This window comes from Streptomyces sp. NPDC086554, from assembly GCF_040686095.1.
GTDB lineage: Bacteria > Actinomycetota > Actinomycetes > Streptomycetales > Streptomycetaceae > Streptomyces.
The window spans coordinates 55,786-111,208 of record NZ_JBFBJK010000030.1; the positions used below are offsets into that span (position 1 = coordinate 55,786).

51 protein-coding genes and 2 pseudogenes (1 of these 53 cut by a window edge) are annotated in these 55,423 nt (G+C 70.1%); 23 read left to right on the forward strand and 30 right to left on the reverse strand.

Translation table 11 applies throughout. The annotated features are described in order from the left end of the window. Positions 1-1,339 carry the 3' portion of a methionine--tRNA ligase gene (gene metG / locus AB0O76_RS36485; RefSeq protein ID WP_365500711.1) on the forward strand. Its footprint begins 293 nt before the window's first position, so 1,339 of the gene's 1,632 nt are visible here — the last part of the coding sequence; its start codon lies beyond the left edge, outside the window; the stop codon is at positions 1,337-1,339. An 87-nt stretch (positions 1,340-1,426) separates the two neighbouring features. Here the strand turns inward: metG and AB0O76_RS36490 are convergent, their stop codons facing one another. The 3 genes from AB0O76_RS36490 to AB0O76_RS36500 all read right to left on the reverse strand — a co-directional run bounded on the left by AB0O76_RS36490 (position 1,427) and on the right by AB0O76_RS36500 (position 3,373). Further along, positions 1,427-1,792: a hypothetical protein gene (locus tag AB0O76_RS36490; RefSeq protein ID WP_365500713.1), complete on the reverse strand. Its 366-nt coding sequence runs from the start codon at positions 1,790-1,792 to the stop codon at positions 1,427-1,429. 225 nt (positions 1,793-2,017) lie between these two features. Then, the gene (locus AB0O76_RS36495; protein ID WP_365500715.1) at positions 2,018-2,938 is read right to left on the reverse strand and encodes a hypothetical protein; all 921 of its coding nucleotides are present in this window, start codon (positions 2,936-2,938) and stop codon (positions 2,018-2,020) included. A gap of 33 nt (positions 2,939-2,971) precedes the next feature. After that, entirely contained in the window at positions 2,972-3,373 is a 402-nt protein-coding gene (locus AB0O76_RS36500) for an ATP-binding protein (protein WP_365500717.1), read from the reverse strand. Positions 3,374-3,605: 232 nt separating this feature from the next. On the opposite strand from AB0O76_RS36500, the gene AB0O76_RS36505 reads away from it, so the two are divergent. Continuing rightward, positions 3,606-4,457 (forward strand): helix-turn-helix transcriptional regulator, encoded by an 852-nt coding sequence (locus AB0O76_RS36505; RefSeq protein ID WP_365500719.1) that lies wholly within the window; start codon positions 3,606-3,608, stop codon positions 4,455-4,457. Between the two features lie 10 nt (positions 4,458-4,467). After that, a complete protein-coding gene (locus tag AB0O76_RS36510) occupies positions 4,468-4,671 on the forward strand; it encodes a DUF397 domain-containing protein (RefSeq protein ID WP_365500721.1) in 204 nt (67 codons plus the stop codon). Positions 4,672-5,053: 382 nt separating this feature from the next. Here AB0O76_RS36510 and AB0O76_RS36515 read toward each other — a convergent pair whose 3' ends face one another. The 5 genes from AB0O76_RS36515 to AB0O76_RS36535 form a co-directional block, all read right to left on the reverse strand. Next, positions 5,054-5,659: a hypothetical protein gene (locus AB0O76_RS36515; RefSeq protein WP_365500723.1), complete on the reverse strand. Its 606-nt coding sequence runs from the start codon at positions 5,657-5,659 to the stop codon at positions 5,054-5,056. A gap of 9 nt (positions 5,660-5,668) precedes the next feature. Then, positions 5,669-7,759 (reverse strand): trypsin-like peptidase domain-containing protein, encoded by a 2,091-nt coding sequence (locus tag AB0O76_RS36520; protein WP_365500725.1) that lies wholly within the window; start codon positions 7,757-7,759, stop codon positions 5,669-5,671. A gap of 361 nt (positions 7,760-8,120) precedes the next feature. Beyond that, positions 8,121-9,875: an RICIN domain-containing protein gene (locus tag AB0O76_RS36525; protein ID WP_365500727.1), complete on the reverse strand. Its 1,755-nt coding sequence runs from the start codon at positions 9,873-9,875 to the stop codon at positions 8,121-8,123. Positions 9,876-10,090: 215 nt separating this feature from the next. Further along, entirely contained in the window at positions 10,091-10,357 is a 267-nt protein-coding gene (locus AB0O76_RS36530) for a hypothetical protein (RefSeq protein ID WP_365500729.1), read from the reverse strand. A 292-nt stretch (positions 10,358-10,649) separates the two neighbouring features. Next, on the reverse strand, positions 10,650-11,057 hold the full coding sequence (locus tag AB0O76_RS36535; protein ID WP_365500731.1) for a hypothetical protein: 408 nt from the start codon (positions 11,055-11,057) through the stop codon (positions 10,650-10,652). Between the two features lie 286 nt (positions 11,058-11,343). Between AB0O76_RS36535 and AB0O76_RS36540 the strand changes: the two are divergent. Both AB0O76_RS36540 and AB0O76_RS36545 read left to right on the forward strand, forming a co-directional pair. Next, a pseudogene (locus AB0O76_RS36540) lies at positions 11,344-11,508 on the forward strand (Scr1 family TA system antitoxin-like transcriptional regulator); the annotation flags it as partial. Positions 11,509-11,623: 115 nt separating this feature from the next. Continuing rightward, positions 11,624-15,391: a hypothetical protein gene (locus tag AB0O76_RS36545; protein ID WP_365500733.1), complete on the forward strand. Its 3,768-nt coding sequence runs from the start codon at positions 11,624-11,626 to the stop codon at positions 15,389-15,391. Between the two features lie 32 nt (positions 15,392-15,423). Here the strand turns inward: AB0O76_RS36545 and AB0O76_RS36550 are convergent, their stop codons facing one another. Continuing rightward, a complete protein-coding gene (locus AB0O76_RS36550) occupies positions 15,424-16,011 on the reverse strand; it encodes a TetR/AcrR family transcriptional regulator (protein WP_365500808.1) in 588 nt (195 codons plus the stop codon). Positions 16,012-16,127: 116 nt separating this feature from the next. On the opposite strand from AB0O76_RS36550, the gene AB0O76_RS36555 reads away from it, so the two are divergent. Further along, positions 16,128-17,021 carry an NAD(P)-binding domain-containing protein gene (locus AB0O76_RS36555; RefSeq protein ID WP_365500735.1) on the forward strand — a complete coding sequence of 298 codons (894 nt, stop codon included), beginning with the start codon at positions 16,128-16,130 and terminating at the stop codon, positions 17,019-17,021. A 99-nt stretch (positions 17,022-17,120) separates the two neighbouring features. Here AB0O76_RS36555 and AB0O76_RS36560 read toward each other — a convergent pair whose 3' ends face one another. The 3 genes and pseudogenes from AB0O76_RS36560 to AB0O76_RS36570 all read right to left on the reverse strand — a co-directional run. Then, complete coding sequence (locus tag AB0O76_RS36560) at positions 17,121-17,303, reverse strand: DUF397 domain-containing protein (RefSeq protein ID WP_365500737.1); 183 nt, start codon at positions 17,301-17,303, stop codon at positions 17,121-17,123. Positions 17,304-17,305: 2 nt separating this feature from the next. Beyond that, entirely contained in the window at positions 17,306-17,491 is a 186-nt protein-coding gene (locus AB0O76_RS36565) for a DUF397 domain-containing protein (protein ID WP_365500738.1), read from the reverse strand. A gap of 3 nt (positions 17,492-17,494) precedes the next feature. Beyond that, positions 17,495-17,680 (reverse strand): annotated as a pseudogene (locus AB0O76_RS36570) (transcriptional regulator); the annotation flags it as partial. Between AB0O76_RS36570 and AB0O76_RS36575 the strand changes: the two are divergent. Next, positions 17,594-17,920, forward strand: coding sequence for a hypothetical protein (locus tag AB0O76_RS36575; protein WP_365500814.1), 327 nt, complete (start codon positions 17,594-17,596; stop codon positions 17,918-17,920). The pseudogene AB0O76_RS36570 and the gene AB0O76_RS36575 sit on opposite strands and share 87 nt — an antisense overlap. A 4-nt stretch (positions 17,921-17,924) precedes the next feature. Here the strand turns inward: AB0O76_RS36575 and cutA are convergent, their stop codons facing one another. Beyond that, the gene (gene cutA, locus AB0O76_RS36580) at positions 17,925-18,257 is read right to left on the reverse strand and encodes a divalent-cation tolerance protein CutA (RefSeq protein WP_365500740.1); all 333 of its coding nucleotides are present in this window, start codon (positions 18,255-18,257) and stop codon (positions 17,925-17,927) included. 71 nt (positions 18,258-18,328) lie between these two features. Here cutA and AB0O76_RS36585 point away from each other — a divergent pair, with 71 nt between their 5' ends. From AB0O76_RS36585 to AB0O76_RS36600, 4 genes are all read left to right on the forward strand, one after another. Further along, the gene (locus tag AB0O76_RS36585) at positions 18,329-18,580 is read left to right on the forward strand and encodes an ATP-binding protein (RefSeq protein WP_365500742.1); all 252 of its coding nucleotides are present in this window, start codon (positions 18,329-18,331) and stop codon (positions 18,578-18,580) included. Positions 18,581-19,132: 552 nt separating this feature from the next. Then, the gene (locus AB0O76_RS36590; protein WP_365500744.1) at positions 19,133-19,390 is read left to right on the forward strand and encodes a hypothetical protein; all 258 of its coding nucleotides are present in this window, start codon (positions 19,133-19,135) and stop codon (positions 19,388-19,390) included. A 15-nt stretch (positions 19,391-19,405) separates the two neighbouring features. Continuing rightward, positions 19,406-19,993, forward strand: a complete 588-nt coding sequence (locus tag AB0O76_RS36595) for a hypothetical protein (RefSeq protein ID WP_365500746.1) — start codon at positions 19,406-19,408, stop codon at positions 19,991-19,993. A gap of 69 nt (positions 19,994-20,062) precedes the next feature. Beyond that, positions 20,063-20,860 carry a metalloregulator ArsR/SmtB family transcription factor gene (locus AB0O76_RS36600; protein WP_365500810.1) on the forward strand — a complete coding sequence of 266 codons (798 nt, stop codon included), beginning with the start codon at positions 20,063-20,065 and terminating at the stop codon, positions 20,858-20,860. 9 nt (positions 20,861-20,869) lie between these two features. Here AB0O76_RS36600 and AB0O76_RS36605 read toward each other — a convergent pair whose 3' ends face one another. Then, positions 20,870-22,282: a serine hydrolase domain-containing protein gene (locus AB0O76_RS36605; RefSeq protein ID WP_365500748.1), complete on the reverse strand. Its 1,413-nt coding sequence runs from the start codon at positions 22,280-22,282 to the stop codon at positions 20,870-20,872. 180 nt (positions 22,283-22,462) lie between these two features. Between AB0O76_RS36605 and AB0O76_RS36610 the strand changes: the two genes are divergently transcribed. The 3 genes from AB0O76_RS36610 (at position 22,463) to AB0O76_RS36620 (ending at position 24,080) form a co-directional block, all read left to right on the forward strand. Continuing rightward, a complete protein-coding gene (locus AB0O76_RS36610; protein WP_365500750.1) occupies positions 22,463-23,185 on the forward strand; it encodes a TetR/AcrR family transcriptional regulator in 723 nt (240 codons plus the stop codon). A gap of 91 nt (positions 23,186-23,276) precedes the next feature. Continuing rightward, a complete protein-coding gene (locus tag AB0O76_RS36615) occupies positions 23,277-23,456 on the forward strand; it encodes a hypothetical protein (protein ID WP_365500751.1) in 180 nt (59 codons plus the stop codon). Between the two features lie 45 nt (positions 23,457-23,501). Continuing rightward, the gene (locus AB0O76_RS36620) at positions 23,502-24,080 is read left to right on the forward strand and encodes a DinB family protein (protein ID WP_365500753.1); all 579 of its coding nucleotides are present in this window, start codon (positions 23,502-23,504) and stop codon (positions 24,078-24,080) included. A 332-nt stretch (positions 24,081-24,412) separates the two neighbouring features. On the opposite strand, the gene AB0O76_RS36625 is transcribed toward AB0O76_RS36620, so the two are convergent. Both AB0O76_RS36625 and AB0O76_RS36630 read right to left on the reverse strand, forming a co-directional pair. Next, a complete protein-coding gene (locus AB0O76_RS36625) occupies positions 24,413-26,641 on the reverse strand; it encodes a hypothetical protein (protein WP_365500755.1) in 2,229 nt (742 codons plus the stop codon). 243 nt (positions 26,642-26,884) lie between these two features. Further along, the gene (locus tag AB0O76_RS36630) at positions 26,885-28,273 is read right to left on the reverse strand and encodes a transcriptional regulator (protein WP_365500757.1); all 1,389 of its coding nucleotides are present in this window, start codon (positions 28,271-28,273) and stop codon (positions 26,885-26,887) included. 284 nt (positions 28,274-28,557) lie between these two features. Between AB0O76_RS36630 and AB0O76_RS36635 the strand changes: the two genes are divergently transcribed. The 4 genes from AB0O76_RS36635 (at position 28,558) to AB0O76_RS36650 (ending at position 33,549) form a co-directional block, all read left to right on the forward strand. Continuing rightward, the gene (locus AB0O76_RS36635; RefSeq protein ID WP_365500759.1) at positions 28,558-29,217 is read left to right on the forward strand and encodes a bifunctional DNA primase/polymerase; all 660 of its coding nucleotides are present in this window, start codon (positions 28,558-28,560) and stop codon (positions 29,215-29,217) included. A gap of 101 nt (positions 29,218-29,318) precedes the next feature. After that, a complete protein-coding gene (locus AB0O76_RS36640) occupies positions 29,319-30,098 on the forward strand; it encodes an ABC transporter ATP-binding protein (protein ID WP_365500761.1) in 780 nt (259 codons plus the stop codon). Then, on the forward strand, positions 30,095-31,705 hold the full coding sequence (locus AB0O76_RS36645) for a transporter (protein WP_365500763.1): 1,611 nt from the start codon (positions 30,095-30,097) through the stop codon (positions 31,703-31,705). Before AB0O76_RS36640 ends, AB0O76_RS36645 begins: the two co-directional genes overlap by 4 nt. 428 nt (positions 31,706-32,133) lie before the next feature. Then, a complete protein-coding gene (locus tag AB0O76_RS36650; protein ID WP_365500765.1) occupies positions 32,134-33,549 on the forward strand; it encodes a PAS domain-containing protein in 1,416 nt (471 codons plus the stop codon). A gap of 276 nt (positions 33,550-33,825) precedes the next feature. Here AB0O76_RS36650 and AB0O76_RS36655 read toward each other — a convergent pair whose 3' ends face one another. Genes AB0O76_RS36655 through AB0O76_RS36670 form a run of 4 tightly spaced genes read right to left on the reverse strand, consistent with a single transcriptional unit; the run spans position 33,826 to position 37,296 of the window. After that, on the reverse strand, positions 33,826-35,049 hold the full coding sequence (locus AB0O76_RS36655) for an ABC transporter permease (protein ID WP_365500767.1): 1,224 nt from the start codon (positions 35,047-35,049) through the stop codon (positions 33,826-33,828). After that, a complete protein-coding gene (locus tag AB0O76_RS36660) occupies positions 35,046-35,741 on the reverse strand; it encodes an ABC transporter ATP-binding protein (RefSeq protein WP_365500769.1) in 696 nt (231 codons plus the stop codon). The genes AB0O76_RS36655 and AB0O76_RS36660 overlap by 4 nt, the downstream gene beginning before the upstream one ends. After that, positions 35,738-36,811 (reverse strand): peptidoglycan-binding protein, encoded by a 1,074-nt coding sequence (locus AB0O76_RS36665; protein WP_365500771.1) that lies wholly within the window; start codon positions 36,809-36,811, stop codon positions 35,738-35,740. The genes AB0O76_RS36660 and AB0O76_RS36665 overlap by 4 nt, the downstream gene beginning before the upstream one ends. After that, positions 36,808-37,296 (reverse strand): hypothetical protein, encoded by a 489-nt coding sequence (locus AB0O76_RS36670; RefSeq protein ID WP_365500773.1) that lies wholly within the window; start codon positions 37,294-37,296, stop codon positions 36,808-36,810. The genes AB0O76_RS36665 and AB0O76_RS36670 overlap by 4 nt, the downstream gene beginning before the upstream one ends. 117 nt (positions 37,297-37,413) lie before the next feature. On the opposite strand from AB0O76_RS36670, the gene AB0O76_RS36675 reads away from it, so the two are divergent. Further along, the gene (locus tag AB0O76_RS36675) at positions 37,414-38,082 is read left to right on the forward strand and encodes a response regulator transcription factor (protein WP_365500775.1); all 669 of its coding nucleotides are present in this window, start codon (positions 37,414-37,416) and stop codon (positions 38,080-38,082) included. A gap of 401 nt (positions 38,083-38,483) precedes the next feature. Beyond that, positions 38,484-39,659: an ATP-binding protein gene (locus AB0O76_RS36680; RefSeq protein ID WP_365500777.1), complete on the forward strand. Its 1,176-nt coding sequence runs from the start codon at positions 38,484-38,486 to the stop codon at positions 39,657-39,659. Positions 39,660-39,717: 58 nt separating this feature from the next. Here the strand turns inward: AB0O76_RS36680 and AB0O76_RS36685 are convergent, their stop codons facing one another. Further along, entirely contained in the window at positions 39,718-40,482 is a 765-nt protein-coding gene (locus AB0O76_RS36685; protein WP_365500779.1) for an SIS domain-containing protein, read from the reverse strand. A gap of 236 nt (positions 40,483-40,718) precedes the next feature. On the opposite strand from AB0O76_RS36685, the gene AB0O76_RS36690 reads away from it, so the two are divergent. Together AB0O76_RS36690 and AB0O76_RS36695 are read left to right on the forward strand one after the other, a co-directional pair. Beyond that, on the forward strand, positions 40,719-41,411 hold the full coding sequence (locus AB0O76_RS36690; RefSeq protein WP_365500781.1) for a metal-dependent transcriptional regulator: 693 nt from the start codon (positions 40,719-40,721) through the stop codon (positions 41,409-41,411). Between the two features lie 661 nt (positions 41,412-42,072). Then, on the forward strand, positions 42,073-42,936 hold the full coding sequence (locus tag AB0O76_RS36695) for an alpha/beta hydrolase (RefSeq protein WP_365500783.1): 864 nt from the start codon (positions 42,073-42,075) through the stop codon (positions 42,934-42,936). A gap of 55 nt (positions 42,937-42,991) precedes the next feature. Here AB0O76_RS36695 and pdxH read toward each other — a convergent pair whose 3' ends face one another. Further along, positions 42,992-43,765 (reverse strand): pyridoxamine 5'-phosphate oxidase, encoded by a 774-nt coding sequence (pdxH, locus tag AB0O76_RS36700; RefSeq protein ID WP_365500785.1) that lies wholly within the window; start codon positions 43,763-43,765, stop codon positions 42,992-42,994. Between the two features lie 290 nt (positions 43,766-44,055). Between pdxH and AB0O76_RS36705 the strand changes: the two genes are divergently transcribed. Next, positions 44,056-45,156: a citrate synthase 2 gene (locus AB0O76_RS36705; protein WP_266865317.1), complete on the forward strand. Its 1,101-nt coding sequence runs from the start codon at positions 44,056-44,058 to the stop codon at positions 45,154-45,156. Between the two features lie 79 nt (positions 45,157-45,235). On the opposite strand, the gene AB0O76_RS36710 is transcribed toward AB0O76_RS36705, so the two are convergent. The 8 genes from AB0O76_RS36710 to AB0O76_RS36745 form a co-directional block, all read right to left on the reverse strand. Next, on the reverse strand, positions 45,236-45,838 hold the full coding sequence (locus tag AB0O76_RS36710; protein ID WP_365500788.1) for a TetR/AcrR family transcriptional regulator: 603 nt from the start codon (positions 45,836-45,838) through the stop codon (positions 45,236-45,238). Further along, the gene (locus tag AB0O76_RS36715) at positions 45,826-46,560 is read right to left on the reverse strand and encodes an enoyl-CoA hydratase family protein (RefSeq protein WP_365500790.1); all 735 of its coding nucleotides are present in this window, start codon (positions 46,558-46,560) and stop codon (positions 45,826-45,828) included. The genes AB0O76_RS36710 and AB0O76_RS36715 overlap by 13 nt, the downstream gene beginning before the upstream one ends. Positions 46,561-46,599: 39 nt before the next feature. Further along, a complete protein-coding gene (locus tag AB0O76_RS36720; RefSeq protein ID WP_365500792.1) occupies positions 46,600-47,766 on the reverse strand; it encodes an acyl-CoA dehydrogenase family protein in 1,167 nt (388 codons plus the stop codon). Further along, positions 47,763-49,661: a biotin carboxylase N-terminal domain-containing protein gene (locus AB0O76_RS36725; RefSeq protein WP_365500794.1), complete on the reverse strand. Its 1,899-nt coding sequence runs from the start codon at positions 49,659-49,661 to the stop codon at positions 47,763-47,765. Before AB0O76_RS36725 ends, AB0O76_RS36720 begins: the two co-directional genes overlap by 4 nt. Before the next feature lie 10 nt (positions 49,662-49,671). After that, complete coding sequence (locus tag AB0O76_RS36730; protein WP_365500796.1) at positions 49,672-51,273, reverse strand: carboxyl transferase domain-containing protein; 1,602 nt, start codon at positions 51,271-51,273, stop codon at positions 49,672-49,674. Further along, a complete protein-coding gene (locus AB0O76_RS36735; protein WP_365500812.1) occupies positions 51,270-52,922 on the reverse strand; it encodes an acyclic terpene utilization AtuA family protein in 1,653 nt (550 codons plus the stop codon). Before AB0O76_RS36735 ends, AB0O76_RS36730 begins: the two co-directional genes overlap by 4 nt. 56 nt (positions 52,923-52,978) lie before the next feature. Then, positions 52,979-53,773: a TIGR03084 family metal-binding protein gene (locus AB0O76_RS36740; protein WP_365500798.1), complete on the reverse strand. Its 795-nt coding sequence runs from the start codon at positions 53,771-53,773 to the stop codon at positions 52,979-52,981. A gap of 75 nt (positions 53,774-53,848) precedes the next feature. Then, positions 53,849-54,844, reverse strand: coding sequence for an EamA family transporter (locus AB0O76_RS36745; protein WP_365500800.1), 996 nt, complete (start codon positions 54,842-54,844; stop codon positions 53,849-53,851). Between the last annotated feature and the right edge of the window lie 579 nt (positions 54,845-55,423).

Below are 55,423 nucleotides of genomic sequence, written 5' to 3' on the forward strand. Positions count from 1 at the left end.
CCTGAACATCGCGAACGACGACTTCATCCGTACGACGGAGAAGCGTCACACGGACCGCGTGCAGGAGTTCGTCCAGGATCTCTACGACAAGGGCGAGATCTACAAGGGCGGCTATGAGGGCCCGTACTGCGTGGGCTGTGAGGAGTACAAGCTCCCCGGCGACCTGATCGACGGCGAGGGCGAGTACGAGGGGCAGAAGCTCTGCCCCATCCACAAGAAGCCGGTGGAGCTCCTCAAGGAGGAGAACTACTTCTTCAAGCTCAGCGAGTACGGCCCCAAGCTCCTGGAGCTCTACGCGTCGAACCCCGGCTTCATCCAGCCGGAGTCGGCCCGCAACGAGGTCGTGAACTTCGTACGCCAGGGCCTGCAGGACCTCTCGATCTCCCGCTCGACGTTCGACTGGGGCGTCAAGGTCCCGTGGGACGACAAGCACGTGATCTACGTGTGGATCGACGCGCTCCTGAACTACGCGACGGCGGTCGGCTACGGCGCGGACGAGGAGAAGTTCAAGTCGACCTTCCCGGCCAACGTCCACCTCGTCGGCAAGGACATCCTCCGCTTCCACGCGGTGATCTGGCCCGCGATGCTCCTCGCCCAGGGCCTGCCGGTCCCCGGCAAGGTCGCCGCGAACGGCTGGCTGATGGTCGGCGGCGAGAAGATGTCGAAGTCGAACCTGACGGGCATCAAGCCCCAGGACCTGACCTCCCACTTCGGCGTGGACGCCTACCGCTGGTACTTCCTGCGCGCGATCGCCTTCGGCAGCGACGGCTCGTTCTCGTGGGAGGACTTCACGGCCCGCTACACGAGCGAGCTCGCCAACGACTACGGCAACCTCGCCTCCCGCGTCGCGGCCATGGTCGGCAAGTACTTCGGCGGCGCGCTGCCCGAGGCCACGGCCTCCGGTGACGCCGAGAAGGCGGTCCAGGAGGGCCTGGCGAAGGCCGTCACGGAGGCCGACCGTAAGATCGGCGAGGAGCTGGACTTCCAGGGCGGCATCCTGGCGATCTTCGACTTCGTGAAGCAGGTCAACGGCTACATCACGGAGCAGGAGCCGTGGAAGGTGGCCAAGGACGACTCGCCGGAGGGCAAGGCCCGCCTGGCGACGATCCTCTACACGGCGGCGGAGTCACTCCGCGCGGTGGCGGTCCTGCTGAACCCGATCATGCCGGACACCTCCCAGAAGCTCTGGGACTCCCTCGGCGCGGAGCCCCTCCTGGGCGCCCTCGCCGACCAGGACGTCCAGACCGCCGCCACCTGGGGCACGCTCCCCGCGGGCGCGACGGTGACGAAGGGCGCGGTCCTGTTCCCGCGCCTGGAGGAGCCGAAGAAGGAGGCGTAGCCGCACGCGGATGCGCGTACGGAGAAGGGCCGGAACCACAAACTGGTTCCGGCCCTTCTCCGTACTCCGTACGCTCAGAACCCTCCGTCAGGAGACGAAGTTCTCACAGGCGGTGGGCACCCAGCCCTTGGTGCCCCGGTAGTCGATGTACGACCAGCGGCCGTCGTTCTCCCACCCGCACAGCGAGTACGTCTGGCCGTACTCCACAGTGCAGGCGGCCCACTTGGCCTTGGCGCCCTTGGGGAACAGGCCGAGGGCGGTCGAGTTCAGCTTCCGCTCCTTGCGGATCTTGACGCTCTCCTTCGCCTTCACCACGTCGCCCTTGCCGCACACCGCGGCCTTCACTCCGGTGGGAGCGGCGGCAGGCGCAACCGCCCCGGCGGACCCGGTCCCGCCCACAAAGGCGGCCCCCGCCAAGGCCACGACACCCACCAGCGAAGCCAACTTCCTCACGACACAACCCCGTTCAAGCATGCGGGAACACCTCGCCCCCGCGGTCACCCACACCATAGGCGACCAAGATCGTCCGACTGCGTCGCGCGTGCCACAGCCGTGTACCGGCACGGCTACAGGGGGAGGGGCGGAGAGGGAGTGAGGTCGGGGGTGGCACGAAAGTCCCGGCGGCACCCCATGAGATACGGGGTGCCGCCGGGACTTTTGCGTAACGCCAACCAGATGTCAGGCGCCGCCGTCGCCGTCATCGCCGCCGTCGTCCCCAAAGAGCCCGGTCGCGTCGCTCACCTCGTAGGAACGGTCGAGCCACACCGCGAGGCGGTCCAGGTCAACACAGGACCGCACGCGCTCCTGGTCCTCTGGGGACAGCTCGATGCCGCGCCAGTCGAGGGTGCGCAGGATGCTCTTGGCCCGCTCCTCGGCCAACAGCGCCCTGACCTCCTCCCGGCCCTCTTCCCGTGCTTCCTCCGCGAACCGGTGGTCGAAGAAGTACTTGGTCACCGTCATCAGTTCCTCCCAGATCTCCTTCGCCCGGGGGTCCACCAGACCGGACCGGGTGAGCTGTGCGAACGAACCCGCCGCCTCGGGGTCGAGGGTCTTCAAGGCCTCGGCCAGTGCCCCCAGTATGGCGGCGGCACCCGGCCCTCTTCCATGCGCAATCGCCGAGAACACCGCAAGCGGGACGTCCCGCTCGGCCTCATGGCGGTCCGCGATCACCGGCACGTTCTCCGGCCCCAGAACCAGCGGACGCACGGTGAGCGAAGGCCAGTCCGGCAGCCCGAACTGGATGGGTTTCGCGGCCCAGCGGGCCGTTGCCGCGCTCTGGGTCACGACGATCAACACCGGCTCGCAGTGGTACTTCTCGTAGAGATACGAGAGGTAGTAGGCCCAACTCCCGCGCTTGGCCTCGTCCTTCCTGCCCTGCGACTCGATGACGAAGAGAAAGTTGCCGTCATCGGTCTCCACCCTTAACAGGGTGTCGCAGCGGCGCTCGATCGGTTCGATCTCCGTGAGGTCCACATCAAGGGCCACGATTTCCCGGGGCTCCGGGAACGGAATGTGGAGCAGACGCTGGAGAGATCGGACCAGCAGACCGGCGTCCTTCTGGAAGATCCGGTGCAGCGCCTCGTGTGACGAGCTGACCATCGGGTCTCCTTTCTGTTCGGCGTGATCAACGAGCTACGCGGCGCAGAGTTCGCACCAGACGTACTTGCCGGAGTCGACGGCCACCGGATACCAGCCCCAGCCGTCGGCGCAGGCCCGTACGAGGTCAAGCCCCCGCCCCTGTTCCGCGTCCACGTCGGCGGTGCGCAGGGGCGGGGCCGGCGGCGTGGGGTCGGCGTCCCATGCCCCGATGCGGAGGACTCCGTCGGAGTGGCGGACGCGGAGGGCGGCGGGGCCTTTGGTGTGGCGTACGGCATTGGAGACGAGTTCCGTCGCCAACAGCTCTGCCAGGTCGGAGAGTTGGGGCAGGCAGTGAAGAGTGAGGATGAGGCGGAGGGAGCGGCGGCAGATCGTGACCGCGCGGAGGTCGTTCGGGATGTACAGGGTGTACTCCCAGGGCGTGTCGCTTTCGGGCATGCGAGAACTCCTGTTGGCGTGAGGGAGTTGGCGGGACGCGGCGGGTGCAGGGCGGTGGCATGTCACCGCCGTCATGGCATGACGGGGTGGTGCGCTTCCGGGGTCCCGGTCTCGCAGCGTTTGCGACGCGTCACTGACGGTATTTCCTAACATTAGGAAGCCGCAAGCCATTGCCGTACTCTGACCCCCGAACGGGGTACTGACGCTGGGCAGTTGAGACGAGGAGAAGCTCATGCCGCCAAAGAGGCACCTCACTGCCCGCAGAGTGCGACTGGGGGCCGAGCTGCGCAAACTGCGCGAGGCAACGGGCATGAAGGCCCGCGAAGCCGCCGCCCTACTCGGGGCCGACTCGGTACAGATGAGTCAGATCGAGTCCGGAGTCGCCGGTGTGAGCGCCGAACGCGTACACCGCCTGGCTGCCCACTACGCCTGCACCGACGAAGCCTTGATCGCCGCCATGAAGGCAATGGCCGTCGACCGCACTCGGGGCTGGTGGGAGGAGTACCGCGGGGTGCTTCCGCCAGTGTTCCTGGATGTCGCCGAGCTGGAGCACCACGCGACGTTCCTACGCGAGGTGGTCATCACCCACGTCCCGGGCCTCCTGCAGACAGCGGACTACGCCCGGGCGATCTTCTCGTACATGGTCCCGGGCCTGCCTTCGAGCGAGCTCGACCCGCGTGTGGAGCACCGGATGAAGCGCAGAGCCGTGATCGAGGGGGACAACCCGACCCCGTACGAGACCGTCGTCCATGAATTCGCCCTGCGTATCCGTGTGTCCGACCGCCAGGTCGCTCGCGCCCAGCTCCACGCAATCCTGGACCAGATCGAGCGGGATCACGTGACCGTGCGCGTGATTCCCACCGACCAGGACGGCTTCGCCGGCGCGGGAGCCTCGATGATGTACACCGGCGGTCCAGTACCTCAACTGGACACAGGGCTACGGGATGCCCCCACTGGCACCGCGTTCATCGACACCGAGCCTCAGTTGAAACGGCTTCGAACATTGTTCCGTAAGGTGGAGAAGGCGTCCCTGGACCCCACGGCGTCGCGGGACTTCATCCACCGCTTGTCGAAGGAACCGTGAGGTGCACCCCATGACCGCCCCTCTGCACTGGCAGAAGTCCACCTTTTCCGATGGCGGCGACGGGAACACCTGCATAGAACTGGCCGTCACCGGCCCTCACCTCCACCTCCGCGAAAGCGACGACCCCACCACCGAACTGGCCACCACCCCCACAGCCCTGGCCCACCTCCTCCAAGCCGTAAAGGCCACGGCCCCGCTCACCTCACACCGGTAGCGCCACCGCGTGGAGTACGTGCATGCCCCGCGGCCCCGTCGCACTGTGCCGCTGTCACGGTGCTGTCCTTCAGGCCGATGCGGTCGGCCAGCTCCCCCATGCGCATGGAGTCCCCGGCACCGGCGCGGCCCAGCGCGCACAGCGCGCGATAGTCGGACAGCGGAAGCCGTGCCGCCGCTGCAGCGTCAGGTCCAATCGCCGCTCGATCCGCCCCAACAGGCGCACGGCCATGCACCATCGGTCGTCTTCTTCATCGCTCAGGGCCATGAGTCCAACCACCCGGCGACGTTACCTGCTTGCACAAGCAAGGAGTAAGGAGTGGGGCGGGCGTAGGGCCGGGACCACCGACGGCCCCGGCCCTCTGCTGCTCACTCGTCCTGCCTCAGTCCTCACACCCGTCGATGTCGTCGTCGCACCCGTCCACATCGCCCGGGGCGATGCTGTTCAGACGCCACGAGATCAGGCCGGTGCCGTCCTTCACGGAGTCGACGCGGGCTTTGAAGGGTGTGCCCGGCGGAATGTTGAACTGGTCCGCCTCGCGGTCCCCGCACCCCACTCCGTAGGCCTGCTCCGCGCCGTCCCGGGACAGCGTCAGGGTGAGTTCATCGACCCCGGCCGTGTCACAGGTGATGTCGAGCCGGTACGCCCGGTCGCCGGGGGCCTTGAAGGCCTTTTCCAGGCCCGAACCGACGTACGCGGTACCGGAGTCGACGAGCTCCGCGTCCGTGCCGTCGTCGGCGTAGGCGTCCAGGGCCCGGTCCGCACGCCGCAGCGCGTCGTCCGGCTCCCAGGTCCGATCGTCGCCGGACGGAGTCGGCGACGCGGCCGACGACGCAGCCGACGACTCGGACGACGACTCGGACGACCGCGGCGAGGCGCTCTTCGCCCCCGGCCGGCCCCCGTCCCCCCGCCCATCGGCACAGCCGGCAACCAGGACGGACGCGGCGGTCACCGCGGCGCAGAGGGGAAGGACGTGATGTATGCGCATGAAACGACCCTATCCGGGGGGAACGAGCTGGTACTCGCGCCCCAACGCGTCGGCCTGGGTGTTGCCGTACACGGACACCTCGCCGTCGGACCAGCGCACGAAGACGTCGTCCTCCCAGAGGTTCCCGCCGAACTCGCCGGGAGCGATCACGCGCGCGTGCTTCCACGTTCCGTTGGGGCCCTTGAGCTGGTTCTCCTTGCCGAGCCCCTTGGCGCCGACGTCCTCGTAGATGGTGAGTTCACCGTCCGACCAGCGCACGAAGAGGTCGAAATCGGAGTTGACCGACCCGTCGAAGTCGCCGCCCGCGATGACGTCGGCGTGCTGCTTCCACAGAGCGTTCGGGGCGAGCAGCTGCTTCTCGGCGTGGAAGCCGCCGCCGTCGACGTTGGTGTACTTGGTCACCTCGCCGTCCACCCAGCGCACCACCAGGTCGTCGGCCCACTTGTTGCCGCCGTACTTGCCCGTCGCGATGCCCTTCGCGTACTTCCACGTCGAACCCGCGTCGGCGATCTTGATCTCGTTCGCCGGATGCTCGGAGGTGGAGGTGGGCAGCCGCGTGTTCTCGTCGATGTCCTTGTAGATCGTGACCTCGCCGTCGACCCACTTGACCATCAGGTCGCACGCGTTGGAGCCCGTGTAGTCGCCGGCGGTGACGACCTCGGCGTAGTCGGCCCACATCTTGTTCGGCTTCGCCAGGCGCGTCTCGCACGGCTGGCCCTTCTGACACCCGGTGTAGAAGCCCTGGGACTGGTCTCCCGGGTAGAGGGTCATCTCCCCGTCGGACCACTTCACGATGAGGTCGCCGTCCTTCGTCCGCTGCGACGAGGTGTGGAACTGGCCGGTGGCGGCGGCGGTGGCATGACGCCAGAGCCCCGCGTCGCCCATACCCTCGCTGCCTGACGGCTTGTCCGGCTCGTAGTCGTTCACGGCCTGGTTGTAGAGGCGTACGACATCGGCGTCGAACTGCGAGGAGTAGGAGACGTTGTCCAGCTTGCCGCCGGTCTTGTACCCGCCGATGACGCCGATGACATCTCCCCGCTTGCCATCGAAGTTCCGCAGGAAGGGACCCCCGGAGACACCGGGCGCGAACCCGTCGCACGCGATCTCCAGGAAGCGGCCCGCGTACGCCTTGGTGGACGTCGAGGGGCACACGCGCGGCGACTTGGAGCTGCCGGGGAAGCCGATCAGGGTGACGTTCTTCTGCTTCAGGTTCCCGGACGCGGGGAGCGTGGTGAGCTCATTGCCCATCCCCGTCGCGTTCTCCAGGAACTGGCCCTTGGAGTTCGGCCCCGTCCTCAGGAACGCGAAGTCGAGGTCGTCGGCCTTCGACGGGCCCTGGGAGAGGTAGCGGCCGTCGATCCAGATCTTCCCCTTCTTGATCGGGAAGATGCCGTACGGGGCGATGCCCTTGCCCTTGTTCTTCGGGTCCGCCTTCCAGCCCGGTGCGAAGGCGAGGTTGCGGAACCGGTCGTTGTCGTTGAGGCAGTGCGCGGCGGTGATCACCAGGGACTTGGTGGGCGAGGCCACCGACGAGGCGGAGCAGAACTGGTCCCGCCTGCCCGGGTCCGACTGCGGGTCGTCGTCCTGGTTGATGAGGAAGACACCGGCGGTGGCGACGCCCTTGTTGTCCAGGTGGGAGGGGGAGCGCAGCATGTCGCCCGGCGTCACCGTCCCGCCCGGGCCCGCCCCGTCAACTCCCTTGTCGGGGTTGGCGGGTACGGCCTTCGCGATGCGCTCCGGGGTCCAGTACGCCTCGGCGGCCCTGGCCTCCGCGATCTCCTCCGCGGTGGCCTTCAGGTCGTCATCGGGGCTCTTGGTCACGGTCGCCCCAGGGGTCGTCCCGGTCTCCTCGGCTTCGGCCTCGACTTCAGCCTCGTGGGAACGCACGGCATCCGGAGTCCCGGTGGGTTCCGGGGACTTGGTGGCCTTCGCGGGCCCGGTGGCTTCCGGTGTCGTGGTGGGCTCCGAATTCACGGACGGGGAGTCCGGCACCGTCGGGGCCGACTCCACGGGTGAGGGGTCCGCGGGGGCCGCAGATGCCACGCCGGGCGAGCTGAGCAGTACGGCTGTCGCCGCGACGCCGAGCGCGGCAGTGCGCACGGCGGTACGTATACGCTGATTCACTCGGTTCTTTCGCTTTGGTAGGGATACATGGCCGTACGACGGCTATGCGCCGCCGCAGGAGTCCCGGACCCTACGCCATTGGTACATACCAATGCACATAAACACGACCACGCCCAGGACGGGCGGATACGCGCAAGGCCCGCCGGGAGTGACGGGAGGTCACCCTCAACGGGCCTTGTTCAAAGCAAAATCGCCGACAGGAGCTACGGCTCGGTCGGCACTTTCAGACTCTCGTAACCATCTGGACCGTCCGAGTCCGTGCCGAGTGCCACAGCCGGGGGGGAAGGAGTGGGGTGGCGGGTGGCACTAAGAAGCTCTCAACTGGGTGGAGTTCAGATCACACCTTGGGGGCGGTCCTCGAGATGCTCCAGCGCTCGTCCTTCGCTCCGTTGCAGGTCCACTGGATGAGCTGGCTGCCCTTCGTCGCGGCGGAGCCCAGGGCCAGGCACTTGCCCGAGTAGACGTTCCGCAGCTCGTGGGTGTCCTGGTTGTACCACCACTTCTCGTCAACCGCGCCGTTGCAGGCGTACTGGATCACGCCTTGGCCGTTGGCGAGGCTGTTGCCGGTGCCGATGCACTTGCCGGAGTACCTGTTCTGGATGACGTAGGCGGGGTTGCCGTTGTTGTCCTTGGTCTTCTCCAACACCCAGCGCTCGTCGCTCTTCTCCAGCTTCCAGCGCTCGTCCTCTACGTTGTTGCAGCCCCACTGGATGACCGGCTTGCTGTTGTCGATCTTGCTGCCGACGCCCGCGCACAGCTTGCTGTAGTCGTTGTACAGGAACTGGTAGTTGTCGCCCCGCCGCGGCTGCAGGGAGAAGACGACGCGCTGGCCGGTCTTCTCGTTCATGCCCCACAGGCGGCCCGAGGAGTGCGCGTAGGACAGGTTCTGGGTGAGGGGCGCCGTGCGGGTGAGGATCGACACCTTGCCGTTCGGCTTGGCCTGCCAGATGCAGTAGTAGGCGGCCTCGTTCGTGGGGTCGGCGACGTTCATGTAGCCCGTGTCGCACATGGCCGACATGTAGAAGTAATCGCCATCGGTGGCCACGCCCTGCAGCCCGTGGACGGGAGCGTTGTAGGCGGCTGTCGCCTTGACGGGGGACGTACCGCCTTCCCCGATGCGATCGAGCGGCCAGCGGATCACGTCCACGGGGGCGGTGCGTTCGGCGTTCCCGTAGCGTCCGGAGATCAGGCTGGGCGGCGACGTGCTGCGGTCCAGGCTCATGGAGTTCAGGCAGGCGACGTCTCCGTGGCAGTTCATGTTGGAGCGCCTGTCCTCCGGAGCCCCGTCCTGCTGGGCCTTGGTGCGATTCGAGTAGCGCGCGACCATGGGCAGGGCCCACTGGTGGTGCTCGGCCGCGGACGTGCCGCCGTCGATGCCCGACCAGTTGGTGATGGTGTTCACCTTCCACAGGTGGCTGAGGTCGTAGACCTGCAGTTCGCCGCCGTTGGCCACGAACAGCCTGTTCCCGTACCAGACCATGGCGTCGGAGTGGACGTCGTTGACCGTCGTGAAACTGGGCTTGGCCCGGCTGCCGGTGGGCTTGACGAGCAGGACGTGACCGTAAGTCCGCTCCTTGCCGGTCGACTTGAGGATGGAGATACGGGCCTTCTTGGCGCGGTCGTTGTCGCCGCCCCCTACGCCGTAGTACCAGCTCGACATGTACAGGTGGTGGCCGTCGACCGTGCCGCTCGCGTCCGCGTCGTGCGAGGCGGTGAAGCCTTGCGGATGCCAGCCCCTGGCATAGGCGCTGGTCTTGTCATCCGTCTCGTCCCAGCAGAACCCGTTGTACTTGAACGTGCCGTTGATGCCGGTCGTGTGGCACAGGGACCGTCCGACGTGCTGCTTCGACTGGGCGACGCTCAGCGGGGAGACTCGCGTGACGGCACCCGTCGCCTCGGCCCCCTCGATCACCGACCGCGCCGTCTGCCCCTCATCCACACCCGGCATCTCCCGCGGGTAGAGGACGAAGCCGGACGGACCCTTGCTCTGGAACGGTTTGCCCGCGTCCGCGACGGGCGTCGGCTTCCCGTCGGCGACCGCCAGTTGAGTGCCCGATATCAATGCCGCCAACGAAGACAGCGCGACCAGCACCGCTGCACTCCGCCCCCGACGGCGACTGCCTGGCTTCAGAAAAAACATGCGCTGTACGGTAATTGACCAATAGATGGGAAACAAACGGGTATTGGTGCAGCTCCTTTGAAGGGACTGGCCGAGCAGGGGCTTTGGCAGGACGGTCGTGCGAGGTGCGGCCGCTCGTCGGTCGAACACCGCAAGGGCTCCACGAGTTGTATCGAGCTACACCCATCTCAATTGGCCGGGTGGTCGGATACGTACCTAGTTGGCCGCGTCGCCCAACTCATCGGCTGCCAGCGTGATGCCGCGGGCTGGTGCAGGTTGCCGAAGTTGAACACGTCGTCGGGGTCGTCCGTGTTGCGAAACCCCAGCGGCCCGGGCTGATCCCAGCCGGCCAGAACGTCCGGGTCTTGAGGGTCGGGCGGGGTCAGACCGCACAGCAGTACGGGCAGGGCCAGGCCGGTGGAGAGCACTTGGCCGAACAGACTGCCGTCGAGCACGGCAACGGCGGTCGGACGGGAGTCGAGCCGCGCCAGTTCTGCGGCCGCCGCGCCCAGGCGCGCCCTTGAGCAAGTAACGAGGCTTGAGGGCAGAGCTCCGGCAGGGCCTGATGCCCAGGGCGGCTTCAAGTTCCGGGATCGTGTAGATCGCCCGGTGTGCAGCGGCACCCTTCGGGAACTTGAAGCCACCCTGGCTGCCGGAGCGGCACAAGGCTCCAGCATGTCTTGGACGAGGCGGAGAGCTCACCGACGGACCATCAGCGTCGCTGACGGTCCGTCACAAAGGTTGTAATTAGTGATCGTTGAGGAAATTGAAGTGGTAGGAGCCCGAATTGTTCGAGGGCTCATGCGAGACTATGACGTCGAATTTCTGGTTTTCCGCGAGGTTGTACTTACCGCCGTCCGAGGCGTCCCGGTAGCTGCACTTACCGTCGTTCTTCTCGTCGGTGAGGCTGTACACGAGGTCGCCGCTGTAGTAGTCGAAGACGTTCACCCACGCCTTCTTGCCGTCGCTCTTGGTGTCACAGACCTTGAGGTAGTCGCCGCGCTCCTCGATGTAGGCCGCCGCGTGCTTACCCGTGTCGTACAGCGGTCCGTGGTCCCAGTCCACCGCCTGCGCCGAGCCCGGCACCATGGCCACCGCGACAGCGCCCATGGCCAGTGCGGACATTCCGCCCTGAACTATTCGCTTGATGCGCAATTCAATCTCCCTAGCTTTTATGGTGTGGAGCGGTCAGAGCCGTCAGAGTCGGATGAGGCTAACAGCGGATGTCGGTCACCTCGCTCGCCAGGGTGGCTTGCCGCGTCCGGGAACTCAGTGGCGAAAGACCCATGCATCTTGCATCCACGCGATGGGACAGCATCCGAATAGACGTGAGCCCCGATGACCGTAAAGGCCCTCGGGGCTCACTGCTGTCTGATGCCGTCCCCTGTGCTAGCGCGGCATTGGCTTCCACACCGGTTCGAAAGCCTCGTGGTCGAACCCGTTGTCGGAGCTGGAGCACTACGCGACGTTCCGATACGACGTGGATTTCCTGCACGTCCCGGGGCTACTCCAGACAGAGGACTAGGCCCGCGCACTCTTTTCGTTCACCACACCCGAACTACCCCAGAGCGAGCTCAACTCCTGCGTGAGTCACCGAATGCAGCGCCGCGGTGACGGTATCTGCTTGCACAAGCAAGTAATGGGCGGGGCGTGCCCGCCCCCCTTGGCAGCCCATCCGACTTACCCTGGTGCGACCAACACCCGGTGAAGTTGGAGGACTTGTGAGCGGTGCCCGTGATGCCGGTGAGCTCGGCGATGTCGAGAACTCCGTCTCCGGCGGGCGGCAAGGCGTGGTCATCCAAGGGCGGGACTTCCACGGGCCGGTCACCATCTACGGCGACTCCGCCGGGCCGCGGCAGCAGCCCGCGCACTCCGCGTACTGGGAGCACGTACGGAACATCGCGCCCACACAACTTCACGATCGTGAGGCTGAGTTGGAGGAGCTTGCCACCTTCTGCAAGGGCATTGGCGAGCGCTCCTTCGCCTGGTGGCGGGCCGGGCCCTGGGCCGGAAAGAGCGCGCTGCTCGCGTGGTTCGCGCTGCATCCGCCGGAGGGCGTCCGCGTCGTGCCGTTCTTCATCACCGCACGGCTGGCCGCGCAAAACGACCGGGGTGCCTTTGTGGAGGTCGTGCTTGAGCAGCTGGCCGAGCTGGTGGGCGAGCCGGTCCCGCCGCAGCTGACGGAGGCGACCCGGGAGGCGCATCTGCTGCGGCTCTTCGGGCGGGCCGCGCGGGAGTGCCGGGGGCGGGGCGAGCGGCTCGTGCTGATCGTGGACGGGCTCGACGAGGATCGGGGGGTCACAGACGGGCCCGACGCCCATAGCGTGGCGGGGCTGGTGGCCCGGGTTCCGCACGAGGAGCTTCGGGTTGTCGTCGCGGGGCGGCCGAATCCGCCGCTCCCTGCTGATGTGCCTGACCGTCATCCGCTGCGCATGGCCGGTGTCGTACGACAGTTGGCGCCCTCATCGTGGGCCGGAACCGTCCGTAGCTCCGCCGAGCAGGAGTTGGGGCGGCTCTTTCGCGCCGGTGGTCATCACCTCGATGCGTTGGGGTTGCTCACCGCGGCCGGCGGCGGGCTGAGCATCGACGACCTCGCACATCTGACCGGCTCGGTGCCCTTTCAACTCCAGGAGATGCTGCGTACGGCATCGGGCCGTACCTTTGAGGTGCGCGAGGGGGCCTGCCTCCTCGCGCACCAGGAACTGCACCTCCAGGCACGGAAGTTGATCGGCTCGACGGGGCTCAAGGGGTACCGGGAGCGGCTGCACAGGTGGGCCGACGAGTACCGGGAGCGCGGGTGGCCCCCGGAGGCACCGCCCTATCTGCTGCGCGGTTACTTCGCGATGCTGCGGGAGCACGGGGACGTCCCCCGCCTCGTCGCCCTCGCCACGGACCCGGCCCGGCACGAGCGGCTGTACGCCGACACGGGCGGCGACGTGGCCACGCTGGCGGAGATCCGTGCGGGCGAGGAGGCCGTCGTGGAGGGGGGTGGGCGGCCGCTCGGGGACATGGTGCGGCTTGCTCTGCTACGGGACATGCTGATGCGGCGCAACCGGGCTCTTCCGCGGGAACTCCCGGAGGCCTGGGCGGCGTTGGGCCACGCGGACCGCGCCGAGGCGCTGGCGCGCAGCATCCCGAGTCTTGGCGGCCAGGTCTACGCCCTCATCGGGGTCGGAAACGCCCTGCGGCGGCGGGGCGACGGTGAGCGCGCCGTCGAAGTATTGCGGCACGCGGAGACCGCGGTCCTCGAGACGGACCACCAGGGTCGCGAGCCGTGGCACTTCACTCCCGTCGTGAAGGCGTGGCTCGCCTGGGGAGAACTGGAGCGGGCCGTGGCGCTGACCGGCCGCATCGACTCACATGCCGTGTTGGAGAAGGTCATTCCGCTCGTCACGCGCTCACTGGCGCAACAGGGGCGATACGCCTGCGCCGCCGCGTTCGCCGAAACGGCCGAGCGGAACTACGTACGCGCGTTGGGGCTGCTCACGGCAGCCGTCGTCGCCTCAGAGGGCGGCGCGGACGAGCAGGCGGATCAGCTCTTCCGTAGGGGAGACGAAGCCGCGACCCGGGGCGGGGCGTTCCGCTCCACGCGCCTGCTGCGGAGAATCGCCACGGCGTACGCGGAGTTGGGCCGGTACGAACGTGGCCTCGCGTTCGCCGACGGTCTCCGGGACGGGGGCGAGGCAGCCGATCAGATCGTGCACGCCGCACGTGCGGAGATCGCGCTGGTGCTCGCGGGGCGCGTGGACATCGCGACCGCCGAGCGGGTGCTGACGCTGCCGACCGGGCGCGCGGAGGAAGAGACCGCACACTTCACCCGCCCTCGGAGCGCCGCCGACGACCGGCGGCAGATCGATACCTGCCGGGTCCTGATCGCCGTCGGTCACCACGCCGAAGCCGAGGCCATCGCCCGGTCCTGGCCCTTCGACGCCGACCGCGCGACGGTCGCCCTGGCCCTGGCCCGGGCCGGGGAGAGCGACCGCGCCCTGCGGCTGACGGAGCATTGTGCCCCCGGATTCGCGGACGGCAGCGGCCTGACCCAGAGCCTGTGCCTGGCTCTGATGGACGACGGCCGCCATGACGACGCCATGCGCACCGCCCGGGATCTCATCCTCAGGCGCGCGAGCGTCGGGCCGATCGCCCTGGCCCTGGCCGCCGCCGGCCGGCACGACCTCGCGCTCGAACTGGCCGAGCCGCGGCACGGGGCACCCGCGCAGCCGGTGGATCTGGCCTGGAAGTGCAAGGTGCTGCTCGCGGCCGGCCGGGCCGACGCCGCGCTGAGCCTGGCGGCCACCATCCCCGCCTGGACCTGGCGGGCCGTGGGCCTGATCGCGGTCGCCAAGGACCTCGCGGCCGAGGGCGCCGTCAACGAGGCCGAGGCAGTCCTCAGCCGGGCCGAGTCCGGCTACCGCGACACCACCCCCCTCCTCTCCGACCCCCGAGAACGAGCCACAGTGGCCACTGCCTTCGCCGCGGCAGGCCACGACGAACAAGCACATGCGCTCCTCCACCACATCGAGGAGCAGCTGCCCCTTCCCGCGTCCCCGGCCTACCAACGCCCCACCGTCTCTCCCACCGACACCCTGGCCTACGCCGCCGTGGCCCGGGCCTTCGCGGCCACCGGGCAGTTCGAGCGCGCTCTGGAGATGAAGGCGGCTTTCCCGAGAGGGAGCAGCAGTGCGGACATCTGGCTGACGGCCGTCATCCGGGAGCTGACAGCCACGGGCCGACCCCGCCTCGCTCAGGAGCTGGTCGCGAGCGTCCGCTCGGACAGGGACCGCGATCGCGTCCACAGTGACCTGGCCAAGCACCATGCCCGGCAAGGGCAGTTCGACCTTGCTCTCGCCCTGGCGAGGAATGTGTCGGACGAAGCGAGCCGCCGCATGGAGGCCATGGCCGAGATCGCCGAAGGCCTCGCGCGGGACGGTCAGACGGAGCGGGCCAGGGATCTCTACGGGGAGCTCACGGCGACGGCTGACCAGCTCACCCCCACAAGCTGGGGTCCGCGAGCCGCGATCGCCCGTGCCGCGTTCGTCCTGGACGACCACGCGACCATGACCGCCATGTTCGACCAGGCCGAGAAGATCGGCTCCTACGCGTCGTACATCCGGGAGTTCGCGGGGCTCACCCGGGCCCTGGTAGTCACCGGTCACGCCGACCGGGCCGAGGCCTTCGTACGCGGACGTACCGGCGTACGGGACGACGAGGGCAGCTCCCTGTCCGGCTTGGTCGAAGCCCTCGCCGAGTCGGGCGACATCCCCCGCGCCGAAGCCCTGGCCCAGTCCTTCCCCGCGTCCCCCCAGACCACCGCGACCGCCTGCGCGGCCCTGGCCCAGGCCCTGCCCCCCGCCCGAGCGACCAAAGCCGCCGCCCTGGCGGTCCACCACAGCAACTGGATAGCGGCCCTGCCCGCCCTCCTCCACGCCGACCCCACCATCATCGACGTCCTCACAGCACCGGACGTATGGCCCCGCCTGACGGCTTACTGAAGTGACGGCCCACAAACGGCCCGCAGCCCAGCTCACCCCCCGTAAGACCCCACCAACCGAGCCAACTGCCGCCCAGCCGCCCGCAAGGGCTCCTCGCTGCGGGCCACCTGCGCCGTCACCTCCGCGCCCTCCAGCGCGCTGATCACGGTCGTCGCCACCTCCCGCGCGTCCCCCGCGGAGAAGCCCGACCCCAGCAGCTTCTCCTCGACGATGGACTCCCAGCTCCGCAGGGCGTCGGCGCACACCTGCTGGATCTCGGACTCCGTACCGAGGGTCTCCAACGCGGCAGCAGTCACCGGGCAGCCGTCGATCCACCCCGACTCCCGCAACCCCACCGCCAGTTCGACCGCGCAGGCCTCAATCGCAGCCGCCGGGTCCGCCTCGCGCGCCAGCGCGTCCCGCAGCACCGCCGCGAACTCCTCGTCGCTGTACTTGATCGCCGCCACCGCGACGGCCTCCTTGCCGCCGGGGAAGAAGTGGTAGACGGAGCCGAGCGTCGCCTCCGCCTCCTTGGCGATCTGTTTGATGCCGGTGCCCACATAGCCCTGCCGCTGGATGAGGCGGGCGGAGACGGACACGATCCGGTCGCGGGTGCTGAGGGCCGAGCTGCGCTGGGGCATGGGGGACATGGCCTCACCTTACCCATGACTGAGTAGAGCGTTCGTTCTAGACGCGTGCTACGTTTTCCCCACGCGCTAGATAGAGCGATCGCTCTAGTCACTGTATGGAGTTGAGCATGTCTTCCACCGCACAGTCCGTGACCGTCATCGGTCTTGGCCCCATGGGGCAGGCCATGGCCGCCGCCTACCTCGACCGCGGCTACCGCGTCACCCTTTGGAACCGCACCCCGTCCCGCGCCGACGCCCTCGTAGAGCGTGGCGCCACCCTCGCCGAGACCCCCGAACAGGCCATTTCCGCCAATGAGTTGGTGGTCCTCAGCCTGATCGACTACGACGCGATGTACGGGGTGCTCGATCGGGCGAAGGACGCCGTGACGGGCCGGGTCTTCGTGAACCTCAGCTCGGACACCCCGGAGAAGGCGCGGGCGGGCGCCCGCTGGGTGACGGAGCTCGGCGGGACGCACCTCACCGGTGGCGTACTGTCACCGCCGCCCCTGATCGGCACCCCGGACGCGTCGACGTTCTACAGCGGCCCGCGCGACGCCTACGACAAGCACCGCGCCGCCCTCGAAGTCATCACCGGCACCTCGGACTACCGAGGTGAGGACCCGGGCCTGGCCGCCCTCATGTACCAGCTCAACATGGTCATCTTCTGGCCGGCGATGATCGCCTACTGGCAGGCCGTCGCCGTGGCCGCCGCACACGGCATCACGGCGGCGGAGATCGCCCCCTACGCCGCCGAGAACTTCGCGGGCATGGGGCACTTCATCGACTTCTACGCCCCCCGCATCGACGCCGGCAACCACGCCGGCGACGTGGACCGCACCTCGATGGGCCTGGCCAGCATGGAACATGTCGTCCATACCGCGGCCGACGCGGGCGTGGACACCGCCTTCCCGGAGGCGGTCCGCGAGATCTTCCGGCGCGTGGTGGACGCCGGGCACGGGGCGGACAGCTTCAGCCGGGCGGTGGAGGTGATGCGGAAGGGGGCGTCCACGACAACCGTCTGATCGCGGCGCTTGCCCCCTTTTTGGACCACCCTGCCCAGTACTCTGAATTCCCGTGGTGCGCCCGGTGGGTGAGGGTCGATTTACGCGAAGGCTCGTCCTTCACGTGCGCTCGGCCGCGCGGATCTGACGCAGGAGGGCGGCGAGCGCGTCCCGGGTGGGGGCCAGTATTCGGGTGGGGTCGTCGCTCTCGCGGAGGAGCAACGTGGTGTCGGTGGCGGCCAGTTCAACGCAGTTGCTGCCGTCGCTTCCGCTGGAGAAAGACGACTTCTGCCACTGGAACATGCCTACAACCCCTTCGCTGACTCCTGGATCTCCCGCAGCAGGGCGGTGAACCCCTCACGGTGCAGGGCGAGTATTCGGCCAGGGGCGTCGCTCTCGCGAAGTAGCAACGTTCCGTCGAGGAAGGCCAGTTCCACGCATTCGTTGCCGTCGCCGGGGCCGGAGAACGAGGACTTCTGCCACGGGATCACGTCTTACAGTTCCTTCGCCACACGGTGGATGAACTCGCGCGACTTGGCGGGCTCAAGCGATACTGCCTCCACCTTACGGAAGAGTGTTCGCATAGCCAGGAGTTGAGCAGGGGCATCGAGCAACGCCGTGCCGTACGGCGCGTCACGCTGAACAGTGCCCAACGTGCCCACTGGCCCGCCCGCGTACAGGCGAAGTACGAAGACACTCACGCGCGGGACAAAAGTCTGTACCTGTCGTGGCTTGCCGACTCTTACCTCACCGCAGGCGAGGTGGAACAGTCCGCCAAGGCCACCAGCCGCGCACTGGATCTGTCCGCCGGGGTGGCGTCCGTCCGCCCACGGCAGCGCCTCGCTCCGGTCCTGCGGTGCCTCAGCGACCACCGGGCGCTGTCTGAGGTTGCCGATGTGCTGGAGAAGGCGCGGGGCTAACGCCCTACTCGGAGGGGAGCGGGCCGGTTGTCGTGGCCACCCACCGCAGGTAGGCATCCGACCCGGCGACGATCGGAACGGCCGAGACCTCCGGGTTCTTCCACGGGTGGTGCTCCAGCAGGTGCGCTTCCAACTCCGCGTACCGGTCGGCGTGCGTCTTCAGCAGAAGCTGCCACTCCTCCCCGGTGCCGAACTCACCCGCATGCCAGAAGACGGAAACCACCGGGCCCACGATCTGTGCCCCAGCGGCGAGCCGATCCGCTACCACTGACCGAGCCAGCTCCACCGCCTGATCACGAGTCTCTGTCGCTGTCGACACCTGCATGAAGTCAGCCATGTCGCCGAGCCCAGCCCTCAGAATTTGATGACCCACTTTCGCAAGTAGCTAGCGAGCTGGTCGCCAACGCCGTGCAGCACACGAAGGGCCCGGCGGCCCTCCGTATCCGGTGGGCGCGAGGCGTACTCCGCATCGGGGTGTGGGACGCGGACCCCACCCCACCGGAAGCGAAGACCGCGACACTCGCCCTCGCAGAGGCAGGCCGGGGGCTCGCCCTGGTGCGGGACTGCGCGGACGAGTGGGGCTGGTACGCCGTGGGACCGGCCCAACTGCCGGACAGCAACGGCAAGTTCATCTGGTGCGAGCTGACCGAGGCGGCGTGAACGTTTCGTCCGCACTCGAAAGAGTGATCCCATTCCGCCGGCCGGGACACCCGGCCCTTGATCCACCTAGGTTCCGCACATGGTCACATCGCAACACGAGGTCTCGCACCGGATCTTCCAGGAGCGGCCCGAACTCCTGACGCCAGTGTTCCGGATCCTGGGCGTAGCACTTCCTGAGAGGCCGACCGTCGAGGTAATCACGACGGACGTCACCGAGACTCGTCCCCAGCCGGGACCCGGAGAAGGCCGTGAGCTGGGGGTACTACCTCTCGTACCTCCACTCGCAGTACCGCATCCCCGCGCTGCTGCTTGTCGTGTGCCAGGACAAGGCCACGTCCACCTGGGCCATGGGGCCCTTCCGGATCGGAGTGGACGACTGGACCGCCCTGACGGTGCATCCCATGGTCGTCGGCCCCGACAACGTGCCGGTGATCGTCGACCCCGACGAGGTCGCGCAGGACCTCGCCTTCGCCGCTTTCGCCGCGTTGATGCATCGGCGCAGCCCCGACTGCACGGCCATACTGGAGGCACTGGTGGAGGGACGTGGTGGGCGTGACGATCTACTTCCCCGGTCAGGGGACTCTCGCCGAGGAGAAGTACCTCGAAGGCAAGGAAGCAGGCCTCGCCGAAGGCAAGGCGGAGAGCATCCTGCACGCACTGGAAATGCGCGGCATCCCCGTCCCGGACAGCACCCGCGAACGGGTCACCAGCTGTACCGACCTGGACACCCTCGACCGCTGGTTCGGTCGCGCCCTGAAGGTCACCGACGCCAACGCCCTGTTTGCCGAGGCAGCCGACCAGAGCGAGTAGCACATGGTGCTGATCATGGGAGGCATCATCGGCAGCTACTTCCCCGGCCGAGGGACCATGTCGGAGGAGAACTTCCTCCGCGGCGTGGCGGTCGGCCGGATCGACGAGCGGGGTTCAGCCGTGCTTCGCGTGCTGAAGTGGCGGGGCATCCCCACGGAGGACGACACCCGCGAGCGGATCCGCGCCTGCACCAGTCTCCGCGTCCTCGACAGCTTCTTGGAGAAGGCGTTCACCGCCACCGAGGCAGCAGAGCTGTTCACGGAGGCCGACGGGAACGACGCGGAAAGGGACGAGCCGGACCGGGGTGCGCTCCTGGCCGGCTATTACCTCGACCAAGACGGCTATCACCCCCTCCGGAGCGGCCTCGACTTCGACCCCGGCAGCCTCGCCGAGGGCCCCTACCTCCGAGGCATCCAGGCCGGGCGGGTCGAGGAGCGGGCCGTCAACATCCTCTGCACGCTCGAAGCACGCGGCATCCCCACCCTGGCCCGCGCCCGTGAGCGGATCACCGCCTGCACAGACCTTGACGTCCTCCACGACTGGTTCGCCCTCGCCCTCGTCGTCAGCGACGCGGAGGCCCTGTTCGCAGCCGCCTCCGATTGACATGCAGGCATTTGACTGCATGATGGAGATGTGAGCTCAAAGACGACCGCGGACAGCGCGGGCCCCGACATCGACAAGATCTTCAAGGCCCTCGCCGACCGCACCCGGCGGTATCTGCTCGACCTGCTGCGCGAGCGGGGCGGGCAGACGCTGGGGGAGCTGTGCGAGCGCGTCGAGATGTCGCGGCAGTCGGCCACCCAGCACCTGGGGATCCTGGAGGCCGCGAATCTCGTCAGCACCGCGCGGCGCGGCCGCGAGAAGCTCCACTACCTCAATCCCGTGCCGCTCCATGAGATCCAGGAGCGGTGGATCGACCGGTTCGAGCACCCGCGGCTGCGGGCGCTTAGCGCGATCAAGCGACAGGCGGAGGACGACGCCACCATGAGCAGCGACAGCACCGGCACCAGCACCAAGCCCTCGTACGTGTACGTCACGTACATCGAAAGCACCCCGGACAAGGTCTGGCACGCGCTCACCGACGCCGACCTGACCGCCACCTACTGGGGGCACAGCAATGTCTCCGACGGGGAGTGGAAGGCGGGGGCCGGGTGGGCCCACCGGCGGGCCGACGGGTCAGGGATCGACGACGTCGTCGGCACCGTCGTGGAGAGCGTGCCGCCCACGCGGCTCGTCACCACCTGGGGCGACCCGAACGACCGCGACGCCGAGCCCTCGCGCGTCACCTTCGACATCCAGCCGCACGGCGGCATCGTGCGCCTCACCGTCACCCACGAGAACCTCGCGAGCGAGCAGGAGCTGAAGGACGTCGGGTCGGGATGGCCCGCCGTGCTCTCCAACCTCAAGTCCCTCCTTGAGACGGGGAGTCCGCTGCCCCAGGAGCCGTGGGAGATGCCCGCGGGCGCGTGACGCCGGGCGTCAGGAGACCTTCGGTGCCGCCCGCATCCCGATGTAGCAGCACTCCGTGCCGTCGGACAGCGTCGAGAACACCACCGGCATATAGCCCTCGCTGAAGGACGGACCCGCGCCCGTACCCGCGAAGACCGACTCCGTCACCGCGTACAGCTCCACGTCCAGCGGCGGCGAGAAGTCCTTCATGCCGTCCACGAACTCGTAGACCAGGTGGGGCGCGCCGTCGCGCTCGGAGACGGTGATGACGACACCTGCGCGCTTGTACGTGCCGACGTACCGGGCGAAGTCCACTTCCGGTGCCTGCGCGGGCGGTTCGAACGCGTCCGGCATCCGCACGCCCGCAAGATCGCCGAGCAGCTCGCGGAAGAGGGCGGCGTAGAGCTCGCGGGCGCCGCCGCCGTTGGTGAGGAGCGAGACGACCACGCCCGCGTGCGGGACGACGCGCAGGTAGCCGTACTGGCCTATCGCCGCGCCGTCGTGGCCGTAGCCCGCGATGCCGTCCCAGTCGTAGAGGGTCCAGCCGAGGCCCCAACCGTCGGCGCTGACCGTCCACTTGTCGGGTACGTCGACCACGCGACGCTGCATATCCTCGACGGCCTGGGCGCTCAGCAGCCGGGTTCCGTCGGGGGCCGTGCCACCGTCGAGGTGCATCCTGGCCAGCCGCGCCACGTCACCGGCGGAGACGAGGACCCTGCCGTACGGGCCCGCCGAGCGCGGCATCAGGTCCCAGGCGGGGGCCGGGTCCGGGTCCTGGCCCGGCTCCCCGAGGTGGCTCATCGCGACGCGGTACGAGAGCGCCTCCTCGGGCAGCGTCATGGAGCGTTCGAGGGCGAGGGGGGTGAAGAGGCGGTCCTTCAGGGCCTGGTCCCAGGTCAGGCCCGTCAGGACCTCGATGATGCGGCCGAGGACGTTGTAGGCGATGCCGCTGTAGGAGATCGCGGTGCCCGGGCGGCAGTCCATGGCCACGCCCTTGGCGGCCTCGACGTACCGGGCGAGACAGTCGTCGCCGCGCCCCGCGTCGTAGGTGAAGTCACACGTCAACCCGCTGGTGTGGGAGAGGAGTTGGCGGGTGGTGATGGTGCGCGTCGCGTCCTCGTCGGCCGCCTCGAACTCCGGGAGGATCTCCTTCACCGGCACGTCCAGGTCCAGTTCGCCCGCGTCGGCGAGGCGCATGATCAGCGTCGCCGTGTAGACCTTGGCGATCGAACCGGACTGGAACACCGAGTCCGTGGTCACCTCCACGCCGGTCCCGCGGTGGAGCACACCGCTCGCCAGCTCGTGGATCTCCCCGTCGACGAGCACCGCGAGTGCCGCTCCCGGCACGTGGTGGGCGGCACGCAGCTCGTCGAAGCGAGCCTGCCAGTGCTCAAGGTCGAACTTCTTTCCGGGGGCGTTCTGCTGCTCCGACACGTGCGGCATGGGGGCTCCTCTTCGAGGCGATGCTTGGCTGGTGCGTACGGATATACGTATAGATGCGTACAGGTGCGTACGGCGTGCTCTTGTTGCGAACACTGTACGCATGAAGGATCGTCGTACGCAAGATGCGCACAGCGTGCGCGACGGCTACCGTGGGACGCCGGAAACACACGAGGAGGCCCCATGCCCGCCGCCGAGAAGCCGATCGCCTCGGTCTGGACCCGCCCGCGCCGCGGGCGCGAGCAGCTGAGCCGCGAGCAGATCGTGGCCGAGGCCGTCCGCCTCCTCGACGCGGACGGCCTTGAATCGCTCAGCATGCGCAAGCTCGGCACCCGCCTCGACGCGGGCGCCACCTCGCTCTACCGGCACGTGGCCAACAAGGACGAGCTGATCGAGCTGGTCGTGGACGAGGTCTACGGAGAGCTGGACTTCCCCGCCGCGGACACGGCGGACTGGCGGACGGCTGCCGCCCGCAGCGCCCAGAGCCTGCGCGCGATGATCCTTCGCCACCCCTGGGTCGCCTCCGTGCTCGGCCAGGTCGGCCTCATCCACCTCGGCCCGAACGTGACGCGGATGTCGGAGCGGATGACCTCCGTGTACGCGACGGCCGGCTTCCCCCCGGACGAGACCGGGCAGGCCATGCGCACCGTCATCTCGTACGTCATCGGGATGGCGACCAGCGAGGCCGCGTATCTGTCGCTGATCGCCCGAAGCGGCGTGAGCGAGCAGGAGTTCGCACAGAACCTGCCGTCCGACAAGGGCGGGGCGGGCGGAGACGGAGACAGGGACGGGGGCGGGGACCTGAAGGTCGGGAATCCTGAGCGGGCCCGCGAGGAGGGCTTCGACTACGGGCTCCAGCGCGTGCTCGACGGGCTCGAGGTGCGCCTCGGCCGCGCCACGCCCTGAACGCGTACGGGGACTCAGGGTGATCTAAGTCATGCGGGGAGGCGTCACGACTTGACGCCGTCTTCACATTTTCCTACGTAGGCTTCACGGTATGGCCACGACTCCCTCTCCCGACCGGCGACGCACCGCCGACGAGGTCAACGAGGAGATCCGTGCGCTCTGGCTGCACGCGGGCGGACGGCTCCGCCCCGACGAGCGCCTGGTGTACGAACGCCTGGTCACCGAGTGGGCCGAGGCTGAAGCCCACTCCTCACGGACACCTGCCGCCTGAGAAATCCCGGCATCGTTGTCAGTGGCGGCTGCCAGACTCGGCCGCATGACCGAAACGGGCAGTGGAAGCGGAAGCCGGAGCGGCGCATCAACACCCCTGCACTACGCACCCCGTTGGAGCGGCGACACCCGTCGGCCGCCGCCCGGCGTAGGCGGCGAGCGTGAGGCGCTGACGACCTCCCTGGACTGGCACCGCGCCACCTTCGAGCTCAAGTGCGCGGGGCTGACCCAGGAGCAGCTCTCCGAGCGGGCGGTGTCCCCCTCCGGGATGTCGCTGCATGGGCTCGTGCGGCATCTGGCCGGGGTCGAGCGGTGGTGGTTCCGCATCCAGCTCTCGGGCGAGGACGTCCCGTTGTTGTACTACTCCGACGACGACCCGGACCAGGACTTCGGCGACCTCACCGGCGACGCCCGGGAGGCCTTCGCCGTCTGGCACGCCGAGTGCGAGCGGTCCCGGCAGATCGTCGAGGCCGCCGGATCACTGGACGTGACGGGCATCCGCAGGTCCACGGGTGAGCCGGTCTCGCTGCGCAGGATCCTGATCAACATGATCGAGGAGTACGCGCGGCACAACGGGCACGCGGACCTGCTGAGGGAGCGGATCGACGGGGCGACGGGGATGTGAGCCGACGACGTCCCGTCGTGCGCCCCGCCGCAGACCGCGCCCTCAGGGCAAGCCCGCCTTCCAGCGGTCGGAGCTAGGGCCTGTCCGATGGGTCCTGCCGGGGTCGCGACCCCTGGCACGCACTCCCCCAAGCTCTCGGCTTCGCTCGAGCAGGGAGGTACCCCCTCCCGCGTTGTCGTCGGTTGCCAACTTCCCCAAGCTCTCGACTCCGCTCGAGCAGGGGAGACCCCATTCGCGTTGTCGCCCGCCTTGCAGCTGCACGCACCAGGGCCCGCTCGGCCCTGCTGAATCGGCACCCGGCGCGAAGACCGGCCTGACCCATCGGACAGGCCCTAGAGCTGCGACTTGTCGCGGGTGGTGAGCCCGTACTGCTTGGCGATGGAGTTCCAGAGCCCGGCCGCCTGCTGCTTGGCCGTGGTCGCCTCGCCGCTCGCCTTGTTCGCGGCGACCGCGTGCGGCGTCGAGCGGGCGTGGCCCTTCTTGCAGCCGTGCTTGCCCGCGACCTGCCCTGCCCACGCGGCGTAGTGGTTGTCGGCCGACGCGGACGCCTTCCACGCCTTGTTGAGGGAGGCGGTCAGCTGGGCGTTGGCGGGCAGCTTGTCCACGGAGAGCCCCGCAAGGCGCGTGACCAGGCCGTTGCGCTGCTTGGCCGCGTTGCGCAGATCGGTGGCCGACTGGGCGAGGTTCGCGCACTTGCCGACATTGCGTACGGCGGCGATCACCGAGTCACGGCTGTTGTTGCTGTCGGCGAGGAGCTTGTCCAGGGCGACGGCCTGCTGCTTGGCCGGGTCGACGGACGGCGACGGCTTCTCCTCGGCGGGCGCGGAATCCGAGACGGTCTTGGGGCTGTCCTTCTCGTCGTCACCGCCCCCGCTGAGCAGGGCGCCCGCGCCGACTCCGAGCACCGCGATGGCGACACCCACGGCGGCGAAGAGCGGCGCCTTCGAACCGGTGCGGCCCCCGCGGGCCGGAGCGGCCGCCGCGGCGCGCCGCGCGGCACGGCCCCCGCCGTCGCCGCCGGTGCCGTGCCCGGCGGGCTGCGGGGGCTGCGGGTGCTCGAAGCGGGGCATCTGCTGCGTGGAGGCGGGGCCTTCGGACTCCGGCTGCTCCGTACGGAAAAGACTGTCGAACTCGGCGGGCGGCTGCCGGTCCCCCGGAGCTCCGGGCCGGATCCCGAAGGGGGCGGCGCCGGGTGCGGCGGGTACGGGAGCGATGTACTGCGTGGGCTCGCTGTCCGGGCTCGGAGCGGCGCCCGGCATGGCACCCGGCAGCGGTCCCGCGGCGGCGGCCGGGGGCATGGGCGCTGCGGCGGGCTTGGAGACCTGCCGCAGGACCTGCGTCCCCTCGCCCGCGGGAGCCTCGGGGGGCAGGGCCCCCGGTGCCACGGGCGGTATGTACTGGGTGGCACCTTCATCGGCACCGGCACCGGGCATCGCCGGGATGTACTGCGTCGCGTCGGCGTCCCCGGCGGCCGGGGGCAGCGGCGCGGACCCGGCCCCACCGACGCCGGGAAGCTGACCGGCCCCACCAGCGGGCGGAAGCTGACCGGCCTCGGCGGCCGGGGGCAGCTGACCCGGCTGAGCGGCGGGGGGAAGCTGTGTGCCCTGAGGGGCGGGGGGAAGCTGACCGCCCTGCGTGGCGGGCGGAAGCTGACCGCCCTGCGTGGCGGGCGGAAGCTGGCCACCCTGAGCGGCAGGGGGAAGCTGGCCCGGCTGCGCACCGGAGGCGAGCTGGCCCGGCTGGGCGAGCTGACCCTGCTGACCCTGCTGGGCGTGCTGACCCTGCTGCCCTGGATACGCGGCATCGGCAGGCTGCCCCGCGTGCGAGCCACCCGAGGGCTGTGCCCCGTAAGCCCCGCCGTCGGACTGGCCCGCATGCTGGCCGCCCTGGGACTGGCCCGTGTGCTGGCCACCCTGCGACTGCCCCGCATGCTGGCCACCCTGAGGGCCACCCTGCGACTGCCCTCCAAGCTGGCCACCCTGCGACTGCCCCGCATGCTGGCCGCCCTGAGACTGACCGCTGTACGGAGCCCCCTGCGGCTGACCCGCGTACGGAGCCGCGCCCTGGGGCTGGCCCCTGTACGGAGCGCCCTGCGGCTGCCCCCCGTACCCAGAAGCCGACGACTGGTCTCCATACACGGAAGCCGACGGCTGACCCCCGTACGCAGGACCTGACGGCTGCCCCCCGTACGAAGCATCGGCGGGCTGACCTCTGTACGAAGCATCAGCCGACTGCGTCCCGTACGCAGCATCGGCCGACGGCGTCCCATAAAACTGTGCGCCGCCCTGCGCGCCCTCGGCCGGCAGCGGGGTGCCCGCGCCGTAGGTCTGCGGCTGGTCGGGGGCCGAGCCCCAGGCCTGGCCCGCGCCCGGCGGGTCCGCGGGGGCGGGGCCCCACGGCTGACCCCAGGGGCTGCCGCCGGTGGGCGCCACATGGTCACCGGCGGTGCCGGGCATCAGGGGCTCACTTCCGTCGGCAGGCAGCACGATGCCTTCGTGCGCGTGCCGGTCCGCGGAATGCGGATCGGAGGAAGCGGCGCCCTGCCCGCTCTGCTGCGTCACCGGGACTCCTACGAATGGGGGACCTGCGGAACCGTCGGCTCACGCTACCGGGTCGCCCCAGCCGTCGGCCACGCAGCTCAAACCCCCACCACCGCGACGATCACGGGAGTAACAAAACCTCGCTTCGAGACGCTGGTAATGGAACACCGAAGGGGTGATCGCATACCGGAGTTGGCCGTTCACGGTGAGGAGGGGCCGAGGCCAGGTGGCGTTCACCCGGCCACGACGGACGCCACAAACCCTTCACGCGGCCTGGATGTCCACCCGCGCCCCGAACTCCCGCACCACCGGCTCGTCCCGGAACGGATCGAGCCGGTCCTTGAAGTCGTCCAGATACTCCGCGCCACGGTTCGACCGCAGCGTGCCAAGCAGTTCCACCGCCTTCAGGCCCGTGTGGCACGCCTGCTCGACGTCCCGCCGCTGCACCTGCGCCGTGGCGAGCAGCACGAGACCGATCGCCCGCCGCCGCGCCCGCGTCTCCGGATGCCCCGCAAGGGACTCCTCCGCGCTGCGCGCCGCCGCGTCCGCCTGCCCCAAGTCCCGGTGACAGTGGGCCAGTTCATCGGCGAGATACGCGTGGTCGAAGTGCCGGATCCACACCGGGTCGTCGCCCGAACCCGCATCCCCCGCCGCACGGTCCATCGCCTCGACCGCACGGCCCGCCACGGCCTGCGTCGACCGCCCGTCCCCGAGCAGCGCGTGCCCCCGCGCCTCGGCGGCGTAGAACATGGCCTCCGCGCGCGGGGTGACCCGCCCGCGCGTCCCCTCCTGGGCCGCCCGCGCCAACTGCGCGATCTCCCGCGGGTTTCCGAGCTGGGCCGCGAGATGACTCATGGACGCGGCCAGTACGTACCCGCCGTACCCCCGGTCCCCCGCCGCCTGCGCGAGCCGCAGCGCCTGGATGTAGTAGCGCTGGGCCAGGCCAGGCTGGCCCGTGTCGACGGCCATGTATCCGGCCAGCTCCGTCAACCGCGCGACCGCGGCGAACAGTTCACGCCCCACTGCCTCCCGGTACGAACCGGCCAACAGGCCCGACACCACACTGTTCAGGTAGTGCACCACCACCGGCCGCACATGCCCGCTGCCGTACTGGTGGTCAAGCTGCGTCAGCGCCTCCGTCATCGCCCGCACCGCCGCCACGTCGGAGAGCCCGACCCGCGGCCCCGCCATCCGCCCGACCTGCGCGTCCGGCGACGAGATCAGCCAGTCGCGGCTCGGCTCGACGAGCGCGGAGGCGGCGACGGACGACCCGGAGAGGAAATCGCGCCGCCCGACGTCACTGCGCCACAGTTCACACACCTGCTCGATGGCGCCGAGAACGGTCGGCGAGAACTGAAGACCCACGCCCGATGCGAGGTTCTTGCCGTTCGCCATGCCGATCTCGTCGATCGTGACCGTACGGCTCAGCTTGCGGCCCAGCGCCTCGGCGATGATGCCGGGCGCCCGGCCGCGCGGCTGCTGACCGCGCAGCCACCGGGCGACGGACGTCTTGTCGTAGCGCAGATCGAGACCGTGCTCCGCGCCGCACATGTTGACGCGGCGGGCCAGGCCCGCGTTCGAGCAACCCGCTTCCTGAATGAGTGCCTGCAGCCTTTCGTTGGGCTGCCGCGCGACGAGCGGCCTTGCGGCCATGGCGTACCCCCTGATGCGCACGTTGGATCATCGGTACAGGGGCCGAAATTCGGCCACCCAGATGATCAATGCCCTAGGAGTAATCGGAAGATGCACCACAAACGGACCATAAGTCGGTAACTGGGCTTCTTCTGAGTGCCCCAGACCTGGCTACCCGCACATGGAACCCATTCCCCATGCGCGCCCCCGCCCGTGCACCCATGCGCCCCGGATGCAGGATCGATGCTCCGCCCCGGCGCACGGCGGGGCCGTAACCGTAGGTGGCGGGCGGAGTTGAGAACTTCGTGGAAGAGACCTTGGGAGTCACGTCAGCCGCGCACATCCCGAAGCAGCGCGGAGAAGCCTTGCTGGACACGGCCGTGCGATACGCGGAAGAGCGCCACTGGGACGTGTTCCCCGGGACATGGCTGGAGTCCGTCGAGGGCAACGAAGTCTGCTCGTGCGGTGACGGGGCGTGCACACAGCCCGGATCGCACCCGGCGCGCGAGGACTGGGCGACGCAGGCGACGGGCAGCGCGACGGTGGCCAGGCGGCTGTGGTCCAAGCAGCCGAAGTCGTCGATCCTGCTGCCGACGGGCCGCACCTTCGACGCGATCGACGTGCCGGAGACGGCGGGGTTCCTCGCGCTGGCCCGCATGGAGCGGATGGAGCTGACGCTCGGCCCCGTGACCTGCACGCCGGATCGCCGCATGCAGTTCTTCGTCCTCCCCGGGGCGGCGGCGAAGGTGCCCGACCTGGTACGCAAGTTGGGCTGGCCGCCGGCCGCGATCGACCTGGACGCGCTGGGCGAAGGTGCGTACGTCGCGGCACCGCCCACCCGGTTCGGCGCGACCGGCGCGGTGCAGTGGGCCTGCCGCCCGACGGCCGCCAACCGGTGGCTCCCCGATGCGGAGGAGATCATCTCGCCGTTGGCGTACGCGTGCGGGCGCGAGGCGCGGCGGTAGCGCGCCCCTGCGGGGCTCCTGAGGCCCCGTAGGGGAAAAAGAACCGCCTCCCGACGTATCGTGCGGAAACGGCGACGCGACGGCGACGAAGGGCGGACAGGGTGAGCGAGGCACCGGCGGCGGTAAGGGTGCAAGGTCTCTGGAAGGCCTTCGGCCAGCAGATCGCGGTTGCCGGGATCGACCTCACCCTCCCCGCGGGCAAGTTCATCGGCCTCGTAGGACCGAACGGCGCGGGCAAGACCACCACCCTCTCGATGGTGACCGGCCTCCTCCGCCCCGACCAGGGCACGGTCGAAGTGGTCGGCCACGACGTGTGGACCGACCCCGTCGAGGTCAAGGCCCGCATCGGCGTCCTCCCGGAAGGCCTGCGCCTCTTCGAGCGGCTCTCGGGGCGCGAACTCCTCGCGTACACGGGAAGATTGCGCGGACTGCCCGGCGGGGAGGTCGACAAGCGGGCGACCCAGCTCCTGGACGTACTCGACCTCGCCGGCGCCCAGCACAAACTCGTCGTCGACTACTCCACCGGCATGCGGAAGAAGATCGGCCTCGCCGCGGCTCTGCTCCACAACCCCGAAGTCCTCTTCCTCGACGAGCCCTTCGAGGGCGTCGACCCCATCTCCGCCCAGACCATCCGCGGCGTCCTTGAGCGCTACACCGGCTCCGGGGCCACAGTCGTCTTCTCCTCGCACGTCATGGAGCTCGTCGAGTCGCTCTGCGACTGGGTCGCCGTCATGGCGGCCGGGCGCATCCGCGCGCAGGGCACCCTCGCCGACGTGCGCGGCGCCGCGCACTCGCTCCAGGAAGCGTTCCTGGAGCTGGTCGGGGCGAACGGCCGTGACACCGGCTCGCATCTCGACTGGCTCGGCGGCGGCACCCGATGAGCCCCGCCGAAGCGGTGGCCGCCCCCGCTCCGTCCATCACACCCGTCTTCGTACGCCTGAAACTGTCCCTCCTGCGCAACGGGCTGCACCAGTCGTCGGGCCGCAAGGCCGCCTACATCGCCTCCGTCGTGGCGGCGCTCCTCATGGCGGCGCTCCAGCTCCTCGGGCTCATCGCGCTGCGCGGCAACGAACACGCCGCCACCGTCTCCATCCTGCTCACCGCGATCCTCGCGCTCGGCTGGGCGGTGTTCCCGCTGTTCTTCCCCAGCGGCGACGAGACGCTCGACCCGACGCGCCTCGTGATGCTGCCGCTGCGGCCGCAGCCGCTGGTGCGCGCGCTGCTCGTGGCGTCCCTCGTGGGCATCGGGCCGCTCTTCACGCTCTGCCTCGCGCTCGGCTCGGTCATCTCGCTCGCGCACGGCACCGCCGCCCTCGCCACCGGCGTCCTGGCCATCGCGCTCACCGTGCTGATCTGCGTCGCCCTCGCCCGGACCGTCGCGGCCGCCAACATCCGCCTGCTGACCAGCCGCAAGGGCCGCGACCTCGCCGTACTGAGCGGTCTCGTCATCGCGATCGGCGCGCAGGTCGTCAACTTCGGGGCGCAGCGCCTTGGTTCGTCCGGGCTCTCGCAGCTCGATCCGGCCCGTGACGTGGTCCGCTGGATCCCGCCCGCTTCGGCGATCGGCGCCGTCGACTCGGTGAGCGACGGGTCGTACGCCGTCGGGATCGCCCAACTCGTCCTGAGCGCAGCCGCACTCGCCGGTCTCCTTGCCCTCTGGCAGCGCAGCCTCACCCGCCTGATGACGGCCCCCGACGGCTCGACGCTCGCCGCGGCGGAACCCACCAAGGAACGCTCGACGCGCGGCCTGGGGCGGATGCTGCCCGCCGGGCGCACCGGCACCGTCATGGAGCGCAGCCTGCGCTACGTATGGCGCGACCCGAAGACGAAAGCCGCCTGGGTGACATCCCTGGCCATCGGCCTGATCGTGCCGCTCTTCAACGCCCTGCAGGGCACCGGCTCGATCTACTTCGCGTGCTTCGCGGCGGGGATGCTCGGCGTCCTCATGTACAACCAGTTCGGCCAGGACACCTCGGCGTTCTGGATGGTCGCGATGACGATCTCCTCCGCACACGACGCATACGTAGAACTGCGCGGCAGGGCCCTCGCCCTACTGGTGATCACCCTCCCGTACGCGACGCTGGTCACCGTCATCACGGCGGCCGTGCTCGGCGACTGGCCCGTCCTGCCGGAAGGGCTCGGCCTCTCGCTCGCGCTGCTCGGCGCGATGCTGGCGACGGGCGCCTGGTCATCGGCCCGCTTCCCGTACTCGATCCCGCAGGAGGGCTACAAGAACGTGGCCCCCGGCCAGGCGGGCCTCGCCTGGATCTCGATCTTCGGCGGGATGGTCGCGGCGGCCCTGCTGTGCGCCCCGGTCCTCGCCTTCACCATCTGGCTGCACGTCTCGGGCGCGGCCGACTGGTCCTGGGTGCTGCTCCCGCTCGGCGGCGCGTACGGCGCACTGATCACGTACTTCGGCCTGCGCCTCGCCGCCCCGAGGGTGGCGCGCCGCCTCCCGGAGATCCTCCTCGCGGTCAGCAAGGGCTGACCTGAGCGTCTCCGGAACGCGGACAACCCGCGAGCCGTGGTTCCCGCCGTACGGAACGGCGGAAAGCCGGCCGGACGTACCGGCGGCTCGCGGGTCGGGTGACTGCTTGGGATTGGGCCGGCTGCACGCACATCACACGTGCTGGTCCGGCGCCGAATTCGAGTTGCGACGACGGGCCACTAGCCCGCAGTCACCTCACGCGTCCGGTTTCCATACATCGGCCGAACCACCTCCCTTCGTGTGTACGTGCCACCCTAGGAACCGCCCCGTCCGTCGCACAACCGCTTTTTATGGAGCAACGATTTCGCCCAACTTCCGGGAACCACCTGTGTGCTGCGTCACGTTCGAGTTCAATGATCTGACGTGCGGTATACGCAGAACTCGCAGAACATGCAGCTCATGAGGACACGGCCTGCAGGGGGTGCCAGGTGAGTGCTTCCCGGCGTAGCGGAACCACCGACGAGTTGGGGCCCGAGGAGCCCGAACCGGGTGGGGCGGAATTGCTTGCGGCTTTGCTGGACGGGATGGACGCCGCGTTGTGCGCGTTCGACGCCGACGGGGTGGTGACCCACTGGAACCGTGAGGCCGAGCGGATACTCGGGTGGTCGGCGGCGGAGGCCGTCGGGCGGCGGGGGTTCGCGGGGTGGGCGGTGCGGACGGCCGATGCCGAGGAGGTCGAGGCGCGGCTGCTCTCCGCCATGGAGGCCCCTGGGCGGCAGGTGCACGAGTTCGCGCTGCTGACCAAGGACGGCGGGCGGGTGCTTGTGCGGACGCAGTCCGCTGCCGTGCGGGGTGGGGACGGGAAGCCGGCGGGGGTGTACTGCGCCTTCAGCGAGGTGCACGCGCAGATCGATCTGGAGCGGTCCATCGCCTTGAGTGAGGCGTTGTTCGAGAACGCCTCTTGGGGGGTTGTTCTCGTTGATGCCGATCTTCGGCCTGCTGTCGTCAATGAACATGCGGCGCGGGCCCTCGGCATGGGGCGTACGGCGGTGCTCGGGCGGCCGCTCGGTGATCTGCTCGGGCAGGGTGTCGAGGAGTTGGAGAGCGCGCTCTCGCATGTGCTTGCCGAGGGGGCGCCGCCCGCGCCCGCCGAGATGTGGGTGTCCGTGCGGGCATCGGAGAGCGGTGAGCCGGAGCGGCGGTGCTGGCGCAGCGGCTTCTTGCGGCTGGCGTCGCCGCTGGCGGAGGAGCCGGTTCCGCTGGGTGTGGGGTGGCTCTTCCAGGATGTGACGGAGGCCAAGCAGACCGAGCAGGAGGCGGCTCAACTCCGGTTCCGTTCACAGCAGTTGCACCGGGCGGCGCGGGCGGCCGCCGAGTGCGAGGATCCGACGGAGGCGGCGACGGTCCAGCTGGACTTCGCGCTCGCCGGGTTCGCGGATCACGCGTTGATCGACCTGGTGGCGGGGGGCTCCGGGGGCTCCGGGGGCTCCGGGGGCTCCGGGGGCTCCGGGGACGCGGAGCCGGTGCGGCTCGTGCGGGCGGCGGCGACGCCCGCGGGAGCGCCGGGGCCGTGCCTTCCCGTGGCGAAGGCGGGCCTTCCGGTGCGGTATCTGGAGGGGCATCCGGCGCCGCAGTGTGTCGAGCGGGCGGGTTCCGTACGCGCCAGTGCGGGCGCGGCGGCTCCCGAGCGGGCCCGGGAGTGGGCCGCGGCCAGGCAGTGGCCGGAGGACTCCGTGCACGCGCTGTGCACGGTGCTGCGCAGCCGGGGGCGGACGTTGGGCGTGGTGACGTTTCTGCGGGGTGCGAGCCGTACGCAGTTCGAGCGTGCGGACGCGACGTACGCGGAGAGCGTCTCGGCGAGGGTTGCGGCGTCGCTTGATCTGGCGCGGGTGCTGGGCACCTGACTGCTTCTGCGGGTGGGTGCGTGGGCGTTCGAGGCCGCCGCTTCGCGGCGGATCTCTCCCACCCACCCACCCGATTGCCCGGCGCCGTTCAGGTGGGTGGGGTAGGTCCGCTGCTGGGTGATCGGGTGGGTTGGTGGGGAACATCCGGCGCGGAGCGGCGGCTTGGGGCGCGCCCAGCCGAGCCCGCCGGACGGGCTGTGGGCCAGCCAGGCCACAGCCCAGGGCAAGCCAGCCCCTCACCCCGAGCCGCAGCTCAGGGCGGGCCCCCATGCACCGCTAAGCCGCGTGCAGCGCCAGCGTCGGGGAGAGGCGTGCCGCCCGTACCGCCGGGTACAGGCCCGCCACCGTGCCGATGGCCAGGGTCGCGCCGAAGCCGCCCGTCACCGCCCACAGGGGGACCACCCACGGCAGTCCGCCGGACGCCGCGTACGCTGCCGTCGCCGCCGAGCCGACGGCGATTCCCGCGATGCCGCCCAGGCCCGACAGCATCAAGGACTCCGTGACGAACTGGATCCGGATCTGGCCCTTCGTCGCGCCCATCGAGCGGCGGAGGCCGATCTCGTAACGCCGCTCAAGGACCGAGATGATCATGGTGTTGGCCACGCCGACACCTCCCACCAGCAAGGCGATACCGCCCAGCCCCAGGAGCAGCGTGGAGAACGCGCCCTCCGTCGCCGCCTTCGCCTGGAGTGCCGATGACGGGTCCGTGACCTGGACGTTGCGCGGATTCTCCGGGTCGATCGAGGCCGCGAGCAGCCCGCGGACGTCCCGTACCGACGCGTCGGTCGAGCGTTCGTAGACCGACGTGGGGCGTGCGTCGAAGGCGAGTTCGGACTTCGCCGCGTCCCATCCGACCAGTGCCGAGCGTTCGATCTCTGGGGCCAGCGGCAGTGGGTCGAGGATGCCGATGACGGTGAAGTAGCGGTCGTCCAGCCACACTTGGGTGCCCGGTTCCGTGATGCCGAGACGCTGCGCCGCGACATGGCCGAGGACCAGCGACGGATAGCGGCTGTTGGCCGCGTTGAACCAGGTGCCGTGCGCCATCTCGCCCCGCAGCACCTCCAGCAGACCCTCGGTCGCCGCCTTGACGGAGATGCCGCCGGTCTCGCCCTCGGGGATCTTCTCGCTGCGCCGTACGGAGCGTTCCAGGTCGCCGGTCGCGCCCACGCTCTCCACTCCCTCGACGCGGGAGACCCGGCCCGCCGCGTCGCGCGGCAGCACCACCTTCTCGCCCGAGAACAGTGCCTCACCGGGCGATGCGACCAGCATGTTCGTACCCAACTCGTCGAGTTCCTCCATGAGTTGGGCCTTGCTCGATGACGAGATGCCTACCACCGCGATCATCGTGGCTATGCCGATCGCGATGCCGAGCGCGGACAGGACGACGCGGACGGGGCGGCTGCGCAGACCTGCCGAGCCGACGTGCAGGACGTCGACAGGGCCGAGCCGCGCGGCTCGCAGCTTCTTGCGTGAGGTGCGTGAGGTGTACGGCGCAGTCATCCGATCGACACCTCCTCTGCACGCGAAGCATCCGCCACGACCCGCCCGTCCCGGATCCGCACCTGCCGCGGCAGCCGCCGCGCGATCTCCGTGTCATGGGTGATGACGGCGATCGTCGCGCCCTCCGCGTTGAGGTCGTGCAGGAGCTCCATCACCGCCTCGCCGGACGCCGAGTCCAGCGCGCCGGTCGGCTCGTCCGCGAGCAGCAGATCCGGTGCGCCGACCACGGCCCGCGCGATGGCGACGCGCTGCTTCTGGCCGCCGGAGAGTTCGTGTGGCCGGTGTTTCATGCGGTCCGCGAGGCCGACCCGGTCCAGCGCTTCGGCCGCCCGGCGGCGGCGTTCGGCTCGCGAGAGCCCGGAGTACAGCAGGCCCTCCGCGACGTTGTCCCGCGCGCTGACCCCCGGCACCAGGTGGAACGCCTGGAAGACGAAGCCGATGTGCCGCGCGCGCAGCGCCGAGAGGCTGCGGTCGGTGAGTGCCGCCACGTCGTGCCCGGCGATGGCCACCGCGCCCTGCGTCGGGCGGTCGAGCGTGCCGACGATGTGCAGCAGCGTCGACTTGCCGGACCCGGACGGGCCGACGATGGCGAGGAGTTCGCCCTCCTGCACCGACAGGTCCACTCCGCGCAGGGCCGCGACACCGCCCGGGTACTCCTTGGTGACCCCGGCCAACTCCACGACGGCGCTCATATCTTGGGCACCCCGACCTTCGCACCCTCGCGCAGCCCGCCGCCGCTCACCTCGACCCGCCCCTGACCGAACATGCCGAGCTCGACCTTCACCTGGCGGGCGCGGCCGTGCTCGACGACCTGGACGCCGTAGCCGCCGCCGGGCAGCGCGAGGAGCGCGTTGACGGGGACGGAGAGCACGTCCTTGCGGGTCTCGCCGGTGAGGTTCACCGTCACCGGGGACTGGTCGAATCCGTCGACCTTCCCGGGATCGTCGAAGGAGACCGTTACCGGGATCTTGGGAGTCTTGTCGGCCGGGTCGTCGCCCGGCTTCGCGGTCCTGCCGACGGACGCGACCCGGCCCTTGACCGTCGAGCCGTCCGGCAGGTCCACGGTGACCCTGGTGCCGACGTCGGCGAGCTTCCCCTCGGCGACGTCGAGGTCGAAACGTACGACCCGCTCGGAGCCGGTCGTGGCGAGCACCGGCTTTCCCGGGGCGACCTGGTCGCCGATGGCGGACTCGGCGGACTTCACGCGGACGGCCCCGGGCGAGAAGGCGATCTGCTCGGGCCCGACCCGCCCCGTCTGCTTCCGCTCGTGCGCCTTCTGCCACTGCTTGACGGCGGCCGCGGTGCCTTCCGTGTACGCGTCGTCGACGGCGAGGCCCGCCCCGTACCCGAGCGCCCGCAAGTTCTCTTCCAGCTGTAGTACGTCGTCGCCGTTGTCACCTGTCTTCAGCGTGCGGTACATGGGCTCGGAGCCGTACATGAGCCGCACCGGTACGCCGTTGACCTCGTACAGGCGCCCGTCGCGCTCGACCGTCGAGCCGGCGCCCGTGGTCCAGGTGAGGATGCCGGTGGCACCCGCGTTGACCTTGCGTTCCTTGGCGTAGCCGAGGGTGCCGTCGGTCTGGGTGCCGCTGCTGAGGTCGCCGCGCTCGACGGGGGCGGTGGCGGGCGGCAGTCCGGCGTCCCGGCTCGCGGAACCGTCCTTGCCGTCGCTCTGCCCTGCGAGGGCGGTGACGGCGACGCCGCCGCCGGTGATCGCGAGCAGGGCCACCACGGTGGAGACGACGGCCGTGCGGCGCCTCACGCGACGATGTCCTTGCACGCCTCGGCGGCCTTCTCCATCTTCTTCTTCTCCGCGCCCTTGGGCATGGGCTGGGCCTGCATGGCGCCGCCGTCGAACTTCGGGTCGGGCATGTTGTAGCCGTTCTCGCGCATGCAGCGGGCGTACTTCAGCATCTTGTCCTTGTCGGCCTGCGACACCGAGCCGCCGCCCGCGCCGCCGCCCTTGCCGGTGCACTCCTTCATGGCGGCCTGCATCTTCTCCTTGCTCAGGTCGCCGCCGATGGTGATCCCGCGGGTGTCCTCGCCGGGCTTGGGCTCGGGCACCTTGAGGCCGTGCTTGCGCAGGCACTCGCGCTCCTTGAAGGCCGCGTCGGCCTGCTTGCCCTTTCCGCCGTCCGCGCCGCTCGCGGAGTCCTTCCCGCCGGAGTCCTGCGAGCAGGCCCCGGTGAACAGGGCGAGTGCGGCGATCCCCGATGCGATGGCCACCGATCGCGTACGAGTCCTCATGGCTTCCCCTCACTGGTCGCGTTGACGTCACGCTCAGGCTTGCGGGAAGCGGGGTTTCGTTTCTCTCAACGGAGACGCTTACATCGACGAAAGGTGCACTTCAGGTACACAGGCCGGATGCGTGTACTGCTGGTGGAGGACGAGGAATTCCTGGCCGAGATGATCGCCGACGGGCTGCGCCGCGACGCGCTCGCGGTCGACGTCGCGTCCGACGGCCTGGCCGCGCTGCGCAAGCTCCAGCTCGGCGAGTACGACGTCGTCGTCCTGGACCGGGACCTGCCGGGCCTGCACGGCGACGAGGTGTGCCGCAGGGTGGTCAGCCAGCGGCTGCTCACCCGGGTCCTGATGCTGACGGCGTCGGGCACGATCCGCGACCGGGTCGCGGGCCTCGGCCTGGGCGCCGACGACTACTTGACCAAGCCCTTCGCGTACGACGAACTCCTCGCCCGCGTCCTGGCGCTTGGCCGCCGCACCCGCCCCGCGCTGCCGCCGGTCATCGAACGCGCGGGCCTTGTCCTGGACACGGCCCGCCGCCAGGCCAGCCGCGACGGCCGCCATCTCGCGCTCTCCCGCAAGGAGTTCGCGGTCCTGGAGGCGCTGCTGCGGGCGGAGGGCGCGGTGCTCAGCGGCGAGGACCTGATCGAACAGGTCTGGGAGGAAGACACCAGCTACCGCACAAACGCGGTCCGGGTCACCCTGTCCAAACTCCGCACAAAACTGGGCGACCCACCGGTGGTGGAGACGGTACCGGGAGCGGGCTACCGGATCACGGGGTGGTCGGCGTGACGGGGGGCGGCGGGCGGGGGCTCGGCGAAGAGGGGTGGGGGTCCGGCGACGACGGGCAGGGGCCCGGCACCGACGGAAGCAGTCCTAGCCCCGGCAGGCAGCAGTCCGGCCCCGGAAGGCACGTGCCCAGATCCAACGAGCGGGACCGCAGCTCCGAAAAGCAAAAGCCCGGCACCAACGGCCAGGAGTCCGCCACCGACAACCAGAGGCCCGGCACCGACAACCAGCAGCCCGGCCCCGGGAGACGCGAGCCCAGATCCAGCGGGCGCGGTCCCGGCACCGACAGCCAGGAGCCCGGCACCGACGGAAACCGTCCCAGCCCCGGCAGGCAGCAGCCCGGCACCGGGAGGCGCGTGTCGCGATCCGGTGGGCGCGGCCTGTGCGGGCCGGGGTTTGGTGCCATGAGCAGCGAGCGCGCCCGGCTCACCGCGCTCTACGGCGGCATGCTCGTCCTTGCCGGAGCCCTGCTCACCGGGCTTGTCTACTTCCTGGTCCGGCAGGGGCTCTACTCCTCCATCACCGCCGCCGTCACCACCGCCGTCCCCGCGAGCCGGATCGGACCGCCCTGGCGGCCGCCGAGCCCGGCCGCTTCCGCCGCTCCCACCAAACGCCTGCCCACCGAGGTCACCCAGGGCCTCGCCGTCACGAAGATCAGCGATGTCGCCGAGCAGGCCGCCCTCAGCCGGCTGCTCACCGTCTCGGTCATCGTCCTGTTCGTGTACGCCGCGCTGTCCATCCTGCTCGCCTGGTGGATGGCGGGCCGGGTCCTTCGCCCCGTGGCCGTGATCACCGGTACCGCTCGCCGTCTCTCCGGCGAGAACCTGCACGAGCGGATCGCGCTCGACGCCCCGCCCGGCGAGCTGAAGCAGCTGGCCGACACATTCGACGAGATGCTCGGCCGGATAGAGCAACTGGTCAGCGCCCAGCAGCGGTTCGCGGCCAACGCGGCGCACGAGCTGCGCACCCCGCTCGCCGTGCAGCGGGCCGCCGCCGAGATCGGCCTTGCAGGTGCGCCGGACCCGGAACAGGTCGCAAGGATCCGTACGAAGCTGATCTCGGTGGCCGACGACAGCGAGCACCTCATCGAGGGGCTGCTTCTGCTCGCCACGTCGGAGCAGGGCCTCGAACGCCGGGAGCCGATCGCCCTTGACGTACTGGCCGACGCGGTCGCGGAGGGCCTCGCGGGCCGGGCGGCCGAGCGCGACGTAACCGTGTCGGTGCACGCCGAGCCGCTGACCGTGCACGGCGACGGGGTACTGCTCGACCGCCTCGTCCACAACCTGGTGGCGAACGCCGTGCACCACAACGTGAAGGGCGGCCGCGTCGAGCTGCGCACGGGCCCCGACGGGATCGAGGTGATCAACACGGGCCCCGCCGTCCCTCCGGACACGGTCCCGCACCTCTTCGAGCCCTTCCGGCGCCTGCGGGAACGTACGCATGCGAGGGGGGAGGGTGCGGGTCTTGGCCTGTCCATCGTGGTCGCGATCGCGCGGGCACACGGTGCGGAGGTGACGGCAGAAGCGAACAAGGCCGGCGGAGGGCTAACGGTGCAGGTCCGATTCCCGCCGGGGGGCTGAGCGCCCCCGCAAGGGGCGCGGGGAACTGCGCGAGCAACCACGACGCACCCGCAGCCACTCACCGCCGATAGAAAATCCGGTCTCCGTACTCCGCGAACACCCGCCCGTTCCACTCGTGGCCCCCATCCACGTTCCCCGACCGAAGCAGCGGAGGCTGAACCCCCCGCCCCGCCAAAGCCTCCACGGCAGTGGCCATCATCGCCTGCATGATCGCGTTCGTGACCACGCTGGACGCGGGCCCGAAAGGGGCCTCCACGGTGTCGAGGCTGAGCTCCGCGTCGCCGAGCGCGATCTTCGAGTCGATCACGACATCGCAGTGGTCCTTGAGGAAGGTGCCGGACACATGCCGCGACTTCGTCTCCGTCGCGTACGCCACCGACGTCACGCCGATGACCTTCAGGCCGAGCGCGCGGGCGTTCATGGCCATCTCCACGGGCAGCGAGTTCCGCCCGGAGAGCGAGATGATCACGAGTACGTCGCCGGGGCGGGCCGGCGAGGAGTCCAGGACGGCGCCCGCGAGGCCGTCCACGCGCTCCAGGGCGGAGCCGAGCGTGGCGGGCATGACGTCGATGCCGACGACGCCGGGGACGGCGAGCAGGTTCATCAGGGCGAGGCCGCCCGCGCGGTAGACGACGTCCTGCGCGGCAAGCGAGGAGTGCCCGGCGCCGAAGGCGAAGAGCCTGCCGCCCGCCTCGACGGCGTCGGCGAGCAGCGCACCGGCCGCCTCGACGTTCCCGCTCTCCTCGTCGCGGACCCGGCCGAGCAGGCCGATCGCGGCGTCGATGTACTGACCGGCCAGCTTGCTCTCGCTCTTGGAGCCCATGCGCCGAGGAACCTTTCCGGGTACGAATGTGCTGTACGTATGCATGCCCTGTACGTCTGTACTTCCTGCGTGCCGCGGATCACGTTGCGGTCTGGACCAGTGCCCTGTCAATACGGCCCGGGCACCCCCGTCAAGACCACCTGTACTGGGTTTTCCCCGGCGCAGCCCGGTTGTCAGCGGTATGCGTCAGAATTGAGGGCAGGGCCGGCCGCACGAGCGAGATCTGAGGGGCACCCATGTCGGGGCTGATTGACACCACTGAGATGTATTTGCGCACCATCCTCGAGCTGGAGGAGGAAGGTGTGGTCCCCATGCGCGCCCGGATCGCCGAGCGGCTCGACCAGAGCGGGCCGACGGTGAGCCAGACGGTCGCGCGCATGGAGCGCGACGGCCTGGTGGCCGTGGCGAGCGACCGTCACCTGGAGCTGACCGAGGAGGGCCGCAGGCTCGCCACCCGCGTGATGCGCAAGCACCGGCTCGCCGAGTGCCTGCTCGTCGACGTGATCGGCCTGGAGTGGGAGCAGGTCCACGCGGAGGCGTGTCGCTGGGAGCATGTGATGAGCGAGGCGGTGGAGCGCCGTGTCCTGGAGCTCCTGCGCCACCCCACCGAGTCTCCGTACGGGAACCCGATCCCGGGCCTTGAGGAGCTGGGCGAGAAGGACGGCGCCGATCCGTTCCTCGACGAGGGCATGGTCTCGCTGGTCGACCTCGACCCTGGCACCGAGGGCAAGACGGTCGTGGTCCGCCGGATCGGTGAGCCGATCCAGACGGACGCGCAGCTGATGTACACACTGCGGCGGGCGGGCGTCCAGCCCGGCTCCGTGGTGAGCGTGACGGAGTCGGCGGGCGGGGTCCTTGTGGGCAGCAGCGGCGAGGCCGCCGAGCTGGCCGCGGAGATCGCGTCGCACGTGTTCGTCGCCAAGCGCTGAGGCCTTGGCGGCTTTCGCCATCGGCCGTCGTCATCGGCCGTCCACGTCGGCTTTCGGCGGATTCCGTCTCCCGTTGGGGGAAACATGCGTCAACTACCGGTAAGTATTGGGCAGTTGTGAAGACTCCTGGATCCTGTGGGGTCCAAGATTCAGTGTGCGGAATCGCAGCGGCCGGACGTTTTGCATGCGAGGCTGTCGCGAGAGGCATATGACCTGAGGGCTCTTGACCGTGTCGGCACCGGGTCCGGCCGTCACGGGCGTGGGAGGGGGCAGAAGGATGTGCCCGTCTGGTGAGCACGAGCGAGGTGGCGTGCGGATCCGCACGCGGGTCGTGCGCGCACGTCACGGAGATGGCGTGCCCGCACGCCACGGAGACGCAGAGGGCCCCGGCGCCCTTGGGCGCCGGGGCCTGTCCTCCCCTGTTCTGACCCGGAGCCCCGAGCTCCCAGGGTCATCCCCTCCGGACCGATTTCCCCGAGCGGCCCGCCTCCCGATGAAGATCTCCCCTCGGCTGCGGTGCCCAATCCTTGAGTGCGGTCACTCGAACGAGGGGTGTTGCCGGCGATCCGCCCGCTTTCGAAAGGGAGTTCGATAGCGTGCGGGGGTGCGTGACAGAACAAGGCGTTCAGCCCGAGCGGATTCAAGGGGGGTGCCAGGAATCATGGTGCGGCGCATCGACGTGACGGGCGCGGGTGGCGTGCGCCTCGCCGCCTGGGAGTTCGCCGATCCTCCCAAATCCAGGGAGGCCGACGGGCCGCCGGGCGGTGTGCTGTTACTGCACGGCCTGATGGGCCGCGCATCGCACTGGGCGGGCACCGCCCGCTGGCTCTCCGAACGGCACCGCGCGGTCGCACTCGACCAGCGCGCGCACGGGCAGAGCGAGAAGCCCCCGGAGGGCCCCTTCACCCGCGAGGCCTACGTGGACGACGCCGAGGCCGCGCTCGTCCAGCTCGGCCTCGCCCCCGCCGTTCTCATCGGCCACTCCATGGGAGCGCTCACCGCCTGGCAGCTCGCCGCGCGGCGCCCCGATCTCGTCCGGGCCCTGATCATCTGCGACATGCGGGCGTCCGCCCTGGGGGCCGCGTCGCAGCGCGAGTGGGAGGACTGGTTCAAGGCCTGGCCCGTGCCCTTCGCGACCCTCGCCGACGTACGGAAATGGTTCGGCGAGGACGACCCCTGGGTGGAGCGGCCGAACCCCTCACGCGGCGAGTTCTTCGCCGAGGTGATGACCGAGGGCCCCGACGGCTGGCGCCCCGTCTTCGAGCGCGACCAGATGCTGAAGTCCCGCGAGACCTGGGTCCACGACGCCCACTGGGAGGACCTCGCCCAGGTCCAGTGCCCCGCCCTCGTCGTCCGCGGCCTGGACGGCGAGCTGGGCCGCGCCGAGTCCCAGGAAATGGTCCGCGTGCTGCCGCGCGGTGCGTACGCGGAGGTGGCGGACGCGGGCCACCTCGTCCACTACGACCAGCCGGAAGCTTGGCGCGAGGCGATCGAACCGTTTCTGGACGGGGTCCTTACGGGGTAGGTTCGCGCCCCGCAGCCGGGGGTGCCGGTTCGGGGGCGATCTTGGACAGCCGCTCTCACGGGCTAAGGCGCTCCACCCGCCAGCCCGAAGCCGTCTCCGGACCGCCCGCCTCCGGACCGCCCGTCTCTGCCCCGCCCGCCTCCGCCCGCACATAGCGCAGGCGGTCATGCAGGCGGTTCGCCCTGCCCTGCCAGAACTCCACCGTCTCCGGCTCGACGCGGAAGCCGCCCCAGTGCGGGGGCGCGGGGACCTGTTCGCCCTCCGGGTAGCGCGCCGCCAGATCGGCGTACGCGTGGTCGAGTTCCTCGCGGCCCGCGATCACCGTCGACTGGGCGCTGGCCCAGGCGCCGAGCTGGGAGCCGTGCGGGCGGCTGCGGAAGTACGTGACCGTCTCCTCGCGGCCGACGCGCTCCGCCGTGCCCGTGACGATGATCTGGCGCGCCATCGGGTGCCAGGGAAAGAGCAGCGCGACGTTCGGGTTGGCGGCGAGCTCGCGGGCCTTGCGGGACTCGTAGTTGGTGAAGAAGACGAAGCCGCGCCGGTCGTAGCCCTTCATGAGGACCGTGCGGGAGCTGGGGCGGCCATCGGCGTCCGCCGTCGATACGACCATGGCGTTCGGCTCGTACAGCACGCCCGCCTCGGCCGCGGCGAGCGCCTGCGCGAACCAGCTCGCGAACTGCTCCATCGGCGTACCGGGCAGCTCCGACTCCAGGAGCCCGTCGGCGCCGTACTGGGCCCTGAGGGCGGCGGGATCGGGCGCGGACGTCCGGGCAGCGGGTGCGGCGGCTGACGACGATGCGGGGGAAGAGGCGGCGGCTCGATCGGTCACGCGGTCATCTTGCCGTATACGAAGGGTCACCCGGCGGGCCGCCGTTCACCATGGAGAGGTGACGTGTGGCACTGAGTGCCGCTATCCATCGCCAAGGGTGGCACCAAGGGATATCGTTCCGCTGCCGTATCGGTTGGGTGACCACCAGCCGCACGGGGAATCACCGGGGTGACCGATCCGGACCGCGAGTCGACGGACCACGTAACCGGACCGGCAGCACCCCCTACTGACACATGGTCACGAGCTGTCTGTCACCACCATCTGTCGTACACATCACGAGGAGCCGCCTGATGTCCGACTTCGTACCCGGACTTGAAGGAGTCATCGCGTTCGAGACGGAGATCGCCGAACCCGACAAGGAAGGCGGCGCGCTTCGCTATCGCGGCGTCGACATCGAGGATCTGGTCGGTCACGTCTCCTTCGGCAACGTCTGGGGCCTGCTCGTCGACGGCGCCTTCAACCCCGGCCTGCCGCCCGCCGAACCGTTCCCGATCCCCGTGCACTCCGGCGACATCCGCGTGGACGTCCAGTCGGCCCTCGCGATGCTCGCCCCCGTGTGGGGCCTGAAGCCGCTCCTGGACATCAGCGAGCAGGAAGCCCGCGACGACCTGGCGCGGGCCGCCGTCATGGCGCTCTCGTACGTCGCCCAGTCCGCCCGCGGGCAGGGCCTGCCGATGGTCCCCCAGCGGGAGATCGACAAGGCCGACACGGTCGTCGAGCGCTTCATGAAGCGGTGGCGCGGCGAGCCCGACCCCAAGCACGTCCAGGCCGTCGACGCGTACTGGACGTCGGCCGCCGAGCACGGCATGAACGCGTCCACGTTCACGGCGCGGGTCATCGCGTCGACGGGCGCGGATGTGGCGGCGGCGCTGAGCGGGGCCGTGGGCGCGATGTCCGGCCCCCTGCACGGGGGCGCGCCCTCGCGTGTCCTCGGCATGATCGAGGAGATCGAGCGGACGGGCGACGCGGTCGCGTACGTGAAGCAGGCGCTGGACAAGGGCGAGCGTCTGATGGGCTTCGGCCACCGGGTGTACCGGGCCGAGGACCCGCGGGCGAGGGTCCTGCGCCGTACGGCCCGTGAGCTGGGCGCTCCTCGCTTCGAGGTGGCGGAGGCGCTGGAGAAGGCGGCGCTCGACGAGCTGCACGCCCGCCGCCCTGACCGGGTCCTGGCGACGAACGTGGAGTTCTGGGCCGCGATCGTCCTCGACTTCGCCGAGGTGCCTGCGCACATGTTCACGTCGATGTTCACGTGCGCGCGGACCGCCGGGTGGTCGGCGCACATTCTTGAGCAGAAGCGGACGGGGCGGCTGGTGCGGCCGTCGGCCCGATATGTCGGGCCGGGCACTCGTAACCCCCGGGAGATCGAGGGGTACGGGGACATCGCGCGCTGAGGTCCCGCGTGGCGGGCAACTCGGGGCAATCGGGTGGGCGGGAAAGAATCCGCCGCGAAGCGGCGGTCTTGAGGCCGCTCTAGCCCAGTGCCGCGTCCAGTAGCCGCGCCCACTCCCCCACCACCCGATCCCTCCGCGCCCCGTCGTCCGTCAGGAGGTTCGCGAGGCCCAGGCCTCGCGCCATGTCCAGGAGTCCCTGGACCGTCTCCCGGACGCCGGGGCGCGACTCGTCCGCGCCGAGCAGCTCCACCGCGATGCGGTGCGTCTCCCGGCCCACCCGAGCCTCCAGCTCCGTCACCCGGGACCCCAGCTGCGGCTCGTTCGACGCCGCCACCCACAGATGCAGCGCGGCCCGGAACAGCGGGCCCGTGTAGAGGTCGACGAGGGCCGCCACCACCGAGCCGCGGTCCTGGGCCGGCAGCGCACGCAGTGCCGTGGAGCGCTGCTCGGCCACGTACTCCACCGCCGCCGTGAACAAGTCCTCCCGCGTCGGGAAGTGGTGCTGTGCCGCGCCTCGCGAGACCCCGGCCCGCTCGGCGACCACCGACACCGTCGACCCCGCCCAGCCGTGCTCGGCCAGACAGGACACGGCGGCCTCCAGGAGACGCTGCCGCGTCGCCCGGCTGCGGTCCTGCTTGGGCGAGCGATCGGGCGAGCGATCGGCCGCGGTCACAACACCCATGGGCGCTCCCGTCGTTCGAGGAACGCCGCCATTCCCTGTTCCGCCTCGGCGGAGCCGAAGAGCCGCGCGGACAGGGCGATGAGGGCGTCCGAGTGGTGGTCGAATGCGTCGAGCACCCTAACCGTGAGCAGCTTCTTCGTCTCCGCCAGGGCCCCCGGCGCCGCCTTCCGCAGACCGTCGACGAGGGGAGCGAGCGCGGCGTCCACGTCGTCGCCCGCCACTGTCACCAGACCGATCCGCGCCGCCTCCGCCGCGTCGAACCGCTCCCCCGTGAGGAAGTAGCGCGCGGCCGCGCTCGGATCGAGGCGCGCAAGCAGCGGCATGGAGATCACCGCCGGCGCGACCCCGATCCGTACCTCCGTGAGCGCGAACGACGATCCCGGCCCCGCGACCCCCATGTCGCACGCCCCGAGCAGCCCGAGCCCACCGGCCCGTACATGCCCGTCCACCCGAGCCACCACCGGCTTCGGCAGCTCCACGATCTGCCGAAGCAGCGCCACGAAGGCGACCGGGTCCGGCGGCTCCCGCAGGTCGGCGCCCGAGCAGAACGTCGACCCGGTGTGGGTGAGGACGATCCCGCGTACGTCGGGGTCCTTGCCGCAGTCGCCGATGGCTTCCGCGAGCCCGGCCACGAGTCCCGCGGAGAGCGCGTTGCGGTTGGCGGGCGCGTCCAGGGTGAGAGTCGCGATGCCGCGCTCCTGGGGTGCGTACACAACACTCATAGGAACTCCGGGAGTTGAGGCGTCAAGGGCTTGGTGGCGTCAGTACGACTTCGGGAGGCCGAGCGTCTGGTGCGACACATAGTTGAGGATCATCTCCCGGCTCACCGGGGCGATCCGTGCCACCCGCGACGCCACGATCAGCGATGCGAGGCCGAACTCCTTCGTCAGGCCGTTGCCGCCCAGCGTGTGCACCGCCTGGTCGACGGTCTTCACGCACGCGTCGGCGGCCGCCAGCTTGGCCATGTTGGCCGCCTCACCGGCGCCCATGTCGTCTCCGTCGTCGTAGAGCCGGGCGGCCTTCTGCATCATCAGGCGGGCCATTTCGATGTCGATGTGGCACTGGGAGAGCGGATGCGCGATCGCCTGGTGGGCGCCGATCGGGCTCTTCCACACGCTGCGTTCCTTGGCGTACGCGACGGCGCGGGCGAGCGCGAAGCGCGCCATGCCGATGGAGAACGCCGCCGTCATGATCCGCTCGGGGTTCAGCCCGGCGAACAGCTGAAGGAGCCCCGCGTCCTCGTCGCCCACCAGCGCGTCGGCCGGGAGGCGTACGTCGTCGAGCACCAGCTCGAACTGCTTCTCCGGGGCCTGGAGTTCCATCTCGATCCGGCGCCGCTGGAAGCCCTCCGTCTCGCGCGGCACGATGAAGAGGCAGGGCTTGAGGCTGCCCGTCCTGGCGTCCTCCGTACGGCCGACGATCAGCGTCGCGTCGGCGATGTCGACACCCGAGATGAACACCTTGCGGCCGGTGAGCAGCCAGTCGCCGGTCGCTTCGTCCTTGCGCGCGGTCGTGGTGATGCGGTGGGAGTTGGAGCCCGCGTCGGGCTCGGTGATGCCGAACGCCATGGTGCGGCTGCCGTCGGCCAGACCTGGCAGCCAGGCCCGCTTCTGCTCGTCGGTGCCGAAGCGGGCGATGACCGTTCCGCAGATCGCGGGCGATACGACCATCATGAGGAGGGGGCAGCCCGCCGCGCCCAACTCCTCCAGGACTATGGAGAGTTCGGCAATCCCTCCCCCTCCGCCGCCGTACTCCTCGGGCAGGTTCACGCCCAGGTAGCCGAGCTTGGCGGCGTCGGCCCACAGTTCGTCGGGGTGGCCTTCCGCCTGGACGACGCCGTTCATGTAGTCGCGGCCGTAGCGCTTGCCGAGGGCGGCGACTGCGGCGCGCAGATCCTTGTGCTCTTCGGTTTCGAGGACGGTGCTCATACGGATTGCTCCTCCTGTACGGCGGCAACGGCGGCTACGGCGCCTTCGACGTCTACGTCTACGACTGCGAGCAGCGCGCCGACCTCGACCTGGCGGCCGGGTTCGGCGTGCAGGCCGGTGAGCGTGCCGGAGGCGGGAGCGGTGATGCGGTGCTCCATCTTCATGGCCTCCAGCCAGATGAGGGGCTGCCCGGCGACCACCGTCGCCCCCTCGGTGAGCCCCTCCGCCAGGCGCACGACGGTGCCGGGCATCGGGGCGAGCAGCGAGCCGGGCTCCTGCCGTGCGGTGGGTTCGGGCAGCAGCGGCAGCGGCGTGAGGGCGACCCCGCCGACGTACACCCGGTCGTCGCCGTACCGCGCGACCGTGAACTGCCTTCGTACACCGTCCACTTCGAGTACGACGAGATCGCGGGCGACGGACACCACCCGCACCCCGTCGGCGGCGAGGCCCTGCCGCGTGTGCCGGTAGCGGACCTCGTGCTCGGTGCCGTCCGGCTCGCTGCGGAAGCGTTTGACCTGGGGCTGCGATGCGAGGTTGCGCCAGCCGCCGAACCGCGAGCGGCCGTGCGCGTCGGCGAGCGCGGCGGCCAGCGGGGCATGCAGTTCGGGTGCGGCCGCGGCGAGTTCGGTGGCGTACCGGTCGTAGAAGCCGGTGTCCATGCGGGCCTCGGTGAACTCCGGGTGCCGCAGGGACCGGACGAGCAACTCCCGGTTGGTGACGGGCCCGTGGACGGTGGCCCGCTCCAGGGCGCCGGCCAGCTTGCGCACGGCCTGGGCGCGTGTGGGCGCGTACGCGATGGCCTTGGCCAGCATCGGGTCGTAGTGCACGCCGATCGTGTCGCCGTCCGCGTACCCGGTGTCGAGACGCACGCCGGGCACGTCGATGCGGTGCAGGGTGCCGGTCTGTGGGGCCCATGCGGCGGCCGGGTCCTCGGCGTAGAGGCGGGCCTCGACGGCGTGCCCGCGTGCGCGCGGCGGTTCGCTCTCCAGCGCCTCGCCCTCCGCCACCCGGATCTGCAGCGCGACGAGATCGATCCCGAACACGGCCTCGGTCACGGGGTGTTCGACCTGAAGCCGCGTGTTCATCTCAAGGAAGTGCGCCTTGTCGCCGGCGACGAGGAACTCGACCGTGCCCGCCCCGCGATACCTCGTCACGCGCGCCGCGTGCACGGCCTGCGCATGCAGCGTCTCGACAAGACCGTCCCCGAGACCGGGCGCCGGCGACTCCTCGATGACCTTCTGGTGCCTGCGCTGAAGGGTGCAGTCCCGGGTGCCGAGCGCCCACACGGTGTCGTACGCGTCGGCCATGATCTGCACCTCGACGTGCCGCCCGCCCTCCACGTACGGCTCGACGAAGACCTCACCGTCCCCGAAGGCACTGGCGGCCTCCGCGCGAGCGGCCACCAACTCGCCTTCCAGCGCCTTAAGTTCGCGTACGACGCGCATGCCGCGGCCGCCGCCGCCCGCCGCCGCCTTCACGAGCACCGGAAGGTCGGCCTCGGTGACCGAGTCGAGCGACGCGATCCCCATCAGCTCCTTGGCCCGCGTCTTGGACGCCATGGCCTCGATGGACTCGGGGGGCGGACCGATCCACACGAGCCCCGCATCCAGCACGGCGCGCGCGAAGTCAGCGTTCTCGGAGAGGAAGCCGTAGCCGGGGTGGACGGCGTCGGCGCCCGCCAACTGCGCGGCCTTCACGATCAGTTCGCTGCGCAGATAGGTGTCGGCGGGCGCCGAGCCCGGCAGGCGTACGGCGGAGTCGGCCTCGCGGACGTGCAGGGCGTCCGCGTCGGCGTCGGAGTACACGGCCACGGTCGCGATGCCGAGGTCGCGGCAGGTGCGGAAGACGCGGCAGGCGATCTCGCCGCGATTGGCCACCAACAGGGAAGTAATCATGGTGAGTCCCTCACATCCGGAAGACGCCGAAGCCGCCACGCGCACCCTCGTAGGGGGCGGTGTGGATCGCGGACAGGCACAGGCCGAGGACCGTGCGGGTGTCGCGGGGGTCGATGACCCCGTCGTCGTAGAGCCGCCCCGAGAGGAACATCGGCAGGGACTCCGACTCGATCTGCTGCTCCACCATGGCGCGCAGCGCGGCGTCCGCGTCGTCGTCGTAGGGCTGGCCCTTCGCGGTGGCGGAGGCGCGGGCCACGATCGACAGGACGCCCGCGAGCTGCTGCGGCCCCATGACGGCGGACTTGGCGCTGGGCCAGGCGAAGAGGAAGCGCGGGTCGTAGGCGCGCCCGCACATGCCGTAGTGCCCGGCTCCGTAACTCGCCCCCATGAGGACGGAGAGATGCGGGACGCGCGAGTTCGACACGGCGTTGATCATCATGGCGCCGTGCTTGATGATGCCGCCCTGCTCGTACTCCTTGCCGACCATGTAGCCGGTGGTGTTGTGCAGGAAGAGCAGCGGAATGTCGCGCTGATTCGCCAACTGGATGAACTGGGCGGCCTTTTGGGACTCCTCGCTGAAAAGAACGCCCTGCGCGTTGGCGAGGATGCCGATGGGATAGCCGTGCAGGGTGGCCCACCCGGTGGTGAGACTGGCCCCGTACAGCGGCTTGAACTCGTCGAAATCGGAGCCGTCGACAATCCGGGCGATGACCTCGCGCGGATCGAAGGGCACCTTCAGATCGCCGGGCACGATGCCGAGCAGCTCGTCCTCGTCGTACTTGGGAGGCTCCGCGACGGTGACCGGATCGGCGTACGCCTTACGCCAGTTGAGCCGCTTGACGACCCGCCGGGCCTGCCGCAGCGCGTCCCGCTCGTCCTCGGCGAGATAGTCCGCGAGGCCGGAGGTGCGGGCGTGCATCTCGGCACCGCCGAGCGACTCGTCGTCGCTCTCCTCGCCGGTGGCCATCTTCACCAACGGCGGCCCACCCAGGAAGACCTTCGCCCGCTCCTTGACCATGATCACGTGATCGCTCATGCCGGGTACGTACGCGCCGCCCGCGGTCGAGTTGCCGAACACGAGGGCCACAGTGGGGATTCCGGCGGCGGACGACTGCGTGAGGTGCTTGAACAGCGCACCCCCCGGAATGAAGATCTCCTTCTGGGACGGAAGATCGGCACCCCCCGACTCGACGAGATGGATGGACGGCAGCCGGTTGGCGTGCCCGATCTCGTGCGCGCGGAACGCCTTCTTCAAGGTCCACGGATTGCTCGCCCCACCGCGCACGGTCGGGTCATTGGCGGTGATCAGACACTCCACGCCCTCGACGACACCGATGCCGGTGACCATCGAAGCGCCCACGGGACAGTCGCTCCCCCAGGCGGCGAGCGGCGACAGTTCGAGGAACGGCGTATCGGGGTCGAGGAGCAGCTCGATGCGCTCCCTGGCGAGCAACTTGCCGCGTCTGCGATGGCGTTGGACGTACTTCTCGCCACCACCCTCCAGGGCCTTGGCCTGTTCACTGCCGAGCTCGTCGAGCTTGGCGAGCATGGCCTCGCGGTGTTGGGCGTACTCGGGGCTCGCGGGGTCGAGCGCGGACGCGAGGACGGTCACAGCGTTGCCTCCGTGGATTCGAGGAGTGCGTCCGGTATGTCCAGGTGGCGGGAGCGCAGCCACTCGCCGAGGCCCTTGGCCTGCGGATCGAAGCGGGCCTGCGAGGCGACTCCCTCGCCGAGGATGCCGGTGACGACGAAGTTCAGCGCGCGCAGATTCGGCAGGACATGACGTACGACGGTCAAGTCGGCTGTTTCCGGGAGGAGTTCACGAAAACGCTCCTCGGTCAGTTCATGGGCGAGCCACCGCCACGCCTCGTCGGTGCGCACCCACACGCCGACGTTCGCGTCAGCGCCCTTGTCGCCGCTGCGGGCACCGGCGAGGAGGCCGAGGGGGGCGCGGCGGGTGGGGCCTTGCGGCAGGGGTTCGGGCAGGGCGGGTGCCTCGAGCCCCTCCAGTACGCGGGTCTCGGCGCCCTGCGGCACGGAGACCCGCTCCCCGTCCGGGAGCACCGCCACGTGCTCCACCTCGCCCCGCTCGACGTACGCGGCTTCGAAGACTCCGTAGGGGGCGCCCTTGCCCGGGGGTGCCGTCACATGGAAACCCGGGTAGCTGCCGAGGGCCAGTTCGATCGCGGCGCCGCTGAGGGTGCGGCCGACGGGCTCCTGCTGCGGGTCGCGCACGACGAGCCGCAGCAGGGCGCTCGCGGTCTCCTCGGTGGGGGCGTCGGCCCTGTCGGTACGCACAAGATCCCAACGCACGTCCGCAGGCGCCTTCTTGGCGCCCCCGAGCGCGTCCTCGATCTGCGCCCGCACGACGGCGGCCTTCTCCTCGATGCCGAGCCCGGTCAGGACGAAGACGACTTCGTTGCGGAAGCCGCCGAGCCGGTTCAGGCCGACCTTGAGGGCCGGGGGCGGCGCCTCGCCGCGCACACCGCCGACGCGGACGCGGTCCGGCCCCTCCTGCATGAGGCTGACCGTGTCGAGCCGGGCGGTGACATCGGGCCCGGCGTACCGGGCGCCGGACGTCTCGTACAGGAGCTGCGCGGTGACCGTGCCGACGTCGACGAAGCCGCCGGTGCCGTCGTGCTTGGTGATGACGCTCGACCCGTCCTCGTGGATCTCGGCGAGGGGAAATCCGGGCCTGCGCAGCAGCTCAGGACGCTCGCCGAAGAAGGCGTAGTTGCCGCCGGTGGCCTGGGTCCCGCATTCGAGTATGTGCCCGGCGACGACGGCTCCCGCGAGCCGGTCGTAGTCGTCCGGCGCCCATCCGAAGTGCGCGGCGGCGGGCCCCGTGACGAGCGCGGCATCGGTCACGCGCCCGGTGACGACGACATCGGCCCCTCGCCTCAGACACTCGGCGATGCCGGCGCCGCCGAGGTAGGCGTTGGCGGTGAGCGCGTCGGGGAAGCGGCTGCCGAGATCGTCGCCTTCGACGTACGCGACGCTCGTGTCGACCCCGAGCCGACCGGCCAACTCCCTCACGGCGTCGGCGAGTCCGGCCGGATTGAGCCCACCGGCATTGGCAACGACCTTGACGCCACGCTCCTTGGCGAGCCCCAGGCACTCCTCCAGCTGCCGCAGGAAGGTCTTCGCGTACCCCCGCGACGGGTCCTTGAGCCGGTCGCGCCCGAGGATCAGCATGGTCAGCTCGGCGAGATAGTCGCCGGTGAGGACGTCGAGCTGGCCGCCGGTGAGCATGTCGCGCATGGCGTCGAAGCGGTCGCCGTAGAACCCGGAGGCGTTCCCGACGCGCAGGACGCGGCTCACGGGGTGGCCCCCGTCGCCGGGCGTCCCGGTCCTGCGGGCCCCGCGAAGGCCTGCGCGACATCGAGCCACCGCTCGGCGTCGGCGCCTTCGGCGCGTACGGAGAGATCGTCCCGATGGGCGCGCTGGGTGACGAGCAGACAGAAGTCGAGAGCGGGCCCGGTGACGCGCTGCTCGGCATCTTCGGGCCCTTGAACCCACAACTCACCGGAGGGAAGCAGGAGTTCAACCCGGAAGGCCTCACCGGGCGCAATCAGCCCATGCACGCCGAAGGAGAAGTCACGAGCCCGCACTCCGATATGAGCCACATGCCGCAGCCGGTCGGTGGGGGTCCGCCGGACGCCGAGCGCGTCGGCGACGTCCTGCCCGTGGGCCCAGGTCTCCATCAGCCGCGCGGTGGCCATGGAGGTGGCGGACATGGGCGGCCCATACCAGGGAAAGCGGGTGCCGTGAGGGGCCGCGCGCAGGGCCGCAAGCAGCTCCTCACGCCCCTCCCGCCACCGCGCGAGCAGCTCGGCGGGTGGCAGCCCGGCGCCTTCTTCCGCCCCGTCGTCGACGAACGAGCCGGGAGCGGCGAGGGCCTCCTCGACGAGCTTCCCAAAGGCATCAGGATCGGTGACGGCGATGAGCGCGGCCTGGTCGGTCCAGGCGAGATGGGCGATCTGATGGGCGACGGTCCAGCCGGCGGCAGGCGTGGCGAGCGCCCAACGCTCCTCCCCCAACTCCCCTACCAGCTGGTCGAGTTCCTCACTCTCACTGCGCAGATCGTCGAGTACGGGCACAGCTTCGGACACGGAGCGCTCCCCTCGGGGCACGGCGGTGTGACCGGAGCATGGCAGCGTCCGAAGAAACAAGCAAGCGTGCTTGCATTACTTTCCGGACGACTCCGGGAGGGGTTCGGCGACGGCGCTCATGGCGGGCTCGGGGGTGGCTTCCGCCTCCGGGGCACCCCCCGCGACGACACCTCCGCCACGAGCCGACCTGCGCCCGACCTGAGTGCGGACGGCACCCATGCTGGCGGCGATGACCAGGGAGATCGCGAGGGCCTCGTTCACGGAGAGGGCCTGGTTCAGGATGAGGAATCCGGCGACGGCGGCGATGGCCGGCTCCAGACTCATCATGATCGCGAAGGTGGAAGCGGGAAGCCGCCGCAGGGCGAGCAGTTCCAGCGTGTAGGGAAGTACGGAGGACATGACAGCAACGGCGGCACCGAGCCCGAGCACTTCCGGCTGAATGAGCTTGTCCCCGGACTCGATGAGCCCGAGGGGCATAAAGAGGACGGCGGCAACGACCATGGCAAGCGCAAGCCCGTCGGCTTGCGGAAAGCGACGCCCGGTACGCGCGCTGAAGATGATGTACGTGGCCCACATGGCACCGGCCCCAAGGGCGTACGCAACACCAACGGGATCAAGCCCGCTGAAGCCACCGCCGCCGCCCAGCAGGAAGACCCCGCACAAGGCGAGCCCGGCCCAGACCAGATTCACCAGGCGCCGGGAGGCGAAGACGGACAGGGCCAGCGGCCCGAGCACCTCCAGCGTCACAGCGGGCCCCATCGGAATCCTGGCGACGGACTGATAGAAGAGCCCATTCATCCCGGCCATGGCCACACCGAAGGCGATGACGGTCCCCCAGTCGGCACGCGAGTGCCCGCGCAGCCGGGGCCGGCAGACGATGAGCAGCACCAGGGCGGCGAAGGCGAGCCGCAGGGTCACGATGCCGAGGGCTCCCGCCTTGGGCATCACGCTTACGGCGATGGCGCCGCCGAACTGGACGGAGACCCCGCCCGCCAGCACGAGCCCGACGGGCCCGAGGGCACCCCACCGCCCACCGACCGCTGCCTCCTGCCCACCGCGCGACGCATCCACAGCCAACCCTTCCGTCCTGCCCAGCTCCGGCAAGTCCACTTTCCTGAACTACCCCGTCCAAGCTAGTAGACCACGTCAGGATTGTGGAGCCCTTTTACTGCTGTACGCAAATGGCGTCCACATGGCGAGGTGGGGGCGCCGGGGCGGGGGCTTCGGTGGCCCGGTGCTTGATTGGCACCGGGGCCGCCCGGTTGCCCGGAGGATGGCGGTTCCGGTCCGGGAGTCAAGGGCGCCCTTCGGGCGTCGGCTTCGCCGATTGCGCTTCGCTTCACCCTTGACACCCAGCCCTGCACCGCGGGAAGCGAGATGACCGGGCGGCCCTGGAAGCGGGGCTCACGGGGACCACCCGTCGGCTCCTCCGGCTTCGCGGCCGGGTGCGGACTGGTTCGGAGCAGCGCGCCGCATCGCTGGAAGCGGTGCGCGGCCGGTCCGGAGATGGGTCCCGGTCTCGTCAAGCGTCTGCGGACCGGCCCCGGCGAGAGGATCGAGGGGGTGTGGGGGACCTACTTTGGGAAAGTTGCGTTTGCCCATCGCGCGCGCCCCCCTTGTGCCAGAACACTACTTTCCCAAAGTAGGTCC

What these genes read in the sequence shown, in the direction of transcription:
- AB0O76_RS36630 (WP_365500757.1), bottom strand. Translation starts at nt 28,273, where the DNA reads ATGGCCGCAAGGCCGCTCGTCGCGCGGCAGCCCAACGAAAGGCTGCAG.
- AB0O76_RS36725 (WP_365500794.1), bottom strand. Translation starts at nt 49,661, where the DNA reads ATGATTACTTCCCTGTTGGTGGCCAATCGCGGCGAGATCGCCTGCCGC.
- AB0O76_RS36645 (WP_365500763.1), top strand. Translation starts at nt 30,095, where the DNA reads ATGAGCCCCGCCGAAGCGGTGGCCGCCCCCGCTCCGTCCATCACACCC.
- cutA (WP_365500740.1), bottom strand. Translation starts at nt 18,257, where the DNA reads ATGGCTGACTTCATGCAGGTGTCGACAGCGACAGAGACTCGTGATCAG.
- AB0O76_RS36605 (WP_365500748.1), bottom strand. Translation starts at nt 22,282, where the DNA reads ATGCCGCACGTGTCGGAGCAGCAGAACGCCCCCGGAAAGAAGTTCGAC.
- AB0O76_RS36690 (WP_365500781.1), top strand. Translation starts at nt 40,719, where the DNA reads ATGTCGGGGCTGATTGACACCACTGAGATGTATTTGCGCACCATCCTC.
- AB0O76_RS36515 (WP_365500723.1), bottom strand. Translation starts at nt 5,659, where the DNA reads ATGCGCATACATCACGTCCTTCCCCTCTGCGCCGCGGTGACCGCCGCG.
- AB0O76_RS36720 (WP_365500792.1), bottom strand. Translation starts at nt 47,766, where the DNA reads ATGAGCACCGTCCTCGAAACCGAAGAGCACAAGGATCTGCGCGCCGCA.
- AB0O76_RS36505 (WP_365500719.1), top strand. Translation starts at nt 3,606, where the DNA reads ATGCCGCCAAAGAGGCACCTCACTGCCCGCAGAGTGCGACTGGGGGCC.
- AB0O76_RS36685 (WP_365500779.1), bottom strand. Translation starts at nt 40,482, where the DNA reads ATGGGCTCCAAGAGCGAGAGCAAGCTGGCCGGTCAGTACATCGACGCC.
- AB0O76_RS36595 (WP_365500746.1), top strand. Translation starts at nt 19,406, where the DNA reads ATGGGAGGCATCATCGGCAGCTACTTCCCCGGCCGAGGGACCATGTCG.
- AB0O76_RS36500 (WP_365500717.1), bottom strand. Translation starts at nt 3,373, where the DNA reads ATGCCCGAAAGCGACACGCCCTGGGAGTACACCCTGTACATCCCGAAC.
- AB0O76_RS36710 (WP_365500788.1), bottom strand. Translation starts at nt 45,838, where the DNA reads ATGGGTGTTGTGACCGCGGCCGATCGCTCGCCCGATCGCTCGCCCAAG.
- AB0O76_RS36680 (WP_365500777.1), top strand. Translation starts at nt 38,484, where the DNA reads ATGAGCAGCGAGCGCGCCCGGCTCACCGCGCTCTACGGCGGCATGCTC.
- AB0O76_RS36560 (WP_365500737.1), bottom strand. Translation starts at nt 17,303, where the DNA reads ATGTTCCAGTGGCAGAAGTCGTCTTTCTCCAGCGGAAGCGACGGCAGC.
- AB0O76_RS36615 (WP_365500751.1), top strand. Translation starts at nt 23,277, where the DNA reads ATGGCCACGACTCCCTCTCCCGACCGGCGACGCACCGCCGACGAGGTC.
- AB0O76_RS36660 (WP_365500769.1), bottom strand. Translation starts at nt 35,741, where the DNA reads ATGAGCGCCGTCGTGGAGTTGGCCGGGGTCACCAAGGAGTACCCGGGC.
- AB0O76_RS36555 (WP_365500735.1), top strand. Translation starts at nt 16,128, where the DNA reads ATGTCTTCCACCGCACAGTCCGTGACCGTCATCGGTCTTGGCCCCATG.
- AB0O76_RS36495 (WP_365500715.1), bottom strand. Translation starts at nt 2,938, where the DNA reads ATGGTCAGCTCGTCACACGAGGCGCTGCACCGGATCTTCCAGAAGGAC.
- AB0O76_RS36715 (WP_365500790.1), bottom strand. Translation starts at nt 46,560, where the DNA reads ATGAGTGTTGTGTACGCACCCCAGGAGCGCGGCATCGCGACTCTCACC.
- AB0O76_RS36550 (WP_365500808.1), bottom strand. Translation starts at nt 16,011, where the DNA reads ATGCCCCAGCGCAGCTCGGCCCTCAGCACCCGCGACCGGATCGTGTCC.
- AB0O76_RS36510 (WP_365500721.1), top strand. Translation starts at nt 4,468, where the DNA reads ATGACCGCCCCTCTGCACTGGCAGAAGTCCACCTTTTCCGATGGCGGC.
- AB0O76_RS36610 (WP_365500750.1), top strand. Translation starts at nt 22,463, where the DNA reads ATGCCCGCCGCCGAGAAGCCGATCGCCTCGGTCTGGACCCGCCCGCGC.
- AB0O76_RS36705 (WP_266865317.1), top strand. Translation starts at nt 44,056, where the DNA reads ATGTCCGACTTCGTACCCGGACTTGAAGGAGTCATCGCGTTCGAGACG.
- AB0O76_RS36670 (WP_365500773.1), bottom strand. Translation starts at nt 37,296, where the DNA reads ATGAGGACTCGTACGCGATCGGTGGCCATCGCATCGGGGATCGCCGCA.
- AB0O76_RS36695 (WP_365500783.1), top strand. Translation starts at nt 42,073, where the DNA reads ATGGTGCGGCGCATCGACGTGACGGGCGCGGGTGGCGTGCGCCTCGCC.
- AB0O76_RS36735 (WP_365500812.1), bottom strand. Translation starts at nt 52,922, where the DNA reads ATGCGCGACATGCTCACCGGCGGCCAGCTCGACGTCCTCACCGGCGAC.
- AB0O76_RS36620 (WP_365500753.1), top strand. Translation starts at nt 23,502, where the DNA reads ATGACCGAAACGGGCAGTGGAAGCGGAAGCCGGAGCGGCGCATCAACA.
- AB0O76_RS36675 (WP_365500775.1), top strand. Translation starts at nt 37,414, where the DNA reads ATGCGTGTACTGCTGGTGGAGGACGAGGAATTCCTGGCCGAGATGATC.
- AB0O76_RS36655 (WP_365500767.1), bottom strand. Translation starts at nt 35,049, where the DNA reads ATGACTGCGCCGTACACCTCACGCACCTCACGCAAGAAGCTGCGAGCC.